The sequence below is a fragment of the Psychroserpens sp. genome (assembly GCF_045105015.1).
In the GTDB taxonomy this organism is placed as follows: domain Bacteria; phylum Bacteroidota; class Bacteroidia; order Flavobacteriales; family Flavobacteriaceae; genus Psychroserpens.
The window spans coordinates 1-45,665 of sequence record NZ_JBGCCX010000090.1 but is presented as its reverse complement, the minus strand read 5'-3'; the positions used below and the strand labels follow the sequence as shown (position 1 = coordinate 45,665).

Annotated in this window: 39 protein-coding genes; 19 read left to right on the top strand and 20 right to left on the bottom strand. The window is 31.9% G+C overall.

All coding sequences use genetic code 11. The annotated features are described in order from the left end of the window. Positions 1–99: 99 nt before the first annotated feature. Entirely contained in the window at positions 100–1,578 is a 1,479-nt protein-coding gene (locus AB8B90_RS06905; RefSeq protein WP_405335061.1) for a DUF389 domain-containing protein, read from the top strand. On the opposite strand, the gene AB8B90_RS06900 is transcribed toward AB8B90_RS06905, so the two are convergent. Then, positions 1,579–2,346 (bottom strand): ABC transporter ATP-binding protein, encoded by a 768-nt coding sequence (locus AB8B90_RS06900; protein WP_405335059.1) that lies wholly within the window; start codon positions 2,344–2,346, stop codon positions 1,579–1,581. Continuing rightward, positions 2,346–3,083 (bottom strand): MlaE family ABC transporter permease, encoded by a 738-nt coding sequence (locus AB8B90_RS06895; protein WP_405335057.1) that lies wholly within the window; start codon positions 3,081–3,083, stop codon positions 2,346–2,348. Before AB8B90_RS06895 ends, AB8B90_RS06900 begins: the two co-directional genes overlap by 1 nt. Positions 3,084–3,189: 106 nt before the next feature. Here AB8B90_RS06895 and pafA point away from each other — a divergent pair, with 106 nt between their 5' ends. Together pafA and AB8B90_RS06885 are read left to right on the top strand one after the other, a co-directional pair. Beyond that, positions 3,190–4,815 (top strand): alkaline phosphatase PafA, encoded by a 1,626-nt coding sequence (gene pafA / locus AB8B90_RS06890; RefSeq protein ID WP_405335055.1) that lies wholly within the window; start codon positions 3,190–3,192, stop codon positions 4,813–4,815. Positions 4,816–4,817: 2 nt separating this feature from the next. Beyond that, entirely contained in the window at positions 4,818–5,627 is an 810-nt protein-coding gene (locus AB8B90_RS06885; protein WP_405335053.1) for a DNA/RNA non-specific endonuclease, read from the top strand. Here the strand turns inward: AB8B90_RS06885 and AB8B90_RS06880 are convergent. The 5 genes from AB8B90_RS06880 to gcvP all read right to left on the bottom strand — a co-directional run bounded on the left by AB8B90_RS06880 (position 5,620) and on the right by gcvP (position 11,925). Beyond that, on the bottom strand, positions 5,620–6,474 hold the full coding sequence (locus tag AB8B90_RS06880) for a glycosyltransferase (protein WP_405335051.1): 855 nt from the start codon (positions 6,472–6,474) through the stop codon (positions 5,620–5,622). The two genes, AB8B90_RS06885 and AB8B90_RS06880, sit on opposite strands and share 8 nt — an antisense overlap. Before the next feature lie 44 nt (positions 6,475–6,518). Further along, a complete protein-coding gene (locus AB8B90_RS06875; protein WP_405335049.1) occupies positions 6,519–7,055 on the bottom strand; it encodes a methyltransferase in 537 nt (178 codons plus the stop codon). Beyond that, positions 7,055–7,843, bottom strand: a complete 789-nt coding sequence (proC, locus tag AB8B90_RS06870; protein WP_405335047.1) for a pyrroline-5-carboxylate reductase — start codon at positions 7,841–7,843, stop codon at positions 7,055–7,057. The genes AB8B90_RS06875 and proC overlap by 1 nt, the downstream gene beginning before the upstream one ends. Before the next feature lies 1 nt (position 7,844). Next, positions 7,845–8,903, bottom strand: a complete 1,059-nt coding sequence (locus AB8B90_RS06865; protein ID WP_405335045.1) for a 3-oxoacyl-ACP synthase III family protein — start codon at positions 8,901–8,903, stop codon at positions 7,845–7,847. A 172-nt stretch (positions 8,904–9,075) separates the two neighbouring features. Continuing rightward, positions 9,076–11,925: an aminomethyl-transferring glycine dehydrogenase gene (gene gcvP / locus AB8B90_RS06860; RefSeq protein WP_405335043.1), complete on the bottom strand. Its 2,850-nt coding sequence runs from the start codon at positions 11,923–11,925 to the stop codon at positions 9,076–9,078. Between the two features lie 124 nt (positions 11,926–12,049). Here gcvP and AB8B90_RS06855 point away from each other — a divergent pair, with 124 nt between their 5' ends. After that, positions 12,050–12,883 (top strand): hypothetical protein, encoded by an 834-nt coding sequence (locus AB8B90_RS06855; RefSeq protein WP_405335041.1) that lies wholly within the window; start codon positions 12,050–12,052, stop codon positions 12,881–12,883. Here AB8B90_RS06855 and AB8B90_RS06850 read toward each other — a convergent pair. From AB8B90_RS06850 to AB8B90_RS06815, 8 genes are all read right to left on the bottom strand, one after another. Beyond that, positions 12,866–13,117 (bottom strand): glycine dehydrogenase, encoded by a 252-nt coding sequence (locus AB8B90_RS06850; RefSeq protein WP_405335039.1) that lies wholly within the window; start codon positions 13,115–13,117, stop codon positions 12,866–12,868. The genes AB8B90_RS06855 and AB8B90_RS06850 overlap by 18 nt on opposite strands. A 4-nt stretch (positions 13,118–13,121) precedes the next feature. Further along, positions 13,122–13,673, bottom strand: a complete 552-nt coding sequence (locus AB8B90_RS06845; protein WP_405335037.1) for a sigma-70 family RNA polymerase sigma factor — start codon at positions 13,671–13,673, stop codon at positions 13,122–13,124. A gap of 79 nt (positions 13,674–13,752) precedes the next feature. Then, positions 13,753–14,628, bottom strand: coding sequence for a methyltransferase domain-containing protein (locus tag AB8B90_RS06840; RefSeq protein WP_405335035.1), 876 nt, complete (start codon positions 14,626–14,628; stop codon positions 13,753–13,755). A gap of 12 nt (positions 14,629–14,640) precedes the next feature. Beyond that, positions 14,641–15,540, bottom strand: a complete 900-nt coding sequence (locus AB8B90_RS06835) for a fatty acid desaturase (RefSeq protein ID WP_405335033.1) — start codon at positions 15,538–15,540, stop codon at positions 14,641–14,643. Between the two features lie 54 nt (positions 15,541–15,594). Then, positions 15,595–16,098 carry a GbsR/MarR family transcriptional regulator gene (locus AB8B90_RS06830; protein ID WP_405335031.1) on the bottom strand — a complete coding sequence of 168 codons (504 nt, stop codon included), beginning with the start codon at positions 16,096–16,098 and terminating at the stop codon, positions 15,595–15,597. A gap of 92 nt (positions 16,099–16,190) precedes the next feature. Continuing rightward, the gene (locus tag AB8B90_RS06825; RefSeq protein ID WP_405335029.1) at positions 16,191–18,221 is read right to left on the bottom strand and encodes a M3 family metallopeptidase; all 2,031 of its coding nucleotides are present in this window, start codon (positions 18,219–18,221) and stop codon (positions 16,191–16,193) included. 215 nt (positions 18,222–18,436) lie between these two features. After that, positions 18,437–18,919 (bottom strand): 5-(carboxyamino)imidazole ribonucleotide mutase, encoded by a 483-nt coding sequence (gene purE, locus AB8B90_RS06820; protein WP_405335027.1) that lies wholly within the window; start codon positions 18,917–18,919, stop codon positions 18,437–18,439. Between the two features lie 27 nt (positions 18,920–18,946). Further along, on the bottom strand, positions 18,947–20,101 hold the full coding sequence (locus tag AB8B90_RS06815; protein WP_405335025.1) for a 5-(carboxyamino)imidazole ribonucleotide synthase: 1,155 nt from the start codon (positions 20,099–20,101) through the stop codon (positions 18,947–18,949). Positions 20,102–20,267: 166 nt separating this feature from the next. Between AB8B90_RS06815 and AB8B90_RS06810 the strand changes: the two genes are divergently transcribed. The 5 genes from AB8B90_RS06810 to AB8B90_RS06790 all read left to right on the top strand — a co-directional run bounded on the left by AB8B90_RS06810 (position 20,268) and on the right by AB8B90_RS06790 (position 24,459). Next, positions 20,268–21,377 carry an adenylate kinase gene (locus tag AB8B90_RS06810; RefSeq protein WP_405335023.1) on the top strand — a complete coding sequence of 370 codons (1,110 nt, stop codon included), beginning with the start codon at positions 20,268–20,270 and terminating at the stop codon, positions 21,375–21,377. Between the two features lie 127 nt (positions 21,378–21,504). Beyond that, positions 21,505–22,503 carry a GTPase ObgE gene (gene obgE, locus AB8B90_RS06805; protein ID WP_405335021.1) on the top strand — a complete coding sequence of 333 codons (999 nt, stop codon included), beginning with the start codon at positions 21,505–21,507 and terminating at the stop codon, positions 22,501–22,503. 60 nt (positions 22,504–22,563) lie between these two features. Continuing rightward, the gene (locus AB8B90_RS06800; protein ID WP_405335019.1) at positions 22,564–23,274 is read left to right on the top strand and encodes an ion transporter; all 711 of its coding nucleotides are present in this window, start codon (positions 22,564–22,566) and stop codon (positions 23,272–23,274) included. Positions 23,275–23,300: 26 nt separating this feature from the next. Next, positions 23,301–23,825 carry a DUF4136 domain-containing protein gene (locus tag AB8B90_RS06795; protein WP_405335017.1) on the top strand — a complete coding sequence of 175 codons (525 nt, stop codon included), beginning with the start codon at positions 23,301–23,303 and terminating at the stop codon, positions 23,823–23,825. An 85-nt stretch (positions 23,826–23,910) separates the two neighbouring features. Next, positions 23,911–24,459, top strand: coding sequence for a DUF664 domain-containing protein (locus tag AB8B90_RS06790; RefSeq protein ID WP_405335015.1), 549 nt, complete (start codon positions 23,911–23,913; stop codon positions 24,457–24,459). Positions 24,460–24,510: 51 nt separating this feature from the next. Here the strand turns inward: AB8B90_RS06790 and AB8B90_RS06785 are convergent, their stop codons facing one another. From AB8B90_RS06785 to AB8B90_RS06775, 3 genes are read right to left on the bottom strand one after another with little or no spacing between them, the layout of a single operon-like run. Then, positions 24,511–25,287 (bottom strand): hypothetical protein, encoded by a 777-nt coding sequence (locus AB8B90_RS06785; RefSeq protein WP_405335014.1) that lies wholly within the window; start codon positions 25,285–25,287, stop codon positions 24,511–24,513. Positions 25,288–25,313: 26 nt separating this feature from the next. Then, on the bottom strand, positions 25,314–26,087 hold the full coding sequence (locus tag AB8B90_RS06780) for a hypothetical protein (protein WP_405335012.1): 774 nt from the start codon (positions 26,085–26,087) through the stop codon (positions 25,314–25,316). A gap of 60 nt (positions 26,088–26,147) precedes the next feature. Next, positions 26,148–32,420, bottom strand: coding sequence for an MG2 domain-containing protein (locus AB8B90_RS06775; RefSeq protein ID WP_405335010.1), 6,273 nt, complete (start codon positions 32,418–32,420; stop codon positions 26,148–26,150). Between the two features lie 184 nt (positions 32,421–32,604). Here AB8B90_RS06775 and AB8B90_RS06770 point away from each other — a divergent pair, with 184 nt between their 5' ends. From AB8B90_RS06770 to AB8B90_RS06740, 7 genes are all read left to right on the top strand, one after another. After that, positions 32,605–33,564 (top strand): tetratricopeptide repeat protein, encoded by a 960-nt coding sequence (locus AB8B90_RS06770; protein ID WP_405335008.1) that lies wholly within the window; start codon positions 32,605–32,607, stop codon positions 33,562–33,564. A 50-nt stretch (positions 33,565–33,614) separates the two neighbouring features. Then, positions 33,615–34,565, top strand: coding sequence for a GSCFA domain-containing protein (locus AB8B90_RS06765; RefSeq protein ID WP_405335006.1), 951 nt, complete (start codon positions 33,615–33,617; stop codon positions 34,563–34,565). A gap of 159 nt (positions 34,566–34,724) precedes the next feature. Then, positions 34,725–35,267: a DUF6252 family protein gene (locus tag AB8B90_RS06760; protein ID WP_405335004.1), complete on the top strand. Its 543-nt coding sequence runs from the start codon at positions 34,725–34,727 to the stop codon at positions 35,265–35,267. 8 nt (positions 35,268–35,275) lie between these two features. Then, the gene (locus tag AB8B90_RS06755) at positions 35,276–37,129 is read left to right on the top strand and encodes a PQQ-binding-like beta-propeller repeat protein (protein WP_405335002.1); all 1,854 of its coding nucleotides are present in this window, start codon (positions 35,276–35,278) and stop codon (positions 37,127–37,129) included. A 98-nt stretch (positions 37,130–37,227) separates the two neighbouring features. Continuing rightward, the gene (locus tag AB8B90_RS06750) at positions 37,228–39,276 is read left to right on the top strand and encodes a tetratricopeptide repeat protein (RefSeq protein WP_405335000.1); all 2,049 of its coding nucleotides are present in this window, start codon (positions 37,228–37,230) and stop codon (positions 39,274–39,276) included. A gap of 52 nt (positions 39,277–39,328) precedes the next feature. Continuing rightward, positions 39,329–41,140 (top strand): histidine kinase, encoded by a 1,812-nt coding sequence (locus tag AB8B90_RS06745; RefSeq protein WP_405334998.1) that lies wholly within the window; start codon positions 39,329–39,331, stop codon positions 41,138–41,140. A 77-nt stretch (positions 41,141–41,217) separates the two neighbouring features. After that, the gene (locus AB8B90_RS06740) at positions 41,218–41,868 is read left to right on the top strand and encodes a response regulator (protein ID WP_405334996.1); all 651 of its coding nucleotides are present in this window, start codon (positions 41,218–41,220) and stop codon (positions 41,866–41,868) included. On the opposite strand, the gene coaD is transcribed toward AB8B90_RS06740, so the two are convergent. Together coaD and AB8B90_RS06730 are read right to left on the bottom strand one after the other, a co-directional pair. Next, positions 41,861–42,316 carry a pantetheine-phosphate adenylyltransferase gene (gene coaD / locus AB8B90_RS06735; protein WP_405334994.1) on the bottom strand — a complete coding sequence of 152 codons (456 nt, stop codon included), beginning with the start codon at positions 42,314–42,316 and terminating at the stop codon, positions 41,861–41,863. The genes AB8B90_RS06740 and coaD overlap by 8 nt on opposite strands. A 43-nt stretch (positions 42,317–42,359) precedes the next feature. Continuing rightward, complete coding sequence (locus tag AB8B90_RS06730) at positions 42,360–43,334, bottom strand: D-alanine--D-alanine ligase (RefSeq protein ID WP_405334992.1); 975 nt, start codon at positions 43,332–43,334, stop codon at positions 42,360–42,362. Positions 43,335–43,493: 159 nt separating this feature from the next. Between AB8B90_RS06730 and AB8B90_RS06725 the strand changes: the two genes are divergently transcribed. From AB8B90_RS06725 to yaaA, 3 genes are all read left to right on the top strand, one after another. Then, the gene (locus AB8B90_RS06725) at positions 43,494–44,054 is read left to right on the top strand and encodes a PASTA domain-containing protein (protein ID WP_405334990.1); all 561 of its coding nucleotides are present in this window, start codon (positions 43,494–43,496) and stop codon (positions 44,052–44,054) included. 2 nt (positions 44,055–44,056) lie between these two features. After that, positions 44,057–45,091, top strand: a complete 1,035-nt coding sequence (locus tag AB8B90_RS06720) for an RluA family pseudouridine synthase (protein ID WP_405334988.1) — start codon at positions 44,057–44,059, stop codon at positions 45,089–45,091. A 237-nt stretch (positions 45,092–45,328) separates the two neighbouring features. Continuing rightward, positions 45,329–45,665: peroxide stress protein YaaA (gene yaaA, locus AB8B90_RS06715; protein WP_405334987.1), on the top strand; the 337-nt coding region annotated here is incomplete at its 3' end.

Below are 45,665 nucleotides of genomic sequence, written 5' to 3'. Positions count from 1 at the left end.
AGACGAAGTTTTGCTTATCTTTCCAAAGACTAAAGAGCAAGATATTAAAAAAGTACTCCAAAATGTGAAGTCTACTTTTGGAGAAGATTATGGATAATTATGAGTGAAGAAAGTAAATTTAATTTCTCAGATGACGAAGCTAAAGCCAATAAAGATAAGGCTGTAGAAGAATCAAAAGAAGCTGTTAAGCAAGATGCTAAAGGACTTTGGCAAAGTATGACTCAGTTTTTTAATGAACTTCTTGACTTTAGAGATGATACAGATAGAGACGCTACTATTCAAGCAATCAAAGGAGATATTCCTTTTAAGGGAGCTACAGCTTGGATTTTGGTGTGTTCAATATTTGTGGCCTCCATTGGGTTAAATGCTAACTCTACAGCTGTTGTTATTGGAGCCATGCTTATTTCGCCATTAATGGGACCTATTCTAGGTGTAGGAATGTCTATTGCTATTAATGATATTGATACCTTAAAAAAGTCTCTTATCAACTTGGCGACTATGATTGTTTTAAGTTTATTAACCGCTTTTTTATTCTTTTGGTTATTCCCGCTGAGTGAGGAAACATCTGAACTTTTAGGTAGAACAAGACCAGATATAAGAGATGTACTTATTGCATTTTTTGGTGGTTTAGCACTTATTATCGCGCGGACAAAAAAAGGTACAATTGCATCTGTGATTTTTGGTGTTGCCATAGCTACAGCTTTAATGCCACCTTTGTGTACAGCCGGTTATGGCTTGGCTGAAGGCAATTTCCAATATTTTGGTGGCGCAATGTACTTATTTACTATTAACACCATATTTATTGCATTAGCTACATTTTTAGTGCTGAAGATTTTACGCTTTCCTATGCTTAAATATGCAAATTCTAAGAAACGTAAGCGTATCGCACAATTAGCTTCTTTGATAGCTATATTAGTTATGGTTCCAGCAGTTTGGACGTTTTTAAATGTCTTAACCGAAAGTAAGTATCAACGTGATTATAAAAATTTTCTCAAAAATGAAGTAGAATCCAATGATGATTTGTGGTTACATCGACAGGATATGGATATGGATTCTAAAACCATCTCTTTGTTTTTTAATGGAGAGCTTGCAGAAGCAACAGTTACAGATCTTCAAAATGAGCTCAAAGGTTATGAAAACATTCAAATGTTTGATTTAAAGATAAGTGGAAATAAAAACAGGAGTACAGATAAAATTATAGAATTGTATGATAAGGCAACCATCGATTTAGAGCAGAAAGATTATATCATTAACGGACTTAGAGAAGAAATTGAAACCTTAAAAGGAAACATTGTAAGTCTTAACGATCAATTAGAAAATAAAACTAAAAACACGAGTGATATTTTATATACCTCTGTAGCTAAAGATGCAAAGATTAAGTTTTCAGATTTAGAGTATTTCGGATATGCTAAGATGTTAGAATCTTCAGATTTTATTAAAGTTGATACCGTCTCTGTAGTGAGTCTTAAATGGAATGTCAAACTAAGTGATAGCTTAGTGGAAATTAGAGAAAGTGAGATGAAAGTATGGCTTAAGGATAAGTTGAAAGATCAACGAATTTTAATTTTGAAAGATTAATTACTCGTTTTCTTCAATATACATTTTACGTACTTTCTTGAATAATTCTGAGGAGTAAACAAAATCAGTTACAACTTCATTGTCTGTTTTAAAAATAGTTTCTTTTGAACCTTCCCATGCCTTGTGACCATCTTTCAAAAAGACTATTTTTTCACCAATTTCCATTACTGAGTTCATATCGTGTGAGTTAATCACTGTAGTGATGTTGTATTCGTCGGTAATTTCTTGAATGAGATTGTCAATTACAATTGCTGTTTTTGGATCTAAACCAGAATTGGGTTCGTCACAAAACAGATATTTTGGCTTATTTACTATGGCTCTTGCAATAGCTACACGCTTTTGCATACCACCTGAAGCTTCACTTGGCATTTTTTGATGCGCATTAGGAAGGTTTACCCTATTAAGAACAAAATTAACACGATCTTCCATTTCACTTTTACTTTGTTTAGTAAACATTCGTAATGGAAACATCACATTTTCAGCAATGGTCATGGAGTCAAATAACGCACTTCCTTGAAAAACCATTCCCATTTTAGCTCTTAAATTTCGTTTTTCATCATCACTTAATTCAGAATAAATATTGCCATCATAAGCGATACTTCCAGATTCTGGTGTGAATAAACCTAAAAGACATTTTAAAAAAACTGTTTTCCCCGAACCACTTTGTCCAATTACCAAACTAGTTTTGCCCTTTTCAAAAGTTGTACTTATACCTTTTAAAATATGAGCATCTCCAAACGATTTTTCAACATTTTTTACTTCTATCATTAGCTTAAAAGCATTTGGGTTAATATGTAATTTAATAGAATAATCATGACACTGGTCCATACAAATGAAGTTGTACTTGCTTTGCCAACTTCTAAAGCACCACCTTTCATATAATAACCATAAAATGAAGGAATCGTTGCTAGTAAAAATGCAAATACTATCGTTTTTATAAATGCATAAACAATATGAAAAGGAATAAAATCCGTTTGTACTCCAATAATATAATCTTCTAATGTACTAAACCCTCCATAAACACAAGCTGCCATTCCACCAATAACACCTAAAAACATAGCAATTGAAATCACAAAAGGATACAACATTAATGCTATGAATTTTGGAAAAACCAAATAGTTTAGTGCGTTGATTCCCATAACCTCTAATGCATCAATCTGTTCGGTTACACGCATCGTTCCTATACTTGAAGTGATGAAAGAGCCAACTTTTCCTGCCATGATTATGGAGATAAACGTTGGAGCAAATTCTAGAACTACAGATTGTCTAGTGGCAAAACCAACAAGATACTTGGGAATTAAAGGATTACTAATATTTAATGCAGTTTGTATAGTTACAACACCACCAACAAAAAATGAAATAAAAGCAACAATACCTAACGAACCGATAATTAGATCATCAATATCTTTCAAGATAAGTGTTCGCATAACTGACCATTTGGTTGGTTTACGAAACATTTCGGCAATCATTAAAAAATAGGTGCCAATATTGTGAAGGTATTGCATAGCGAAATTTGATTATGCTAAAGTAAAAAAACTAATCTTATTTAACCTTAATTTTAAACTCCGATGTTTTAAAATCTGTATTTTTGAAGATAGAAATACACGATTTATGTTAAAGTACATTTTTATATCTGTTAGTCTTTTTTTTCTAACCAACGCAATTCAATCTCAAAATGACAATCCAAAATTAGTAGTCGGAATTGTTGTTGATCAAATGCGATATGATTATCTCACTAGGTTTAATGATAAATATAGTGAAGGCGGATTTAAACGTATGATCAAAGAAGGCTTTAATTGTAAGAACAATCATTTTAATTATGTACCAACATACACTGGTCCAGGACACGCTTCAGTGTTTACTGGAACAACTCCTAAATATCATGGTGTAATAAGTAATAATTGGTACGATAAAACATCTAAGTCTACAGTGTACTGTGCTTCAGATAGTACAGTCACTTCTGTTGGAACTTTAAGTCGTTCAGGCCAAATGTCTCCACACCGCATGCTTACGACTACTTTTTCTGATGAAAATAGATTGTTTACTCAAATGAAAGGAAAAACGATTGGTATTGCTATTAAAGACAGAGGTGCAATCCTTCCAGCCGGACATACTGCAAATGCAGCTTATTGGTTTAAAGGTAAAGATGAAGGACATTTTATAACAAGTTCTTATTATATGGAAAGCTTGCCCAAATGGGTTTCTGATTTTAATGCTTCTAATAGTGCTGAATCTTATTTTAAAGTTTGGGATACATTTTATGATATTTCTACCTACACTGAAAGTGGAAGTGATATAAGTGATTTTGAAGGTGGATTTGATGGTAAAGAAACACCAACTTTTCCATATGACTTGAATGCACTTAAAGACGAAAACAGATATTTTGACATCTTAAAAGGAACACCTTTTGGGAATAGTTTAACAACAGATTTTGCAATAGCAGCTATTAAAGGAGAGCAACTTGGTCAGGATAATTATACAGATATTTTAACTGTAAGCTATTCTAGTACTGATTATGTTGGACATAACTTTGGTGTGAGCTCAAAGGAAATTCAAGATACTTACATTAGGCTAGATAAAGATTTAGAGCGCTTGTTTATTTACCTAGATAACACTGTGGGTATAGGTGATTATACAGTATTTTTAACCTCAGATCATGGCGCTGTTGAAATTCCTGCGTATTTAAAGAGCACCAAAATACCAGCAGGTTATTTTTATAATGATCGCAGAAAAGTGAAATTTCAAAAGTTCTTATTAGACACCTATGGAACGAATGAGGTTATTGAAAACATAAGTAATAATCAGATTTTTTTAAATAGAGCTAAATTGAAAGAATTAGGTTTGAGTATTTCCGAAGTGCAAGAGCAAATCGCAAATGAGCAAATTAATTATGATAATATTGCTAAAGTGTATACTGCATCAATAATGAATTCGACAAATTTTACAAATGGTATAGAAGCCTTACTTCAAAACGGGTTTAATCAAAAAAGATCAGGAGATATTATTTTGGTTAACGATATATCATATATTGCCTACAGAAAAACAGGAACAACTCATGGAAGTGGTTCAAACTATGATACACATGTGCCATTATTGTTTTTTGGCAAAGGCATTAAACATGGTGAAACCTATCAAAGAACTGTTATTCCAGATATTGCACCAACGATTTCTGCATTGCTAGGAATTAGCTTTCCTAATGCATCAACTGGTCAGCCTTTAGGATACATAATTGATTAATAGTGAAAAGAAGAACAATTTATCCCATAGTAGCCATAATTATTGTTTTATTGGTCGTTAGCTATGAATATTTTTTAGAGAATCAAGAAACTAATAAAGTTATTGAACAAGGTGCTGAGGTCAAACTTCAAACTAACGAATATTTTTTACCATCGAGTACAACAGGTCAAATTGTACATCATGAAAATTATTCGTTGTCTTACAATGAAACTCACGAACAAGCCGAATGGGTTGCTTATGAATTAAAAAAATCTCACTTATCTAATACTAATTTTAAAAGGCCTTATTTTGAAATTGATAAAGCTGTTAAAACTGGTGCTGCACATTGGCGAAATTATAAAAGATCTGGATATGATAGAGGTCACTTGTGTCCTGCTGGAGACAGGCGTTTTAGTAAAGAAGCACACGATGAAACATTTTTAACAAGTAATATCAGTCCTCAAGAGCATCAGTTTAATGCTGGAGTATGGAATACACTTGAGCAAAAAGTAAGGTATTGGGCTAGAAAATATGATGGTGTTTTTGTAATTACAGGAGGGGTTTTAAAGGGCAATATGAAAGCTATTGGAGATGAAGATGTGAGTGTGCCCAATCAGTTTTATAAAGTGTTAATTGATAATAATTCTGGAAAGACTAAGATGATTGCTTTTTTAATGCCACATAAAGATTCTAATCTACCACTTTATAAATTTGTAGTTGCTGTTGATGAAGTTGAAGCACTAACAGGAATTGATTTTTTTTCAGAATTAGATGATACTATAGAAAATAAACTGGAAGCCTCAAGTAGTTATAAAGGCTGGAGTTTTAATTAGATTTCAGTTTTTCAAAAATCCCATTCCATCTTAGTTTTCTAATAAACTTTCCTTCATCTTCAGAAACTATGTGTTTTATGTTAGAACGATTTGCTTTATAATAGCCTTTGAGATAATTATTAAAAACAGATAGACTCCGTTTTTTTAAGGCCATTTTTAATGCTGTAAGAATCGTTAAAGTTATTCCATAACGCATTTTATAAAAAGCTTCTCCTTGACTGTATTTTGAATTTTTATTATAGCTTAGTCCTGTGGGCTTTAAATGCTTCACATGAAGAGACTCGTCAGTTGTAATAGTCCAATTGTAATATTTAGCAAGTAACTCATCAACAGTGTCCCAGCCAATTGACTTTTTTAGTTTACCAATGTCTTCAAAACAAGTTTTTCTATAAGCCTTTAGAGCACCACGAATATGATCTTTACGAGTTAGATTTTCTAAAATCCAATCATCATTCTTTTTGATGTAGCAGAAACCAGCTGCCATTCCAAGGTTTTTATTGTTGTGAAAATGTTTCGCTAATTGTTCAAGATAGTTGTTTGGAAATATCAAATCTGCATCAAATTTACAGATAATATCATAGTCTTTATCCAGTGTTTCATAACCTTTATAAAATGCATTAATAATTTTAGCACCAGGAAGATGCTTATCAGATGAGTTGATATTGACAAGTGTTAAGAATTGGTATGAGTTTGTAAACTTTTGAATAATATTTTGGGTATTGTCTGTAGAATTATCATTAACGACTACTATACGTTTTGGTAAATGTGTTTGACTTACCAAGGACTCTAAAGTTAAGGCAATAGAATCTTCTTCGTTATGTGCAGGAATGATAATGTAAAAATTCAATATGTTTTAGTTTGAATTCAAAGTTACACTTTAGGAATATAAGATTATAAATTATCGCTTTTAATTCTTTCAGCATAGACAATATAATATCTGGGTGTAACTAAACGAAGTAATGGTCTGATGCCGATTTTTTTTGTTGGATTAGTCCATTTTTCTGACGCTATGATTTTCCATCCAGATTTTTCTAAAAGCCAATCAAACTGCCAATCTTCAAATTCATGATAATGTCTGTCTCTCATGTCAGTTTTACTTCTATAAGCAGAAGCAAACCATAATCTTAAAGGTATACTAGCTACAAGTTTTTCAGATGTAATAGATTGTAAAACTGTAAAAGGAGAGAGGAGGTGTTCAAAAATTTCGAAAGCAGTAATCACATCTGCTTTTGAGTTTGTTAGTTCAGACACGTCTATATCTAAATCTAGGCCTGATGTGTTTTTAACAGTATAGCCTTCAGTTTTTAGAATATCAGATAGTGGGTTTTTAACTCCTAAATCTAAAATTGTTTCTGAAGGATTTATATGTTGTTTTAAAAACTGAACCGTGTGTTTAAAACGTTTATTTGGAAAAGTGTTTTCGTACATCAGTCTGAAATCTTATCGTAAGAGGTTTTGATCCCTTTAATTAATGCAGAGCTAAAGCCTTGATGTTCCATTTCATTTAAACCAGTAATTGTACAACCCTTTGGTGTTGTGACTTTATCAATTTCAGCTTCTGGATGGTTGCCTTCTTTTAATAATAATTCACTGGCACCTTTAACAGTTTGCGTAGCGATTTGAGTTGCAGTTTTTGCGTCAAATCCAATTTCAATTCCGCCTTGTATCATGCCTCTTATAAAACGAAGCACATAAGCAATTCCACAGGCGCCTAAAACTGTTGCGGCATCCATAAGTTGTTCATCAATGCTAATTGTTTCTCCTAAAGCATTAAAAATTGAATGCACCATTTTTGAGTCTTCTTCGGAAGCGTTTTGTGATGCAATACAGGTCATAGATTCATTAACAGAAGCTGCTGTATTTGGCATAGCTCTAAATACACTTGGTGAAGATTGCACCGAATTATTAATAGCTTCAATTGAAAAATCACTGACCACAGAAATTAATACATGTGAATTTGTTATGTCTTTAGAAATTTCTTTTAATATGGACTCAACTTTATATGGTTTTACAGCAATTATGATGATTTCAGAATTCTTTACAGCATCAATATTATTTGATGTGATTTTGACACCTTTCTTTTTGAAGTCTGATAATAATTCAGTTTTATGTCGTGTGATTATAAGGTTTGAAGTCTTAAAGTTATCAGATATCAAACCAGAGGCAATTGCTTGTCCTAAGTTTCCACCACCAATAATTGCAATTTTTTTGTCCATTTTACTGTTTGTAAACAATGGCATTAATATTCATACCAGCACCAACACTAGCAAATAAAATCACATCGCCTTTATTGATTTCTTGATTTTCAAGTTGACCTTTTAAAATCATATCATACAATGTAGGAACGGTTGCTACACTGGAATTTCCAAGAGTGTTAATGGTCATTGGCATAATGCCTTCTGGCATTTGCATGTTATGAAGTTTGTAGAAACGTTTTACAATGGCTTCATCCATTTTTTCATTGGCTTGATGAATCAGTATTTTTTTGACATCTTGAATCCCATAGCCACTTTTTTCTAGACACGATTTCAAAGCTAAAGGGACATTAGTTAAAGCAAATTCATAGATCTTACGACCATACATTTTTATATATCGTCGTTGATCTGTTATTTCAGGATGGTTTGTTTCGCCAAAGTATATGAAATGCGCTTCATCAAAAGTGAAAGTTGCAGTGTCATGAGCTATAATACCACCATCTTCATTTGATTCTTCTACAATAACAGCTCCTGCACCATCACTATATATCATTGAGTCACGATCATGTTTGTCAACCACTCGTGATAAGGTTTCTGTGCCAATAACTAGGCAGCGTTTTGCTAAACCAGAAGCAATAAAAGATTTTGCTTGAATAACACCTTCAATCCATCCTGGACAGCCAAACAGTAAATCGTAACCAACACATTTTGGGTTTTTTATTTTTAGTAAATGTTTTACTCTCGAAGCTATACTAGGTACAGTGTCGCTTTGTTCTGCATCGTGTTTAACATCACCATAATTATGAGCAACAATGATATAATCTAAAGTTTCTTTATCGATTTTTGCATCAGCAATCGTTTTTTCTGCAGCGAAAAAAGCAATATCAGAATTTAATAAGTCAGGTTTTATATAACGTCTTTCTTGAATTCCAGTAATTGCTTTGAATTTATCAACGATAATTTCATTTGAACTATTTATCGAAGAACCATCTGCATTAAGAAACTCATGATTATAAAAATCTTCGTTCTTTTCAATACGACTAGGAATAAAACTTCCAGTTCCTGTGATTCTTATTGACATATATAATGGTTTTTGTTCAATTTACTAATGTACTCAATAAAATGATTACCTATATTTAATTTGTTCAAATATTACAGATTTTTAAAGAATTGACAAAAAAAATGGAATAGATTTAAAAATATACAAAAATACCCTTGATTTTTCAAGGGTATTTATTAAGATAATAATTTTTTTAGGCTTCCATATATTCTTCAATTGGAGCACAAGTACATATTAAGTTTCTGTCTCCATATGCATCGTTTACTCTACGTACGCTAGGCCAAAATTTATTATTTTTTACAAAATCTAAAGGAAATGCTGCTTGCTGTCTTGTATATGGTAGTAACCATTCGTCATCAGTAATCATACTCATCGTATGTGGTGCATTCTTCAATACATTGTTAGTGTCTTCTTTAGAAATATTATCAATTTCATGTCGGATTGAAATCATGGCATCACAAAAACGATCCATTTCTTGTTTGCTTTCGCTTTCTGTAGGTTCAATCATCATGGTTCCAGCTACAGGAAAGGACACAGTTGGCGCATGAAAACCATAATCCATTAAGCGTTTGGCGATATCTACAACTTCAATACCATTAGTTTTAAAAGGTCTGCAATCAATAATCATTTCATGTGCAGCTCTTCCAAGTTCTCCAGAATATAAGGTTTCAAAAGAACCTTCTAAGCGTTTCTTTATATAGTTTGCATTTAAAATTGCAATTTCAGTTGAGCGTTTTAAACCAGAGGCACCTAACATTTTTATGTAACCATAAGAAATAATACATGCTAATGAAGATCCAAAAGGTGCAGCAGAAATTGCAGAGATTGCTTTGTCTCCTCCAGTTTTTACTAATGGATTACCAGGTAAAAAAGGAACCAGTTGTTTTGCAACACAAATTGGTCCAACACCTGGTCCACCACCTCCATGAGGAATGGCAAATGTTTTATGTAAATTAAGATGACAAACATCAGCACCTATGTTTCCAGGATTGGTTAAACCTACTTGTGCATTCATATTAGCACCATCCATATAAACTTGGCCACCATTATCATGAATAATTTGCGTGATGTCTTTTATCGAAGCTTCATAAACGCCATGAGTAGAAGGATAAGTTACCATTAATGCAGCAAGATTATCTTTATGTAACTCCGCTTTTTCTTTTAGATCATCAACATCAATATTACCTTCTTCTGTAGATTTAGTCACCACTACTTTCATTCCAGCCATCACTGCACTAGCTGGATTGGTTCCATGAGCAGATGATGGAATAAGGCAAATGTTTCTATGCTGGTCTCCTCTAGATTCATGATATGCTCTAATCACCATTAATCCTGCAAATTCACCCTGAGCTCCAGAATTTGGTTGTAATGATGTGCCTGCAAATCCTGTGATTTCTGTAAGTTGGTCTTCTAATTCTTTTAAAACTATTTGATAGCCTTTAGTTTGTTTTAAAGGAGCGAATGGATGAATTTTACCCCATTTAAACCAGCTTAATGGAAGCATTTCTGAAGCTGCATTAAGCTTCATAGTACAAGATCCTAGGGATATCATAGAATGATTTAATGCCAAATCTTTACGTTCTAAAGATTTGATATAACGCATTAATTCTGTTTCAGAATGATGTGAATTAAATACAGGTTCTTTTAAAAACGCTGACTGACGCTTAAGTTCACCAATAATATTATTCTCTCGAGGTACGTTTTTTATCCTAATTGATTCTTTCTTGACAGTTTTTGCAAAAACAGAAACAATTTTATTTAATTCTTCTAAAGTTGTTGGTTCATTTATTGAAATAACAACTTCATTATCATTCGGATAATGGAAGTTCATTTTTTTGTTTTCAGCTTTGGTTTTTATTGCTTTTGCATCAGCTTTGATATGAAGTGTGTCAAAGAACACACTATTTTTTTGTTTAAAACCTAAAGATTGAAGTGCATTAGAGAGTGCAACTGTTTTATTATGTATATCGTTGGCTATAAACTCCAATCCTTTTGGGCCATGATATACGGCATACATACCTGCCATAACAGCAAGTAATACTTGAGCTGTGCAAATATTTGAAGTGGCTTTGTCTCGTTTGATATGTTGTTCACGAGTTTGTAAAGCCATGCGAAGTGCTCTATTTTCGTTGGCATCTTTAGTAACACCAATAATGCGACCAGGAATGTCTCTTTTGTAAGCTACTTTGGTGGCAAAATATGCTGCATGTGGACCTCCGTAACCCATTGGAATTCCAAAACGCTGAGTAGTCCCAACAACAACATCAGCACCAAATTTCCCTGGAGCTTCAAGTTTAACTAAACTCATAATGTCTGCCGCAACAGCAACTTTAATCCGAGATGCATTCGCCTTTTCGATAAATGATTTTATATCAGTAACTTGTCCGTACTTTCCAGGATATTGTAAAATAGCTGCAAAATAATCTTCAGAAAAATCAAAATCTTCTTCTTTTCCTATTACTAATTCAATACCAATTGGAGTTGCTCTGGTTTGCAATAAAGATAATGTTTGAGGAAGAATATTTTCAGACACGAAGAATTTACAAATCCCTGCTTTTCTTTGGTCTCTTTCTCTTACTGCAAATAACAAACTCATAGCTTCAGCAGCTGCAGTACTTTCATCTAAAAGAGATGCATTTGCAATTTCCATTCCGGTAAGATCAGTAACCATCGTTTGAAAATTCAATAGAGCCTCTAAGCGTCCTTGAGCAATTTCTGCTTGGTAAGGAGTGTAAGCTGTATACCAACCTGGATTTTCTAGAATATTACGTTGAATAACTGCAGGCATAATCGTTGGATGATAGCCTAAACCTATGAATGTTTTGAACACTTTATTCTTTTTGGAAAGACTATAGATATGTAACAGGTATTCTTGTTCACTCATCTGTTTATCAAGATTTAAATCTGATGTTAATCGAATGCCATCAGGAATAGTTTCATGGATTAATTGTTCCATAGAATCCGCTCCAATTGTTTGTAACATTTGTTGTTGATCCGCTTCTCTCGGACCAATGTGACGAAGTGAAAAATCTGCTGTATTCATTAATGATATTTGAGTTGAGTTTTATTTTTGCAAAATTAAGGAATTATTGACCTTAAATTGTTAACGAAAATGAAACTTTTCAACCATTTGAATTGGTTATTAACAGTTTGCCTATTTTTGTGACATGCGTGCTTTAAAAACAGTATTCGATTTTTATATCAATAGTAGTATTCATGTAGCTTTAGCTGTCGTTGCTTTATCTTGGGTTACCTGTTTAGAGTTTGGTGTATTTTTTGATATAAACATGGCTTGTTTTATAGGTTTAGCTTCTATAACTGGATATAATTTTGTGAAGTATTTTGGATTGGCTAAGTTTCATCATAGGAGCTTATCAAATGCTTTAAAAACTATTCAAATATTTTCAATGTTTTGCTTTATAGTTATGTGCTATTTTTTGCAGAATTTAAACAGAGCAAGCTTAATTGCTATAGGAATATTTGGAATGATCACCTTTTTATATGCCATTCCTCTATTGCCTAATCGGTTTTTTGTGGATACAAAGCAAAAGCTAAGAAGTGTAAGTGGACTTAAAATTTATATCATTGCATTAGTTTGGTCAGGAGTGACAATACTTCTACCTGTTATTAATAGTGCTTATGATTTACATGGTGATGTAATTTTAAGTTCAGTGCAACGATTTATTTTTGTAATTGTTCTTATGCTCCCTTTTGAAATTAGAGATTTAAATTATGACAGTTTGAAATTAGCTACAATTCCTCAGAGGATAGGTGTTAAGCGAACTAAAACAATCGGTCTTATATTATCGTCAGTATTGATTGTTTTAGAATTTTTTAAGGATGATATTAACCAAAGTCATCTTTTAACTTTGATTCTAATTGTTTTAGTAATTGTTCTTTTTTTGATGAATGCAGAGAAACATCAAGGGAAGTATTATAGTTCGTTTTGGGTGGAAAGTTTACCTATGTGGTGGCTTGTTTTATTACTGATGCTTAGCTAATTCCTTTTCAAAAGCAGATTTTAAACCCTCTTTAGATGAGGTATCCATTTTAATAGGGTCTTTAGACACTAAATTAGTTAATCTAGTATTCTTTTTGGTGTACTTTCTACAAGCGTTACAATAAATTAAATGAATATTTAATTTGATTTTTTCCCATAATGTTGCCTCCTTGTATTGTGTTTTATCACAAACATGATTTGCTTCTTGACATGGTATGAAAATTTTGTTACTCATAAGTTTAAAACCAGTTTTTCTCAAGGCAACTAGCCATTGCTACTCGAGCTCTGTGAATAATTACCCATAGGTTAGACGCAGTAATGTCTAATTCATTACATATGGCTTCAGTTTCGTAATTTAAAATTGTTTTCATCTCAAAAACCTGAGCTTGTTTTTCTGGTAATTTGTCTAAGCAATTATTGATTGCAAGTCCTAGTTCGTTATTTTCAATACTATCTTCCGCAGTTTTATCATAAGGGTCAGCCACGCGTTCTTCCAGCCAATCACCTTCGTTTTCATCAGTGTTGTAAGTCATTCTAACTTCAGCTTTGCCTTTTTTAGAATTTATCTTACGATAGTAATCTATAATTTTTCGTTTTAAAATTGAAATGAGCCACGTACGTTCACTAGCCTCTCCTTTAAAATTTTTCATAGATTTTAAGCCAGCCATAAACGTGTCTTGTACTAAATCTTTTGCGATTTCTCTATCATTAACACGTGTGATGGTGTAATTAAATAGGTAATCGGAATATAGACTTATCCACTGATTTGGATCAATAATGTGCTTAGGCATTCTTTTTCTGACAATTTTCAGTTCAAAAATAAACTAAAATTATGATAAATCTAAATTCAATGATTTTTGATACTAATAATTATTTGGTTGCAGAAATGAGATAGTATCCAAAACTTTTTATGTGTAATCCAGATAATAAAGCATAAAATGATCCCTTTAGATTATGTAAACTTTCTCTTTTTAAAGATTTTGTTTTCCATAGTTTCTTTAGTGTAAAGCCTATGATAGCAAAAGGAACATGGAATACTGATGGCGCAACTCTAAATGAAATATCTTCTATTCTAATATTTTGAAATCCAAGATCTTCAAGCTCTTGTTTATAGTTGTCAATTTGCTCTAATTTATCTAAACTCCAATGATTGCATAATTGTTTGTATGCGTATTTGCTTCCTGGATACAATTGTGAGACTTCCTTTTTTAGTAATGCATCAGCAATGACTAATCTTCCATTAGGTTTTAAAATTCTATAAGCTTCTTGTATGGATTTTTTATCATGACCTGAATGGCAAAAGCTTTCTATAGCGATTGCACTGTCAAATGTATTAGATTGAAATGATGTATTATTATAATTCTCTTTAATAATGATGCCATTTTTTCCTTCAAGTAATTCGTTTCCATGTTTTAATTGAAACTCTGAAAGCGTGACACCATATGCAATTAAATTTTTAAAATGAGTTAAAGCATATCTCATTGTTGCTCCCATGCCACAACCTAAATCAACCAGTCGATGCTTTTTTGAATTGATTTTTAAGCGTTTCATTACTTGATTATTCATTTCATTGAGCATAGTGTCTCTTTTAAAGATATTAGTTTTAAAAAGTTTATAATAGCCAAAATGCATATTAAAATCGTTACTCCAAAATTTGTAATCTTCTGTAGCTTCATCGTAAAATTCAATGATGTCAATAGTGTTCTTTTCTAATTTTTGATTCAGAGGAAGTGTTCGTGTTTTCATAATCAAATAATATTAAAGGTTAAATTTTGGTAATTTCCAATTAATGGATTTATGTGCTATTGCAGTTGATTTTAAATTGTTTTCTTGAGTTTTTACTTCAGAAATTAAATTCAGTTTGTAAAGCAAGTAAACTAAAATCCATCCAAAATCTATTTCATACCATTTCATTGAGAATTTTGCTGATGTTGGATGGGAGTGGTGATTATTATGGAATCCTTCACCAAAAGATATAAGACCTAAGAATACATCATTGAAGCCACTTTCATCTGCATTTTTAATTTTATATCTTGAATAACCATATTTGTGTGAAGCATAACCAATATACCAATGCCCTAAAATTATGATAGTGGTTCTCAAACATGTTGCAACTAACATACTATTAAATCCAAAAAAAATGTACATTAATATCATAAAAATGAAGTAGTTTATAAACCAAGTTTTATGTAGCCATAAAATCATTGGATCATTTAAATCTTCTTTTGGAATATTATAGCAATCTTCCTTTTTAGGAATAAACATTAAATGTAGATTCCACCAATAGTCTGTTATTAAAGAATGTTTATATTGAAAATATGTCGGACAATCAGTTCGGTTTTGCCAATAATCTCTATAATAATGTTGTTTCAACCAACTTAAAGGACTACCTAATCCAGATATTGTAAATGCTAGTAAGCTGAAGTTTTTAAAATACTTAGATGTTTTATAAGATTTATGAATTATTCCGCGATGCAAACCAACAGAATGTCCGATTCCTATTGATAAGAAGAGTAATATTATATTTATTAAAATATCTTTAATTTCAATTAAAGAAAAGTCAATAAGGAATATTGGGAAAACCATAAGGTATAGCCATAGGCATTTTTTCCATGAAACCTTAATAGTTCCAGTACGAGTTTTTAATTTATTCTTCATGATTTTATAGTTATTAAACTTTCAGAAAATATTGAAAGTATGATTTAAATTTTTTTATTTTATGAGTTTGAGTAAAGATTTTGTAATCCAGTTCTGCTTTTGATTGACTAGTTTATTAATCATCGTATCTGCATTTAGTGTTAAGTCATGTAATGCTTTTGTTTGTTTAATAAGTTCTTTTGTTTTTTCTGTGCCATCATCTTTTATTGAAGAGACGTCATCTAATACTTTTATAACAGGTTGAATTTCTCTACGACTTCGTTCCTTAGCAATAATTCTTGTGAGCTCTTGTACATCTTTTTCTGTAGTAAAATATTCTTTACGTTCTCCTGGTATTAGTTCTTTAGTTACAATTCCCCAATCCATCAACTGACGTAAATTCATGCTGGTATTCCCACGAGAAATCTTAAGTTCATCCATAATATCTTCCATAGATAACGGCTTAATTGAGATGAAAAGCAGTGCCTGAATTTGAGCCATAGCTTTGTTGATTCCCCAAAGCGAGCCTAAACTTCCCCAAGTACTTACAAATTTTATTTTAGCGTCTTCGTAATTCATAATTGCTAATTAAAGTACAAATATATGGAATTTTTTAAACTTTCAATAATTATTGAAAGTTTATTTGGTTTAATGCTTTTCTTTCTAGAATATTAGTTAATTAATCCTGCACGTTTTAATAAAGCTTCAGGTCTTGGTGCTTTTCCTCTAAAACGTTTATACAATGTCATTGGATCTTCTATTCCTCCTTGAGATAGTACATGATTTTTGAATTTTTCAGCGACATCTTTATTAAAAATACCTTCTTCTAAAAAGTATTCAAAAGCATCTGCATCTAGTACTTCTGCCCATTTGTAGCTATAATATCCAGAACTATAACCACCTTGAAATATATGAGAAAATGCTGTACTCATACAGTTTTCTGGAACATCAGGATATAATTTTGTGTTTTTAAAGGCATCATTTTCATGTGCTTTAACTGAAGTGATTGCACTTGGATTTTTATTGTGCCAACTCATATCCAATAATCCAAAGCTAATTTGTCTTAATGTTTGCATGCCTTCATGAAATGCAGCAGACGCTTTAATTTTTTTAATTAATTCCATAGGAATTACTTCTCCTGTTTCATAATGTGTGGCAAACAATTCTAAAGCTTCTTTTTCATAGCACCAATTTTCTAATACTTGGCTAGGTAATTCAACAAAGTCCCAAAATACACTTGTGCCAGAAAGACTAGGATAAGTTGTATTGGCTAAAATGCCATGAAGCGCGTGTCCGAATTCATGAAATAGCGTTGTAACTTCATTGAACGTTAGGAGAGAGGGTTTGCTTTTTGTTGGTTTAGTGAAATTACAAACATTAGAAATATGAGGTCTACTATTTTCACCATTTTTAATGTATTGTGATTTGTAAACGGTCATCCATGCACCATTTCGCTTTCCTGGTCGAGGAAAAAAATCTGCATAAAAAATAGAGACCAAATTACCATTTAAATCTGTCACCTTGTAAGTTAATACATCTTCATGGTATTTGTCTATGTTGTCAATTTCTTCAAATTTTAAATCGTATAATCGTTCAGCAATTGTAAATACACCGTCGATTACATTTTCTAATTTAAAATAGGGTTTAAGTTGTTCGTCATCTAAGCTATATAGTTTTTGTTTCAGCTTTTCAGAGTAATAAGAACCATCCCATTTTTGTAATGTTTCAATTCCGTCTAACTCTTTAGCAAATGCTTCAAGATTTTTAAATTCAATTATAGCAGCTGGTTTAGCTTTCTCTAACAGTTCATTTAAAAAATCTATAACTGTTTCCGGAGTTTTGGCCATTCGTTGCTCTAGTACAAAATGCGAATGGGTCTTGTAACCTAAAAGTTTAGCACGTTCATGCCTTAGTTTAGCAATCTGTAACACATTATTTTGGTTGTCAAATTCGTTGCCTTTAAATGCTTTTGCTCCTGCAGCAATTGCTAATGTTTTTCTTAGTTCGCGATTATCAGCATAGGTCATAAACGGAATATAGCTTGGATAATCTAAGGTGATCACCCAACCTTCTTTACCTTTAGCTTCAGCGAGTTGTTGCGCTGCTTCTTTTGCGCCACCTGGTAATCCAGATAAATCTTCTTCATTAGTTAAATGCATTTCGAATGCATTCGTTTCAGCTAATACATTTTCACCAAATTTGAGTTTTAACTGACTTAATTTTTTATCAATATCTCGAAGTTGTATTTTCTTGACTTCAGGTAAATTGGCTCCATTTCTAGAAAAACCTTTATATTTTTTATCTAAAAGTGTTTCTTGTTCTGTTGTAAGATTGAGATTGTCTTTATTTTCATAAACCGTTTTAACACGCTTGAATAAGTCTTCATTTAAAGTAATATCATTACTAAATTCTGAAAGTAATGGTGAGACTTCTTGAGCGATCTTTTGAATGGTATCATTCGTTTCAGCACTATTCAAATTAAAGAAAATACTTGAAATTCGATCTAGTTGCTCTCCAGAGAAATCTAAGGCTTCAACAGTATTTTCAAAAGTTGGACTTTCTGAATTATTTGAAATGATATCAATTTCTGCTTTAGCGTCTTTTATTGCTTTTTTGAATGCAGGTAAAAAATCGTCATCTTTTATTTTTGAAAAAGGTGCAGTTTGATATGGTGTGTCAAAAGATGTATTTAAAATGGTCATTTAGTTTTACGAATTTGTGGTATAAACACTTGTTTAGTAGTAATTATCTTGCGAAATCGCAAATTGTGAATTACTTTGTTCATTAAATATCATAACTTTTTGAAAATATGATAAAATATATTATAGTTTTGTCATTATTATTTTAAAAGGAGTTAACCAACTCTATACAAATAATTGATTAATAGCTCAAAAACCTCGTTTACAAGCGAGGTTTTTTATTTTAAATCTTTTGATGATTTAATTACTTTCATTTTTAAACTTTCTTTGTAGTTCAGAATTGTATTTTGCACTGTTTGACTCGTTGCTCCTATAATTTGTGCAGCAAGAATACCAGCATTTTTAGCACCATTCAGTGCCACAGTTGCAACTGGGACACCTCCAGGCATTTGCAGGATAGATAACACTGAGTCCCAACCATCTATTGAATTACTGCTTTTTACAGGAACACCAATAACTGGTAATGGTGATAATGAAGCTACCATTCCTGGTAGGTGAGCTGCTCCTCCAGCACCAGCAATAATAACATTGATGCCTCGAGAGTGTGCATTTTTACTGAATTCGAATAATTTTTCTGGTGTTCTATGTGCCGAAACAATATCAACCTCAACCTCAATATTGAATTCTTTTAAGATGTCAATTGCGTCTTGCATTACTGGCAAATCACTTTTGCTTCCCATTATAATTGCTACTTTTTGCATAGGCTTGTATGTGTTTAGTAAGTGATGCTATTCACTTATCACTTTTATGGTTTTTTTTACTTGTTCTGCAACTTGTCTTGCAATACTTAAATCTTCATTAACTATGGTGACGTGTCCCATTTTACGGAAAGGTCGCGTTTGTTTTTTTCCATAGATATGAGGTGTAACACCTTCAAGTGTCATAATATCTTCTATGTTTTTATAAATGACGTTGCCTGTATAGCCTTCAGCACCTACAAGATTCACCATAATACCACCGACTTTACTATCAGTTTTACCTAATGGTAAATTTAATATGGCACGAACGTGTTGTTCAAATTGAGACGTGTAACTTGCTTCAATAGTCTGGTGGCCAGAATTATGTGGTCTTGGAGCTACTTCATTAACTAAAATCTGGTCATCTTCGGTTTGAAACATTTCAACAGCCAATAAACCAACATGATTATATGCTTTTGAAACTTGTAGCGCTATATTGGTAGCTTTTGTTGCAATTGAATTATCAATTCTAGCGGGACAAATCACATATTCAACTTGATTGGCTTCGGGATGAAACTCCATTTCTACAACAGGGTATATTTCAGTATCGCCAGTTTCATTCCTAGCAACTATTACAGCCAATTCATTTTTAAAAGGAATTAAATTTTCTGTAATACATTCACCTTTAGGTAAGTTATTTAAGTCTGAGAGTTGTCTTACTACTTTTACACCATTTCCATCGTATCCAAATTGAGCAGCTTTCCAAACAAATGGAAAATCTATAGCCTCATTTTCTAAAGCATCTTCAACTTCTGATAAGTAAGCAAATCTCGTAAAATCTGCTGTCGGAATCTGATGGTCTCTGTAAAATAATTTTTGGGTTGCTTTATTTTGAATGGTTCGTAATGTTTTTGATGACGGATAAACTTTTTTTCCTTCTTTTTCTAGAGCTTCAAGTGCATCAACATTAACATTTTCAATTTCAAAAGTAATCACATCAACATCTTTTCCAAAATTGTAAACATCTTCATAGTTCATCAAGTCACCTTTTACAAAAGTGTTACAAGCTATTTTACAAGGCGCTTCATCGCTAGAATCCATGACGTGTGTTGTGATATCAAATTTTCTTGTTGTATAAAGCATCATTTTGCCCAATTGTCCACCACCAAGAATGCCGAGTTTAAAATTTGAAGAAAAGTAGTTCATCAATTTTAGTTGTTTCCGAAAAATAAAACAGAATTTTTTCGAGTTTAAAAATCATTTTCGTTTTACAAAAATACACTAAAAATGGAAGAAAATTAGAAAATCATAAATTGAAAATCGTCAATCGAAAATCAAATGTTTATCTTTGCTTTTTCAAATTTAAAAACAAGTGATTAAGCTTAACGATTTATACTTTAAACCTTTTATTTCTGAAGCTGAAATAGATGCAGCTGTTCAGAAAATGGTTGATCATATTGCAAAAGACCTTCAAGATGAAGTTCCAGTATTTGTTGGGATTTTGAACGGTTCTTTTATGTTTGTAAGTGATTTTGTAAAAAAGTATCCGAAACCTTGTGAAGTTACCTTTATAAAGTTAGCATCTTATGAAGGTATAAAGTCTTCAGAAGATATCCAACGACTAATTGGTTTAACTCAAGATTTATCAGGCAGGAAAGTGGTTATTCTTGAAGATATCATAGATTCTGGGAATACACTTTCTGAAGTGCATCGCATTTTTGAAAATGAAAACGTAGATGAGCTAAAAATAGCTACTCTATTCTATAAGCCTGAAGCATATAAGAAAGATTTTAAATTACATTACGTAGGACTTGAAATACCAAATAAATTCATAGTCGGTTATGGATTAGACTATAACGGATTAGGTCGAGACTTACCAGAAATATATCAATTAAAAACAACACAACACATGACTAATTTAGTGCTATTTGGACCTCCAGGTGCAGGTAAAGGAACGCAAGCAGAATTTTTAAAAGACAAGTACAATCTCGTTCATATTTCTACAGGAGATGTGTTTCGATTCAATATAAAAAATGAAACCGCTTTAGGGATGCTAGCTAAGTCTTTTATGGATAAAGGAGAGTTAGTTCCAGATCAAGTTACTATTGATATGCTTAATGCTGAAGTTGAAAAGAACGCTGATGCAAATGGTTTTATATTTGATGGTTTTCCAAGAACTAATGCACAAGCTGAAGCGCTTGATAAACTGATGAGTGATAAAGATTCACAAATTAATGCAATGATTGCTCTAGAAGTTGATGATGAAGTACTAATTGGTCGCTTATTAGAGCGAGGTAAAACAAGTGGACGAAAAGATGATGCAGATGAATCAATTATTAGAAATAGAATTACTGAATACTATAAGAAAACAGCGATTTTGAAAGATTATTATTCGGCTCAGGATAAGTATTTTGGAGTTGATGGTGTTGGTAGTATTAATGAGATTACAGAACGCTTGAATGCTGTAATTGATAAATTATAACCAGACTTAATCAGGTAAACGATTATAGATAACAACTGTTAACATGACTGAAGGTTTTAAATTAGAAGGAGAACAGCCAGTGGCTGTTAGGTAGTTTTCTAGCTGAAGTTGAAATGAATAGATTATTATGACTGAAGGTAACTTCGTTGACTACGTAAAAGTGCATGTATCTTCTGGGAAAGGTGGACAAGGCTCTTCTCATTTGCATCGTGAAAAATATATAGAAAAAGGTGGTCCTGATGGAGGTGATGGAGGACGAGGAGGTCATATCATTATTCGAGGTAATGAAAACCTATGGACATTACTTCACCTTAAATTCAAACGTCACGCAAGAGCTGGACATGGATCTCATGGAAGTAAGAGTAGAAGTACTGGAGCCGATGGTGAAGATGTATATCTAGATGTGCCACTTGGTACAGTAATAAAAGATACAGAAACAGACGAAGTGCTTTTTGAAATTACAGATGCTAATGAAGAGCAAATTGTTGCCAAAGGAGGACGAGGAGGCTTAGGGAATTGGCATTTTAAGAGTTCTACCAATCAAACACCACGCTACGCTCAACCTGGTGAAGATTTAGAAGAAAAGCATATTACTTTAGAGCTAAAAGTTTTAGCCGACGTTGGTTTGGTTGGTTTTCCAAATGCTGGAAAATCGACTTTATTGTCTGTTGTGAGTGCTGCCAAGCCTAAAATTGCAGATTATGAGTTTACAACTCTAAAGCCTAATTTAGGTATTGTTCAATATCGCGATTATCAAACTTTTGTGATGGCAGACATTCCTGGTATTATTGAAGGTGCAGCTGAAGGTAAAGGTCTTGGTCATTATTTTTTACGTCATATAGAGCGTAATTCTATTTTGCTATTTTTGATTCCAGCAGATGCAGATGATATTAGAAAGCAATATGATATTCTTTTGGATGAATTAAAACGATACAATCCTGAAATGTTAGATAAGGAACGTATGATTGCCATTTCTAAAAGTGATATGCTAGACGAAGAATTACAGTCAGAGCTCAAGCAAGAGTTAGATGATTCTCTTCCAATTGATTATATGTTCATCTCATCAGTTGCTCAAAAGGGTATTACACAGTTAAAAGATAAGTTGTGGAAGCTTTTGAATGATTGATTTATTTATGAATGTTTTCATACTTACATGTATATTTGATTTTTGTAATTAGCCAACAAAATGAGAAATAAGATAAAAAGCATTGTTGAAATTAATGATAATAAGCTAAGTCGTTATTTTGCATTTTTTATTCAAGCATTAATTTTAATTTCTATTGTCACGTTTTCAGTAGAAACCATTCCAAACCTTAAACCGCAAACGAAAACAATACTCTTTGCTATTGAAATTTTTAGTGTGAGTGTTTTTACTATCGAATATTTATTAAGAATTTATGTAGCAGATAGTAAGCCAAAATTTGTCTTTAGTTTTTTTGGTATTATTGATTTATTAGCCATTCTCCCATTTTATCTATCTTTCGGAATTGATTTACGTTCATTGAGAGCGTTACGTTTTTTAAGATTGTTCAGAATTTTAAAATTGGTACGTTATAATAAAGCAATGAACCATTTCACAAGAGCCATAAAAACAGCTAAAGAGGAGATTTTACTATTTGTATTTATCACACTTATACTTATATACTTTTCAGCAGTAGGAATTTATTATTTTGAAAATGAAGCACAGCCTGAACATTTTACCTCAATTTTTGATAGTTTATGGTGGGCGATAATTACCTTAACTACAGTGGGATATGGAGATGTGTATCCAATTACAGTTGGAGGAAAAGTGTTTACATTTTTTATATTAATGATTGGTTTAGGTATTGTAGCCATTCCTACCGGTATTATTTCTTCAGCATTAACCAAGTCTATTGATAAGAAAGAAACGGAATAATTTTTGTTACCTTTAAAACAAAAAGCATGAAATATATTTCTTTCCTATTACTACTAATCTTCCTAGGATCTTGTGCACCAGTTCGTGTTAATTATGATTACGAAAAAACCACAGATTTTAAAGTTTATAAAACATATAATTATTATGCTAATTTAGATACTGGACTTAGTGAATTAGATAATAAAAGATTATTAGACGCTCTTGACGATGCCATGGAAATTAATGGTTATACTCTATCTGAAACACCAGATTTTTTTATTGATATTAATAGTAGTGAATACCAAGAGGCTCCACGAAATAATGTTGGAGTAGGTGTAGGTGGTACAGGTGGAAATATTGGAGGTGGTATCTCTATTGGAATACCAGTTGGTCAAAACAAACTGAACAGACAAATCGTTTTTGAGTTTGTTGATGAAAATAAAAATGGTCTTTTTTGGCAAGCAACATCAGAATCGAGCTATAGTCCTAATGCTTCTCCTCAAAAACGTGAAGCTTTATTTGTAGCTATTGTCACCAAAGTTTTAGAGGGCTTTCCTCCTAAAAAGAAATAGATTCGTTTTGCGTTAATCTCCTGTTAATGACAATATAAAATGGTTTGTAAAGTTCTACTTTTAGTAATAATAAAAAACTACAACCATGAAAAACCTATCATTATTGCTTCTGCTATTTACATTTAGTGGAACACTTATTTCACAGAATACTATTAAAGTTCCTAAAGGATATTCAAACGATATTGGTCAAATGATATCTATGTTAGATAATTTGAAATCTCGAGTTGAGAGAAATGTTTCTAATTTAGATCAAGAAGGAACAGACTTTCTTCTTGATGAAAATGCAAATAGTCCTGGCGCTATTATTTATCACCTTGCAGCAACGGAAGCGTATTATCAAGTCTATACATTTGAAGGTAGAGGCTTTAATAAAGAGGAAGCCGAAAAATGGGATACAGCATTGAATTTAGGTGAAAAAGCTCGTAAAGAATTTAAGGGGAAACCACTGTCATTTTATTTAGATTTATATGATGAGGTTCGAAAAAAAACAAAAGCATTATTAAAAACAAAAGATGATAAATGGTTCAAGAAAATAAATGGTAATATGAGTAATCATTGGGCTTGGTTTCATGTCATGGAGCATCAAGCAAATCATATGGGGCAACTAGCACTCATAACGAAGCGCATTAAATAAAAAAAACCTGCAAGATTTTGTCTTACAGGTTATTTATTTGTCAAGTAATAATTAGTTCACTTGTAATTTTAGAATGCGTCCATTTCGTTTTCGTTCTCCAAGTAAGAAAACGGATTGGTTATTAATATTAATAACACCATCATTTACTTTATAATATACTTTTGATTCCTTATCATCAATAAGTTTTTTGTAATCAAAATTTCCATCACCATCTATCGAAATAACATAGAGGTTAGATTTCTTAGATGATGTTTGTTTAAATGCAATTCTATCAGCACTTATTTTCTTTACATTGTCTGAACAGTTAATAAAAAAGTGCGTAGATTCTTCAATAGGTAAACTTGTGTAAGAGCTGTTAACAGTTCCTACTTGAGCTTTATTAATGTTTCTAGCCCATTTTATATTGCCATCTGCATCTAATCGCATCGCCATAATGTCATTATAGTGGTAAATAGTTCTTGTATTCCAATTTCCGTTAGCATCTGTATAAGAATGTGTAGTAATATAGAATTCTTCAGCATTGACCACAATGTCATTATTGCCCATTAAATACACGCCTTTGAAATCAACATTATTAATGCCTTTTTCTTTTTTTCGTTTCTTTTTACCTTCTCTATTTCCATATTTATCATTCATAAATTCATCAGAGAAATTATTGAATTTATTAAAATTAGTCTCTAAATTTTCAGGGTTTATATCGTACATACAAACTCCGTTCAATCTGTATTCTTCTTTTTTTCCATAGAAACCAACACATACTAAACGGTCTTTGTTTTTTAGAAGATGTAACGATTCTATATAGTGTTCTTGACTTTTAAAACTAGTCACTTGCTCACCATCTGCATTAATTTTATTTAATTCAAAATGGTAATTAATCTTACCCCCTTTTTTAGAAGTTTTTTTCCGTTTTCATAGGCTTTACCTAAAAAGTAGATGGTTCCATCTTCACCATCAACTTCAAAACTATTATATTCAAATAGCTTGTCTTTGATATCTTTTACAATAAGTTTTTCATAAACCGATTCGAAATTGTCATTAAAAACAAACACTTTATGTGTTTCTTGATTTTTGTTTTTAAAATCAAAATTTATGGCAAAGAATTTTTTATTTGCTGAAAAGATAACTTCACCTAGATGATTTCCGTCGGCTTGATTAAAACCATTGCCGAAAATGAATGGGAAAATACCAATACCAAAATACTTTTTCACATTGTCCTCTGAAAAATCAAGTAAGGATTTAGTTGAAAAATTTAAATCACTCATGTTTGCTGAGGTGATACTAAATCCAATTTTATTTTCTTTTTTTAAATTTTCTTGTTCAATTAGATGAATGGTATTTCCTTTTAGAAAGGCATTTTTAATAACTTTATTTTTTACTTCATAATCTAACTCTTTTACAAGCTTTAGATTGGAATCAAAACATTGAATGTAATAACCTTTTATTTTAAAGCCCATACCAGAACGATAAGCTCTAATGGTAACAATGCCGCCATCGTCGGATTCAAGACTAAAACTTAAGTAAGAGTTTTTCTTTTTGTCTTTAAAGATTTCACTTTTTTTGATTGAGAAATCTTGTGCGAAAGACGCGCTTGCAAAAATTAACAAGCAAATAGTTAGGAGTTTTTTCATTTTGATTAGTTTAGAAAAGCAAAGTAATAATTTATTAAGATTTGAGTGTATTAAATATGACTATTTTATATCAATTCTAACCCCTTGACTATGACTGCTAAACTCTGGAGCATACATGCTTTGAATGGTCGTGATTCCATTACTCATGTTTCCAGCATTAGTGACTCTAAGATCATATTCAAATACATAACCACCTTTAGGGAGATAATCAAAAAAGAAATTTGTTGATGCATCTTTTGTGCTTTCATAATACCCTAATCCATCTTGCCATTTGTATTGCGATAACACATTTATAGGCTCTAATCCAGATGCTCGCATATCTTTCATATGAATAAATTCCATATTACGATCACTTTCTAATTCAATACGTACACGTACTAAATCACCAATTTTTAAATCTGTTTCTGAAGTGATTTCTGTAATTTGTTCTCCTAAATCTGTGTTAGTTTTTTTGAATAATTTTTTAATCAATTTTAATGGTGTTTCAGCTGAAGTAATCTTATCTAAGTCTTCAAAATATTGCCAATATAAACTTCCCCAAGCGATGCCTTCTCCTTTTTTGTTGAGTTCAACAGATGCCATTGCAGGATTGATATCTTCAGAAGACCAAGTCGTTTTATAATATCCTGTACCAGCTTCGAGTTCTACGTCTTTTAATTTTGAAGGATTAATTGCTTTTCCACCTATAACCACATCAACCATTTCAGTGACGCTCAGCCAATCACTTCCTTGTAGCAATAAAGCATATACAGCTTCAGTAGTAGCTTTGGTTGTCTTCCATTGATTGGTTTGTTTGTTTTTTAACAACCAAATTTTAAGATTATCAGCTGTTTCAATAGCGTTTGGTTTAATTTCTGAAAATGTTTCAATCATTAAAGCTTGTGTTTCAATAGGAGCTTGATACCAATGCCAAGAACTCGTGTTTTCTTTCCAGTACATTCCTAATTCATCTGAAGTGATACTATTTTCTTCCAAAGATTTTAAAATCTTGTTAGCCGTTTTAGCGTCATTTTTTCTGTGCATAATCAATGCCATAAGTCCTTTGGAGTACAATGATTTTTTCAGCCAATACGTTTCAATCTGTCCATAGTAATATTCCATAACCTTAGAGACTTCTTCAGACTTTTTTGTGTCCGGAAAAAAACTTCTTAAATATAAATATTGCAATTGTGTATTGCTCAAATGGTCTTTGGATAAGTCGGCTTTTGCATTGTATTTTCTAATGTCTTTGTACTCTTTTATAAATTGTGAATCTAGATACGTCATAGCTTTTTTAATCATAGATGCTTCATTATCGTTCTTGACCACATTTAGTTTATTAAGATGCGCAAACCCAGTAATAATATGCTGTGTGATATGACGATTTTCACGACCTCCTTTAAACCAAGGCCAAGCTCCACTAGGCATTTGATTATTCTTAAGTTTTCGTTTTGCTGCATCTAACTCGTAATTCATTTTGTTTAAATCGAAAAGCAATGCAATTCGTTTTTTTTGTTCGGTTTCATTTTGAGCATCACGTAACCAAGGTGTTTCTTGAATTAAAATAGATTTCAATTCTTCGTTTTTCTCTAGGTTAGATAATAAGGCATCAGTATTTTTCCATTGGTTAAAAACTGCTTGAATTTTCGGATTATTATTCGCAATATGACTTGCTAGCGCATTCGCATAATAACGACTAAAGGTTTGTTCGTTACAGTCATAAGGATATTCCATCAAGTATGGTAAAGCTTGAACAGCATACCAAGCAGGATTAGAGGTCATCTCTAATATGAGTTTATGATGTTTTAGTGTTGTTGATGAATTAGTACGAAGTTTGTCTAAGGTAAAGGTTCTTGATTCGTTACTTTTAATCCACATAGGTAGTGTTTCTGTAACCAGCATTCTGTTAGTTAATACAGGCAATAAGTTTTGTTCTCCATCACTAAAATCTCCCGCTTTTGCAATAACTTTATATTCTACAGCTTGAATGTTATCTGGGATTTTTAAAGTCCAAGACACTTGTGTGTTACCTTTAGCTCCAATAGAAAAAGCTTCATTAGCACTATATTGTTGTCCCATAGTTTGAAATTCTAAAGGCTGAACAATTAATTCATACGACATATCTTGACCTGTTATAGTATTTGTCAAAACTAATTGTGCTTGACCAATTAATTCTTTGTCTGTGAGGTTTGCAATTTTGGTACTGATTACAATTTCATCACCTTCTCTTAAAAAACGTGGTGCATTAGGAATGACCATTAATTCTTTTTGTGTAACAGATTCTAAACTTGTTACAGCACTTTCCATAGTTTTGGTATGTGCTAACAATTGCAGTTTCCATTTGGTTAAGGCTTCAGGAGTGGTAAAATTAAAACTCACTTGACCTTCGCTATCTGTTTCTAATTGTGGAAAGAAAAAAGCAGTTTCTTGAAGATTTTTTCTAATCTTAATCTGTGATAATTCTTTGCCATTATTTTTAGTTGTAATTATAATTACGCCATTCTTGCCTTTTTCTCCATATAAGGCAATTGCTTCATTTCCTTTTAAAACTTTTATGTTTAAGATATCTTCAGGTTTTAAACTTCTGAAGTTAGCTTCATTGACAATTTCTCCATCAACAACGAAAAGAGCTTCAGTATTACCTTTAATTGAGCTTACTCCTCTAAGTTGAACAAGGGAGTTACCTCCAGGCTGACCTGAATTTGATTCAATATTTAAACCAGGTACTTGACCTGAAAGTGTTTGAACAAAGCCAGCATTTGGTTCCATTGCAGAATCATCCATTTCCATTTCTTCAGAAACCATTCTAACTGCGGAAGCATAAGTTTTAGTAAGCCTATTTCTGTATCTATTGCCAAAATAAAATCCAAACCAATTCAATTGGTCGTATTGTTGTTGCTGGTAACTCGGGTAATTATTTTGTTGGTTATGCATTCTAAATCTACCAACACCAAAACTATGCCTTGCATTAGAACCATATCTTGGATAGTAGCTTGGGTTTTGTATCGGATTGAAAGTCCATTGATGAGGTTGAAATTGATCTAAAGACATATCATACATGCTCGCTAAAATTTCGGCAGTAACTTTTTCGCCTTCCGGACCTTTAATTTTAAAACTCCAAGTTTCGTCAGTTCCTGGTTGAAGTTTGTCTCTAAACGTTTGTGTTTCAATTTTTAAATCACTTTTAGGGTAAGGCACATGTATTCGAGTTGAACCATTAGAATAACTATTATTAAAGGCATAACTATAATGAATGGCAAAACCACCAACATCCTCTTTATTTACTAAAACTTTAATTGTTTTCTTATTGTTATTTAAAGTGATATTATAGGTGTTGATAATCTCACGATTTTTTTCAACACTTACTGTAATCGTAATACCTTTTGCTGCAGAAGCTATTGTGAGTTCGACCAAATCGCCTTCTGTATATTGTTTTTTATTAGTGGTTATGTTAAATAATTGTTGATCTGAAATGCTTTTATCATTGTCGCTGTAAAGTGTCATTCTAGCTTCATCAGTAACAGTTTGACCAAACTTGTCAGTGCTTTGTAAACGAATAATATATTTACCAGAATCCCATTTTTTTATATTACCTAAAGCCATTTCTTTTGACGATTCAGTGTCAAATGTATTCTCAAAAACAAGTTTGCCTTTCTTCCAATAGATAGGGTTTTGTTCATTATCATAAGCTTCATGAGGAAACTTAGTTATAAATTCTTCCGATGGTATGACCTGATAATCTGGAGCGTTCCATGGTCTAGGTCTTAGTACTCGGTTAGGTGCTTTTAATTTATAGATTTTGACTGAGCCTTCTGCTGGAACAAACTCACCATTTAAATTAGTTGTAGAAATGTTTAAAGTATGATCTTTATTCGTTTTATTTAATTGTTCAGCAATTGAAATTCTAGCTTTTAAGGTGTGATAGCCTACACGAACAGTTGATGTAGTACTTCTTGTTTCTCCATTAAGATCGGTAACATCTGCTGAAATTTCATAATTGAAAACAGGAAATGAAGCGATGTCGACACTGTCATCTGGAAGAGCTTTAAAAATAACTTGAAATTCACCCTTATTATTAGTAATAGTTTCGCCATGAGAAATCTCTTGAGGTTCACTGTTAAACCATGGTCTATACCAATAATACCAACGTGGATATTGTACTTTTCTAACCACACGATATACAACTTTTGCATCAGTAATATGACTTCCTGCATACGCCAGAGCTATGCCGTTAACAGTAACTGAATCATTGACTTTAAACGTTTCAGTAACAGGTTTAAATTTAGTTTCAAACTTCGGACGCTTATATTCTTCAACAGAAAAATAATGATTCTGATTTATACTTAGTGAGGTTGATGAGATATTGATATAATACTGTCCGTTTAACCCTGAACTTGGAATTATAAATTCACCAGCAACTGAACCAAAATCATTAGTTGTTAATGTTATTTCTGAAAGTTGTTCCCCATTAACATTGTGTAGTGTTGCTTCAATAGATTCATCAGAAAGAGGATTAGATTTGCCTAGTTCACTTTCTAAAACAATAGCTTTAAAATATACAGTTTGTCCAGGTCTGTAAATACTTCTGTCTGAAAATAAAAATGAATTGTAGTTAACATTTGTTTTCTCTTTCTCCTGTTTTTTTGAAGTGTAATATCCTTTAAAAAAAGCAGATTCATTATTTTTTGAAACAGCAATACTTAAATTGTTATATCGATTTGATGTTTTCTTCAAGCGAATTTCACCTTTAGTATCAGATTTAAGCTGTTTCGTAAAAAAAGTTTTCTTATAATTTTTTTGAAATTTTAATGTAGCTATAGCATTTACAATAGGACTCCCATTGGTTCTATCAATAATTTGATACACAATATCACTGCCAGTAGATCTGTCAATAATTGCAAAATTAGTTACTTGTAATGTTTGGGTTGCAAAAGAACCATTGTCTTTGTTTTCAGTTTCAGCAAGAACAATATAATGGCCATTTTCTAATTTAGGAACAATAACTTCTGTAGAATGATTTTGAAAATCACTTTCATTTTTCAATGTAGATTTCCAAGATATTTGCGTATCTTTTTTCTGAAGAAATTTTAGTCGTTCTTCCGGTCTGTATAGTTTTTGGAAGGCTGATATTTGAGAAAGGTTAACCTTGTAGATCTTAAATTCTAAGACATTAATATTGGTATAGTTTACTAGAAATTTTGAATAGGATTTAATAGGAATAAGAGTTTCAGCAGATAAACTTAAGCTACTTGATAATAATTGAGATTTAAGTATCTCACATTGGTTAGATGCCCTGCTTTTTGGGAATTTATTAGTTACAGCGTTACACAATTCAATAGCAGCTTTCAGTTTCCATCTCACCTCTGGATTTGAATTAGCATTGTATTGTTGCCCTTGTAGTCGCCATAATGTTGCAATTTCAAAATCATATAAGCCAGACACCTGATTTGAAGACCAAGCATTACTTGATTTTTGTAAGGTGTTTAATAGAATAGCTTCCTTGTTGTTAAACGTAGCATGTTGATTTACATATTTAATACGCTCAATATCCACTTCTACTAATGCTTCAGGATTTTTAGTTTTTGAATGTAATAAAATTAAATTTTGATAAATTTTAAGCGCTTGTAATTGTAAGGAAGTTGAATCTTTAGAGGTTAAATTTACCGCAGTAAAAGTTTTTGAAGGCGCCATTAAATCTGGGTTTTCAATCTCAAATTTATAAGCTGGCTTAGACATACTATTTTCACTAGTTTTGTAAAAACTGAGTGCATTATGACTTAATAAATCATAAAGTGTTGGTCGCAATACTTTAGAATCATTTTGCTCAATTAAGATCTCTTTATAATCTGAAAGTTGCTCTTGTTGCAATAGAAGTCCGTTTTCTAACGAACGTTGATAATAGGTTTGAATCTCAGTAAATAGCGTTTTTAAATCCCACGTTCTGAAATCATCATCTACTTTTTCGGCAGTATTGGTGCGGTTATAAAATTGATAGCGATGCTGTTGAAAATACTGCCAATACATAGTAGCAAGTATGTTTTCCAGTATGTTTTTTTGAGGTGTTTTGCTTTTGGAGATTGTATTTTTAAAATCTTCAACAATTTTAAGTTGCGCATCTTCCTCAAGAGTAAGCATATACTTGCTTTTGTGAAGTAAAGATTTTATTAGTTGTGTTGAATTGTTTGTGGTTTTAGCCAATTCAGATATGGTTTCAACAACTTTTAAAGCCGATTTTGGTAAACCATCAGCTTCGTACTTTGCAACATCTTTCCATAATTTTTCAAAATCGTTAGATTGAGCAGTGGAGAAATTAGCGAAACATAAAATCATTAATATATTAGTTATTAATTTCATAAATATTTATTTTGTTATCGTGCAATTTAACCTCAAAATATCAGCAAGTATATAAGAAATGAGTTATCAAATCGTTTGACTTAGTGAAGTTATTAATTTTAACTGTAAACACGTTATCTTTGCGGTATCAAAATCAAAAATAATACCAAGACTTACAAGGCATGAAAATTGTGTAAAGATGAATATGAAACACTTGTTATTTTTTCTTTTTTTAATTCCATTCATTGGTCAAGGACAATCGTCTTCGCTTAAAGATGTCAAGCAATTACTGTTGGATAAAAAATATAAGACAGCTGAAACTAATCTAGAATCATATCTTAACGCAGCACCTAATGATATTGAAGGCATTGAGTTGCTTGGTGATGCCTATGGCCAACAAAAAAAATGGGATGAAGCTATTGAGATCTATGAAAAACTTGTCAATATGAGACCTAATGTTGCTAACTATCATTATAAATATGGTGGTGCTTTAGGGATGAAAGCATTGAGTGTGAGTAAGCTAAGAGCAGTGGCATTCATAGGTGATATTAAATCGGCATTTCTTAAAGCTGCAGAATTAGATCCCAAACATATTAATACACGTTGGGCTTTGGTAGAATTGTATATGCAATTGCCAGGTATTGTGGGAGGTAGTAAAAGTAAATCGTTAAAATATGCTGAAGAATTGGAAGTGCTTTCAACAGTAGATGGTTACTTAGCAAAAGGGTATATATATGAATATGATAACGAACCAGAACTAGCCGAAACTTTTTATAAAAAAGCAATCAAAATTGGTGGTTCATTAACTTGTTTTGAGAAATTAACTAATTTATATGAATCAAATAAGCAACCTGAAAAAGCAATTGCAAATATTGAACAAGCTCAAAATAAGCATAATAGAAACGCATTACACTATCAAATTGGTAAAGTCGCTGCAGAATATAATGTCGAACTTAGCAAAGGTGAACAATGTTTATTAACTTATATTAAAAATTATTCAGCAGCTGATGGCGTGCCAAAGGCTTGGGCAAATTATCGCTTAGCTCAAATACATAAACACAAAGGAAATAAATCTGATGCTTTAAAATATATAGATTTAGCAATTTCAGCCTTGCCCAAAATTAAAGTATTTCAGCAAGAGAAAACAGATATTTCAAAACTTTAGCAAAAGGTTTCAATGGGTTATATATCTTTAAGGTCTTAATCCTTTTCTCTATGGAATTGCAAACGAAATTACCACTTAAACCTCAACAACTAAATCAAATAGATTATTACTCTAAGATTGCTTTGTTTGGGTCTTGTTTCTCAGAACATATAGCAGATAAGTTTGAGTACTATAAATTTCAAAAGTTCAACAATCCCTTCGGGATTTTATTCCATCCGCTAGCTATTGAAAATCTAATCATCAATGCTATAAATGAAAAGCAATACACTGAAGAAGATATCTTTTTCAAAAATGAACAATGGCATTGTTTTGAAGCGCATTCAAAACTAAGTAAGGCTTTAAAAGCGGATTTGCTGGAAACATTGAATACACAAGTTAAAGCAACTAATGATGTTTTAACTGAAGCAACACACATAGTGGTTACACTAGGAACAGCTTGGGCTTACAGACAAATTAAAACAGATATGTTCGTTGCCAACTGTCATAAAGTTCCACAAAAGCAGTTTCTAAAAGAACTATTATCAATAGATACTATTGTAGAATCTCTTGAAGCGATTGTGAGTATGGTTAGAAGTATAAACCCTAAAGTTAATATTCTATTTACTGTGTCGCCAGTGAGACATATTAAAGATGGATTTGTAGAGAACACACAAAGTAAATCACATTTAATTTCAGCCATTCATCAGGTTGTTGATCACAGAACACAATTGTATTATTTCCCTTCTTATGAAATAATGTTAGATGAACTTAGAGATTATCGCTTTTATAAAGAGGATATGTTACATCCAAATGCATTAGCTGTTAACTACATTTGGGATTGTTTTCATAGCGTCTGGATTTCTGAAGCAGCACATTCGACTATGGAAGACGTTGAACAGGTTCAGAAAGGTTTAAAACACAACGCTTTTAATTCTAAATCTGATGCACATCAATTATTTATTCAAAAATTGAGAGATAAAGAATTACAATTACAATCTGTATTCAAACACATTCAATTTTAATATCAGAAATCAAAAATCCCAGATGTATTTCATGTGTGTTTAGTATTTAAATAATTGATTTTAAGTGCACTATAATAATATACGGCATATGTCGTATTGTCTGTATTCCTGTTTTGAAGCAAATTTGTGTCATTATTAACCTCAAAAAATTAATCAACAATGAGACATTTTAAAAACTTCATGATTTTAGTCATGGCATTTACAGCAATTACACTTACATCATGTTCAAATGATGACGATAGTGGAGAAGACGATCCAGGAACACCAGGAGCAGGTTCTGGAGTATTGGTTGCAAAAATAGATGGAAATAATTTCGAATCTATGGAGATTTCATCTTCAGCTACTGTAGCTAATAGCGGACAAAACTTAATTATTATTGCCTCTAATAGTAGTGGTAGAGCTTTCTCACTTACAGTTATTGGTTTTAATGGTCCTGGTACTTATCCGTTAGGTGGAGGAGCAAATATTACAAATTCAGCTTCTTATACTGAAACTGATGTGAGTAATCCACAAAATCCATCCACTGAAATCTGGCAAGCACCTTATGATAGTTCTGCTGTAGGTGAGATTGTAATTTCTGATGTAACTGATACTAAAGTAATAGGTACTTTTAATTTCACTTGTAAGAATGTTGGTGGAGACCAATCAGTAAAGACAATTACTGACGGTTCTTTCGACCTTAACAAACAAGTTGTTAATTAATTACAATTATGAAATCACTATTAATTCAATTTAAGAGCTTAGTGATGGTTGCATTCATCTTGAATGCAACTTCACTATTTGCTCAAAAGGCAGAATCTCCAGATCATAAGTATGAATTTGGAGCTAAGATTAACGAAATGACAATTACTGATGGAGGAACAGTAGTTGTAGCTACTAACGATGGATTAGTGGGTATAAAACCTGGAGTTGATAATTTACTTTTCAATTTTACAGATTATGGTCGTGTCAAACCAGAAGAGTTAAATTTTATTCCAAGAGCGCCATATGTAGTTGTTGGACAGACAGGTTTTGGTGGTTTACAAACGAAAAGTGCTGTCATAGACTATATGTCTGGAAAAGTACTTTTCAGTACAGAGAAAAATGGTTGGAAAGCTATAGGGATGTCTAGAGTATTAATGCCAGCTAATAAGCTAATAGTTAGTGGTCAGCGTAAAGCTAAAGAAAAGTACGCGCAAGCTGTGGCTATCTATGATTTAAATACAGGAGAACAAATTAGCTTTTACACTTTTAAAGGTTCAAGGCAAGCTATGGGAACACCTTTAGTTTTGTCTGACGGTGTTATTATTCCAACAACAAAAGGATTAATGAAAATAGACATGTCTTCGGGTAATGTGCTTTGGGAGAATGATTTAAAAAATATAAGTTGGATGGTTGCTGATGATACTGAAAAAGATATTTATGCATTTGCTTCGACTTCTAACAATAAGAACACAAAAATTTATAAAATTGGTTCTAATGGTAAGGATACTTGGGCAGATGAACGCAAGGTTAAAGGAAGTGTTTCTAATTTCCAAATTTTACCTCAAGGTCTGGCTGTAGTAAGTGATGTAGCTGGAGGAAGTAGTACTTTTGCTGCTGCATCAGAATCTAAAATTGCTTTGCTAAGTGCTGCAACAGGTGATGACTTATGGGAAAAAGCGCCAAAGACTAAAGGTTATGTTCAACATTTTTATATCATGGATGATGGTATTCTCTTCGGAATTCAAGAAGGTGGAATCAATAAGATTTCATATGATGGAAAGACCTTATTTAAAAAGCCACTTAAAACAGGTGAAAATATCCTAACAATGGCAACAACACCTCAAGGCTTAATTTACATTACGTCAGAAGATGCTAATATTGTTAATTTAAATACAGGTGAGCAAGTTTGGAAGAAACCATTAAAATTTAAAAGAGCTGATGTAGTGAGTTCAGATTATGATAAAAAAAATGATCGGTATTTAATTACTGCTGATGAGAAATTATATAGCATTGATGCTAACTCTGGGACATCTGAAATTTTAATGGAAGCAAATTTTGACGGTAAAGAAAATCCAACTGCTATAGAAGTAAGAGATAGTGGACTTTTATTAACTTCAGATCAAAACATGATGTATTTAGATTATAATGGAGATACGTCTTGGCATGAATATCACAGAGCTCCTGGTAAAAGTGCATTCGGAGCTATTTTAGCAGGAGTCACAGCCGTAGCTGCTGCAACTGCTGCTGCTTCTGCATCTTATGAAGCTAATATGAATGAACGCAATAGAATTGGTCAGTATACTGCTCGTGGAGATCGTTTAAATGATTTGTCTGCTGGTATGTCCTCTGCTGCTGGAGCTTCTGTCGCAGAAATGTTAAAACGTTTTAAGGCAACTTCAGCGACTCAAAATGCACAATTTATTTTAACAAAATTTGACGATGGTGTTGGCTTAGTTAAAGTGAATAAAGATAAAGGAACAGTCGAGAAAGAGATTGTTTTAAAAGATAAAAAGCCAGAATATCAAGTAGATGAGTTTGGCGGATATCTATATTATAAAGCTAATGACAAGACTATTTATACATACAACCTAAACAATTAAATCTTGTTGTTGAGATTATGATTGGGCGTAATTTTGTAGGATTACGCTTAATCTTTTTTAATTGCAACTTGTCGAAAAAAAGATAAACCATTCTTATTATGTTATATATTCGTCTTGCTATTAATCAATTTTTTAAGAAAGCATCAGTAAATTATGAAGCCTTTGTAGGTAAAATAATTCTGATGCTTTTTTTGTTTCCTCATATGAAACTTAAATATTTTCTATTACTTCTTGTGACTTGTTTTTCTAGTGTAGCTATTTCTCAAAATTTAGACAGTCTATTAGTTGTAGCACGATCTACAAAAGATGATTCTACAAAGATTAGAATGCTCAATAAAATTGCATTTAGCTACATCTTTAATGATACAGATAAAGCAATTGATGTTATTAAAGAAGGAAAATCACTTGCTAAAAAAACTCATTTTAATTTTGGATTAACAGAGTTCACGAATACTCATGGTATTTATAAGGATATTATAGGTGAGTCTGATTCGGCTAATTATTATTTTTCAAAAGCCTTAAAACTAAGTCGTGACCATAATTTCAAAAGTATTGAAGTGATGTGTGTTAATAATCTAGGAATGTTTCATTGGAATAGAAGTGAGTTTGATGATGCACTTCGCTATTTTTTTGATGCTCTTAAAATGAATGATATTAGTAAAGATGAAAAAGGCCGAAGTGTGTATTTGAATAATATTGGACTCATTTATCAAGAAATGAATTTGAATGAGAAAGCTTTGACATACCATGAAGAGGCATTAATGATTAGGGAGAAATTCAAACTTGAAACGGAACAAGTTGCATCTTATAATAATATTGGAATTAATTTAAAAGATTTAGGTAGAATTGATGAAGCCATTGAAGCCTATCAAAAAGGATTAGTTATTGCTAAGCGCTCTAATAACCTAATCGACTACTACAGAGTTTTAGATAATTTAGCGAATGCTTATAACTATAATAATGAATTTGATTTAGCGATTAAGTATTATCTAAAAGCCCTAGATAAACCTGAAGGTTATGAAGCTGATCAAAAAGGTGAATTTTCAACCTATAGTAATTTAACCTCGTTGTATAATGAAATCAATCAGCCCAAAAAAGCATTAGCTTATGCTAATAAAGCGTTTAAACTTTTAGAGAAATATCCATATTTAGAAGGCATTTCTTCCGATTTAAATCTACATACAGCTGAAAGTTATTACATGTTACGTGATTATAAGAAGGCACGTTTATATACTAAGAAATTTATAGACGTAAAGGATTCAGTATTTTCAGAAAAAAATGCCCAAGCTGTTGCTGATTTAGAAGTTAAATACGATACTGAGAAAAAAGAAAAAGAAATTTTAAAACAACGTGCAGACCTAGCTGAAAAAGAACTAACTATTCAGAAAAAAAATTACCAGATGTATGGTTTTTTGGGCTTGGCTTTTATTTTAGCATTAATAGGTTTTTTGTTTTTTAACCAGCAAAAATTAAAAAACAAACAACTTCAGAAAGAGAATGAACTTAAAGATGCACTTATAAAAATAGAAACTCAAAATCGATTGCAAGAACAGCGTTTAAGAATTTCTAGAGATTTGCATGATAATATTGGAGCGCAACTCACTTTTATCATTTCATCTATAGATAATTTGAAATATGGATTTGACATAAAAGATGAAAATCTTACGTCTAAACTTAATAAAATTAGTGCTTTTACTTCAGAAACTATTTATGAATTGCGCGATACAATTTGGGCAATGAATAAAAATGAAATCAGTTTTGTAGATTTGCAATCACGTATTTCTAATTACATTGATAAAGCACACGTATATGATGATAATATTAGGTTTTCATTTGTTGTAGATTCAAGCGTAGATATCCAAAAAACATTTACTTCTATTGAAGGAATGAACATTCATCGAATTATTCAAGAAGCGATTCATAATAGTCTCAAGCATGCATTTGCTCAAGAAATCAAAGTGCGTATAATGCAACCCAAAGATCAATTAAAAATCACCATCTCTGATAATGGAAAAGGGTTTCATACGCCTTCAGTTAAAAAAGGAAGCGGATTAAATAATATGTATAAACGTGCCAAAAATATAGGAGCAGACCTAACTATTCTTTCTGAAGAACATAAGGGCACACAAGTGATTTTAAAGGTTTAATATTTCAGTCAAAAAGTTGTATCTTAAATTCCATTATTGATCAACCTGTAAAATGAAAAATGTTTTTTTATCACTGTTGTTTGTTGGGAGCTTTTGTACTGCACAAAACTCATCTTACATTGATAGTTTACAAGCCTCAATATCTAAACTTACTAAAAATCAGCAGTTAACAGTTATCAATGATATTCCTTACAAAAAGTATGTCGGAGAACTTGAAAAGTCTGAAGCCATCTTTCTTAAAGCTGTTGATATTGCCATACAATTAAAAGACAGTCTAGCTCTTGGTGATATTTATTATAAGCTAAGCGAGGTGTATTCTTATAGAGAAAAGCCCAAGAAAAGAACAGAATATGCTTTAAAGTCTATTAAGCTCTTTGAGCGTTTAGATAATAAATTGAAAGCCGGTATTGCCTACGGACAATTAGGATACAGTATTAAGTTTAATGATGTTGATACTGCTGTTGAATATATGCGAAAAGGAATAAAATTGTTGGAATCTGAAAATAACAAAACCAAAATAGATCCTTTATATGGTAATTATGGCATCATTCAAGCAATGATTAAACAGTATGATAGTGCACTTTATTACGATATAAAATCACTCAAAATTAAAAAGAGACTTAATGATAGTGTCGGACTAGGATATGCTTATGCTACTATTGCTAATGTGTATTCTGAAACAGGAGATTTTAAGTTAGCAAGGCGATATATCGACAGTTCAACAGTAATAAGAAGAAAAATTATTGATAATTATGGCATTGCCGTTAATTATACACATACTGCTGATATATTTTACAATGAAAAAAACTACAAGGATGCCATTCAAAATTTTAAAAAGAGTCTTGAAATGGCAAAAACTCACAACTATTCAGCTTTAGAACGTTATTGTTATCAATCCATTTCTAATGGATATAAACAACTTGATGATTATAAAAATGCTTATGAATTTAATGAACAATTTCAAAGACTTAAAGACAGTGTCATTAACATTGAAACCAATCAGAAAGTTCAAGAGTTAAAAATTGAATTCCAAACTGAAAAAAAAGAGAAAGAAATTTTAAAACAGCGTGCTGATTTAGCAGAACAAGAATTAGAGCTAAATGAAAAAAACACTCAAGTTTTTGGCCTAGCTGTATTGGCGCTAATTTTAAGTTTATTAGGCTATTTGTTTTACAATCAACAACGATTAAAAAACAGGCAATTAAAAAAAGAAAATGAACTTAAAGATGCGTTATTGAAAATTGAAAGCCAAAACCGACTTCAAGAACAGCGATTAAGAATTTCAAGAGATTTACATGATAATATTGGCGCCCAACTTACCTTTATTATTTCGTCCTTAGATAATTTGAAATACGGATTTAAATTGCCGGAAAAACTTTCAAATAAACTCGGCAGTATTAGTGAATTTACAACGACTACTATATACGAATTAAGAGACACCATATGGGCAATGAACAAAAGTGAAATTACTGTTGAAGATTTACAGTCACGTATTTCAAATTTTATTGACAAGGCAGATGTTGCTGCAGATCAAATTAAATTCGAATTCAATTCAAGTGTTTCAGATGTTGAGCATTTTAAGTTGACGTCTCTCCAAGGTATGAATGTGTATCGAATTATTCAAGAAGCGATTAATAATGCCATTAAATATTCCGAAGCAAAACATATTGCAATAGATTTTGACTATTCAGATGCACAGTTAAGCATTCAAGTTAAAGATGACGGTAAAGGATTCGATATAGAAACCACTCAAATGAGTAATGGCATTCATAATATGAAAAAAAGAGCAGAGGAAATAAAAGCCGAATTTAAACTGACCTCAATTATTGATAAAGGAACTACGATTATAATGATGATATCGTAAAATAATAAAAATACGTCAAATGACGTATAGCTAAACCTAAAGAATTTTGTAACTTTTTATTCTGAAAATCAAACCTTATGAGCATTAAAATTGCAATTGTTGACGATAATACCTTTTTGATAAATACAGTTAAAGAAAAACTGTCTTTTTTCGAAGAATTTAATATCAAGTTTTCTGCGATGAATGGCTCTGATTTACTATCTCAAATAGAAGACAATCATAATTTAGATTTGATTTTAATGGATATTGAAATGCCTGTACTTAATGGTATTGAAGCCACTGAAATTGTCAAACAAAAATATCCACATATTAAAATCATAATGCTGACAGTTTTTGATAATGACGAAAATATATTTAATGCTATAAAAGCTGGAGCTGATGGTTATTTGCTGAAAGAAATTAATGCGAAAGATCTCCACGATGGAATTATCGACACTCTAAATGGAGGAGCAGCTATGAATCCATCAATTGCACTGAAAACTTTGAAGTTACTCAGAAACCCAATGTGTATTGAAAATGAAAAGGATAAAGAAATCATAAAACTTACGAAACGAGAAACAGAAGTTTTAGAACATTTGAGTAAAGGATTAAACTATGTTCAGATTGCTGATAATTTAATACTATCTACAGGAACTGTTAGAAAACACATCGAAAATATCTATCGTAAATTACAAGTACATAACAAATTGGAAGCCGTTCAAAAGGCTAAGAAAAATAATCTTATTTAACAGTTACACTACTCGGTACTAATTTCGTGTAATCACCATGATTTCTAATTACATCTCTTACAATTGAAGACGATATGTAAGACGTGCTTGCCGCAGTTAATAAAAATACGGTTTCAATAGGAGCAAGGTCTCGATTAGTATGTGCAATGGCTTTTTCAAATTCAAAATCTGCAGGATTACGTAAGCCTCTCAATATAAATTCAACATTATTTTTTTGACAGAAATCAACTGTAAGTCCTTTGTAAGTAACGACACTAACTTTTGCTTCGTCTTTAAAAGCATCTTCAATAAATTGTTTGCGTTCCTCCACTGAGAACATGTATTTTTTATCAGCATTTATACCAATAGCTACAATGACTTCATCAAAAAGGTTAACACTACGTTTGATAATATCGTAGTGGCCAAGTGTAATTGGATCAAATGATCCTGGAAAAATTGCTCGTTTCATAGTGTTGTTTTGTAGCAGAACTAGTTTCAAATATAATTATTAATTATTTGAGAGCTTCTTCAATAGCATTAGCAAACAGATCACTCATGCTAATCCCAGCTGAAGCAGCTTGCTGAGGTAGTATGCTAGCTTCAGTTAACCCAGGAACCGTATTGACTTCTAGGAGATAAGGGTTGCCGTTTTTAAAAATATATTCACTTCGACTAAATCCTTTTAAATTTAATATTTGATATACTTTTTTTGCTAAAACACGAACTTTATCTGCTTGCGATTCATCAATTCTTGCAGGTGTGATTTCTTGAGATTGTCCTAAATATTTTGCTTTATAATCGAAGAAATCATTTTCAGAAACAATTTCTGTTATTGGCAATACTGTAATGTCACCTTTATAAGTAAGCACTCCAACAGACACTTCAATTCCATCTAAAAATGACTCAATTATAACTTCATTATCCTCTTTAAAAGCAACGTCAAGTGCATTTTGAAGTTCATCTTTCTTATATACCTTAGTAACTCCAAAACTACTGCCAGCTCTGTTTGCTTTAACAAAACAAGGCAAACCTACTTTGTTTACAATAGCATCTTCATCAATAGTGTCTCCTAGATTGATATAATACGATTCAGCCGATTTAATTCCGTGTGCGCTTAATACACTTAAACAATCCCGTTTATTAAACGTTAATGCTGCTTCATACATACCACAACTTGTATGCGGAATATTAAGCAATTCAAAATAACCTTGCATAAAACCATCTTCACCTGGCGAACCATGAATAGCATTAAAAACGCAATCAAATTCAATTACAGTCTCATTCACAAGTACCGAAAAGTTATTTTTATTTATTGGAAATTCTTCATCCAGATCATTAACAAATACCCACTTATCTTTAAAAATATGAATGCGATAGACATGGTATTTATCTTTGTCCAAAGACTCATATACAACTTGTCCGCTTTTTAGAGAGATCTCATATTCACTAGAATACCCTCCCATAATAATGGCAATATTTTTTTTCATAATGTGAACTTCAAGTGCAGTAGTCTTATTTTAATTAGACATTAATGTTACAATTTAAAAAGCAATATTGTATAACTTTTTTAGTTAAGCTAAAATACCAAATAAACCATTAAGTAAACGCTTTCGTTTTTATATATTTGTCAACAGTTAAATTATCTCATGAGTTTAATACGATTTATAACCAGCAAAACATTTTTCAAACAACTAGCATTGGCAGTGGTAGCTTTAATTGTATTCGTGTTTATAATAATGTGGTGGCTTCGTAGTACTACAAATCATGGAGAGTTTATTAAAGTTCCTGATTTGAAAGGGAAAACTATTGAAACTGTAAAGATTGAACTAAACGATAATGATTTGCTTATGGAGATTCAGGATTCTGCAAATTTTAATCCGAAATATCCAAAATATTCAGTCATTGAACAGCATCCGAAAGCTGGTAGTCAAGTTAAAGAGGATAGAAAGATATACCTTATTTTAAATCCATCAGGTTACAGAAAGGTAGCTGTGCCAAATATAGTTAGACGTACTTTTAGACAAGCAAAACCTACATTAGAAGCGCTCGGTTTTGAAGTAGGTAAGGTTACTTATGCAGATGATATTGGTAAAGATGAAGTGCTTTCAATTAAGCACAAAGGAGAAACTATAAAAGCAGGAGAACTATTGCCTTTAACTTCGAAAATTGATTTAGTTTTAGGTAACGGAAAACGATCTTCTAACTAGTAATGACAACAATTTCACCATCTACAGAACAGAATGACGACGAGTTGTTCGAACACCATTCTTTTGTTGTTGATAAAGGACAAGCGCCTTTACGCATCGATAAGTATTTAATGAATTTTATTGAAAATGCAACACGTAATAAAATTCAATCTGCAGCAAAAGACGGAAGCATTTACGTAAACGGTACTCCAGTAAAATCAAATTATAAAGTAAAGCCTTTAGATAAGATACGCGTACTTTTAGAGCATCCTCCTTATGAATATTTATTGACTCCAGAGGATATTCCATTAGATATTGTCTATGAAGATGATGACCTTTTAGTTGTTAATAAACAAGCAGGAATGGTTGTACATCCTGGTCATGGAAATTATTCAGGAACTCTCATAAATGCATTAGTGTTTCACTTTGAAAATTTACCTAATAACAGTAGTGAACGTCCTGGACTAGTTCACAGAATTGACAAAGATACTAGCGGATTACTGGTCGTTGCTAAAACAGAACAAGCCATGACACATTTGTCTAAGCAGTTCTTTAATAAAACTAGTGAACGCGAATACCTTGCCATTGTTTGGGGAAATATGAAAGACGATGAAGGTACCATCGAAGGTCATATTGGTCGCCATCCTAAAAACCGTTTGCAAAACACAGTTTTTGAAGGAGACGATGAAGATAAAGGCAAACCTGCAGTGACGCATTATAAAGTTTTAGAGCGTCTTGGATATGTTACTTTAGTGTCTTGCAAGCTTGAAACGGGTCGTACACACCAAATACGTGTTCATATGAAGCATATTGGTCATACGCTTTTCAATGATGAGCGCTATGGAGGTGAACGCATTTTAAAAGGCACTACCTTTTCCAAATACAAGCAATTTGTAGATAACTGTTTTAAGATTTTGCCACGTCAAGCCTTACATGCTAAAACGCTCGGTTTCATTCATCCAACAACAGGTGAGAAGTTACAATTCGATTCACCCATTCCTGATGATATACAAGATTGTATCGAAAAATGGAGACACTATGCCACACATATGCAGTAGTTTTTGGACGTTACTCTACTTCGTTAAAACTACATAGAGTCAGGCTCTCGCAAGTCGCTTTTGTTTTTGTAATAGCATTTTAAGGTGTTGAAACTAAATAAAACAAAGAGCTCCAACAAATGCTCCATCCTTAACGCAGGCATATTACTTTTAACTATTGTTACATAGAAATATTTAAAATAAAAGCATTGAAAAGTAACAGATTGTATTGTAAATTTGAATAAAATCTTTTTGTATATGAAACTCGTATTATCACCAGCGAAGTCTTTAGATTATGATAGTAAATTACCAACAACAAAGACCACTGAATCCTGTTTTTTAAATGAAGCACAACGTTTAAATAAACTCTTAAAGAAAAAATCTGCTAAGAGCCTATCAAAGTTGATGCACATTTCAGATAATTTAGGTCAGCTAAATTATGAGCGTAATCAAGATTGGAGTTTACCTTTTACTAAAGAAAATGCCAGACAAGCGATTTATGCATTTAATGGTGATGTGTATAGAGGTTTAGATGCTTATACAATTGATTCCAAAAAAATAAATCAGCTGCAAGATACTGTTCGAATTTTATCAG

What these genes read in the sequence shown, in the direction of transcription:
- AB8B90_RS06905 (WP_405335061.1), top strand. Translation starts at nt 100, where the DNA reads ATGAGTGAAGAAAGTAAATTTAATTTCTCAGATGACGAAGCTAAAGCC.
- AB8B90_RS06900 (WP_405335059.1), bottom strand. Translation starts at nt 2,346, where the DNA reads ATGATAGAAGTAAAAAATGTTGAAAAATCGTTTGGAGATGCTCATATT.
- AB8B90_RS06895 (WP_405335057.1), bottom strand. Translation starts at nt 3,083, where the DNA reads ATGCAATACCTTCACAATATTGGCACCTATTTTTTAATGATTGCCGAA.
- pafA (WP_405335055.1), top strand. Translation starts at nt 3,190, where the DNA reads ATGTTAAAGTACATTTTTATATCTGTTAGTCTTTTTTTTCTAACCAAC.
- AB8B90_RS06875 (WP_405335049.1), bottom strand. Translation starts at nt 7,055, where the DNA reads ATGTACGAAAACACTTTTCCAAATAAACGTTTTAAACACACGGTTCAG.
- proC (WP_405335047.1), bottom strand. Translation starts at nt 7,843, where the DNA reads ATGGACAAAAAAATTGCAATTATTGGTGGTGGAAACTTAGGACAAGCA.
- AB8B90_RS06865 (WP_405335045.1), bottom strand. Translation starts at nt 8,903, where the DNA reads ATGTCAATAAGAATCACAGGAACTGGAAGTTTTATTCCTAGTCGTATT.
- gcvP (WP_405335043.1), bottom strand. Translation starts at nt 11,925, where the DNA reads ATGAATACAGCAGATTTTTCACTTCGTCACATTGGTCCGAGAGAAGCG.
- AB8B90_RS06855 (WP_405335041.1), top strand. Translation starts at nt 12,050, where the DNA reads ATGCGTGCTTTAAAAACAGTATTCGATTTTTATATCAATAGTAGTATT.
- AB8B90_RS06850 (WP_405335039.1), bottom strand. Translation starts at nt 13,117, where the DNA reads ATGAGTAACAAAATTTTCATACCATGTCAAGAAGCAAATCATGTTTGT.
- AB8B90_RS06845 (WP_405335037.1), bottom strand. Translation starts at nt 13,673, where the DNA reads ATGCCTAAGCACATTATTGATCCAAATCAGTGGATAAGTCTATATTCC.
- AB8B90_RS06840 (WP_405335035.1), bottom strand. Translation starts at nt 14,628, where the DNA reads ATGAAAACACGAACACTTCCTCTGAATCAAAAATTAGAAAAGAACACT.
- AB8B90_RS06835 (WP_405335033.1), bottom strand. Translation starts at nt 15,540, where the DNA reads ATGAAGAATAAATTAAAAACTCGTACTGGAACTATTAAGGTTTCATGG.
- AB8B90_RS06830 (WP_405335031.1), bottom strand. Translation starts at nt 16,098, where the DNA reads ATGAATTACGAAGACGCTAAAATAAAATTTGTAAGTACTTGGGGAAGT.
- AB8B90_RS06825 (WP_405335029.1), bottom strand. Translation starts at nt 18,221, where the DNA reads ATGACCATTTTAAATACATCTTTTGACACACCATATCAAACTGCACCT.
- purE (WP_405335027.1), bottom strand. Translation starts at nt 18,919, where the DNA reads ATGCAAAAAGTAGCAATTATAATGGGAAGCAAAAGTGATTTGCCAGTA.
- AB8B90_RS06815 (WP_405335025.1), bottom strand. Translation starts at nt 20,101, where the DNA reads ATGAACTACTTTTCTTCAAATTTTAAACTCGGCATTCTTGGTGGTGGA.
- obgE (WP_405335021.1), top strand. Translation starts at nt 21,505, where the DNA reads ATGACTGAAGGTAACTTCGTTGACTACGTAAAAGTGCATGTATCTTCT.
- AB8B90_RS06800 (WP_405335019.1), top strand. Translation starts at nt 22,564, where the DNA reads ATGAGAAATAAGATAAAAAGCATTGTTGAAATTAATGATAATAAGCTA.
- AB8B90_RS06795 (WP_405335017.1), top strand. Translation starts at nt 23,301, where the DNA reads ATGAAATATATTTCTTTCCTATTACTACTAATCTTCCTAGGATCTTGT.
- AB8B90_RS06790 (WP_405335015.1), top strand. Translation starts at nt 23,911, where the DNA reads ATGAAAAACCTATCATTATTGCTTCTGCTATTTACATTTAGTGGAACA.
- AB8B90_RS06780 (WP_405335012.1), bottom strand. Translation starts at nt 26,087, where the DNA reads ATGAAAAAACTCCTAACTATTTGCTTGTTAATTTTTGCAAGCGCGTCT.
- AB8B90_RS06775 (WP_405335010.1), bottom strand. Translation starts at nt 32,420, where the DNA reads ATGAAATTAATAACTAATATATTAATGATTTTATGTTTCGCTAATTTC.
- AB8B90_RS06770 (WP_405335008.1), top strand. Translation starts at nt 32,605, where the DNA reads ATGAAACACTTGTTATTTTTTCTTTTTTTAATTCCATTCATTGGTCAA.
- AB8B90_RS06765 (WP_405335006.1), top strand. Translation starts at nt 33,615, where the DNA reads ATGGAATTGCAAACGAAATTACCACTTAAACCTCAACAACTAAATCAA.
- AB8B90_RS06760 (WP_405335004.1), top strand. Translation starts at nt 34,725, where the DNA reads ATGAGACATTTTAAAAACTTCATGATTTTAGTCATGGCATTTACAGCA.
- AB8B90_RS06755 (WP_405335002.1), top strand. Translation starts at nt 35,276, where the DNA reads ATGAAATCACTATTAATTCAATTTAAGAGCTTAGTGATGGTTGCATTC.
- AB8B90_RS06750 (WP_405335000.1), top strand. Translation starts at nt 37,228, where the DNA reads ATGTTATATATTCGTCTTGCTATTAATCAATTTTTTAAGAAAGCATCA.
- AB8B90_RS06745 (WP_405334998.1), top strand. Translation starts at nt 39,329, where the DNA reads ATGAAAAATGTTTTTTTATCACTGTTGTTTGTTGGGAGCTTTTGTACT.
- AB8B90_RS06740 (WP_405334996.1), top strand. Translation starts at nt 41,218, where the DNA reads ATGAGCATTAAAATTGCAATTGTTGACGATAATACCTTTTTGATAAAT.
- coaD (WP_405334994.1), bottom strand. Translation starts at nt 42,316, where the DNA reads ATGAAACGAGCAATTTTTCCAGGATCATTTGATCCAATTACACTTGGC.
- AB8B90_RS06730 (WP_405334992.1), bottom strand. Translation starts at nt 43,334, where the DNA reads ATGAAAAAAAATATTGCCATTATTATGGGAGGGTATTCTAGTGAATAT.
- AB8B90_RS06725 (WP_405334990.1), top strand. Translation starts at nt 43,494, where the DNA reads ATGAGTTTAATACGATTTATAACCAGCAAAACATTTTTCAAACAACTA.
- AB8B90_RS06720 (WP_405334988.1), top strand. Translation starts at nt 44,057, where the DNA reads ATGACAACAATTTCACCATCTACAGAACAGAATGACGACGAGTTGTTC.